The 57,278-nt window shown below is 34.3% G+C and carries 64 protein-coding genes and 8 pseudogenes (1 of these 72 running past the window's edge); 19 read left to right on the top strand and 53 right to left on the bottom strand.

Features of this window, described 5'->3' with window-relative positions; all coding sequences use genetic code 11:
* The 4 genes from I6U48_RS23465 to I6U48_RS30550 form a co-directional block, all read right to left on the bottom strand.
* On the bottom strand, positions 1–194 hold the 5' portion of the coding sequence (locus I6U48_RS23465; RefSeq protein ID WP_312891127.1) for a rhodanese-like domain-containing protein. It extends 43 nt beyond the left edge of the window; only the first 194 of its 237 coding nucleotides appear in the window; its start codon is at positions 192–194; the stop codon falls past the left edge of the window.
* A 151-nt stretch (positions 195–345) separates the two neighbouring features.
* Positions 346–945 carry a hypothetical protein gene (locus tag I6U48_RS23460; protein ID WP_218322905.1) on the bottom strand — a complete coding sequence of 200 codons (600 nt, stop codon included), beginning with the start codon at positions 943–945 and terminating at the stop codon, positions 346–348.
* Between the two features lie 219 nt (positions 946–1,164).
* Positions 1,165–1,782 (bottom strand): class I SAM-dependent methyltransferase, encoded by a 618-nt coding sequence (locus I6U48_RS23455; RefSeq protein WP_218322904.1) that lies wholly within the window; start codon positions 1,780–1,782, stop codon positions 1,165–1,167.
* A gap of 309 nt (positions 1,783–2,091) precedes the next feature.
* Entirely contained in the window at positions 2,092–2,229 is a 138-nt protein-coding gene (locus I6U48_RS30550) for an MCP four helix bundle domain-containing protein (RefSeq protein ID WP_376774595.1), read from the bottom strand.
* 193 nt (positions 2,230–2,422) lie between these two features.
* Between I6U48_RS30550 and I6U48_RS30545 the strand changes: the two are divergent.
* Both I6U48_RS30545 and I6U48_RS23440 read left to right on the top strand, forming a co-directional pair.
* Positions 2,423–2,482 (top strand): annotated as a pseudogene (locus I6U48_RS30545) (multicopper oxidase domain-containing protein); the annotation flags it as partial.
* A gap of 99 nt (positions 2,483–2,581) precedes the next feature.
* On the top strand, positions 2,582–2,767 hold the full coding sequence (locus I6U48_RS23440; protein WP_218322902.1) for an SHOCT domain-containing protein: 186 nt from the start codon (positions 2,582–2,584) through the stop codon (positions 2,765–2,767).
* A 94-nt stretch (positions 2,768–2,861) separates the two neighbouring features.
* Here I6U48_RS23440 and I6U48_RS23435 read toward each other — a convergent pair whose 3' ends face one another.
* Genes I6U48_RS23435 through I6U48_RS23415 form a run of 5 tightly spaced genes read right to left on the bottom strand, consistent with a single transcriptional unit; the run spans position 2,862 to position 5,513 of the window.
* On the bottom strand, positions 2,862–3,056 hold the full coding sequence (locus tag I6U48_RS23435) for an SHOCT domain-containing protein (protein ID WP_246615514.1): 195 nt from the start codon (positions 3,054–3,056) through the stop codon (positions 2,862–2,864).
* Positions 3,057–3,071: 15 nt separating this feature from the next.
* Complete coding sequence (locus I6U48_RS23430) at positions 3,072–3,809, bottom strand: plastocyanin/azurin family copper-binding protein (protein WP_218322900.1); 738 nt, start codon at positions 3,807–3,809, stop codon at positions 3,072–3,074.
* Positions 3,810–3,846: 37 nt separating this feature from the next.
* Entirely contained in the window at positions 3,847–4,128 is a 282-nt protein-coding gene (locus I6U48_RS23425) for an SHOCT domain-containing protein (RefSeq protein ID WP_218322899.1), read from the bottom strand.
* Positions 4,129–4,140: 12 nt separating this feature from the next.
* Entirely contained in the window at positions 4,141–4,806 is a 666-nt protein-coding gene (locus tag I6U48_RS23420) for a hypothetical protein (RefSeq protein ID WP_218322898.1), read from the bottom strand.
* Complete coding sequence (locus tag I6U48_RS23415; RefSeq protein WP_218322897.1) at positions 4,806–5,513, bottom strand: PspA/IM30 family protein; 708 nt, start codon at positions 5,511–5,513, stop codon at positions 4,806–4,808. The genes I6U48_RS23420 and I6U48_RS23415 overlap by 1 nt, the downstream gene beginning before the upstream one ends.
* 215 nt (positions 5,514–5,728) lie before the next feature.
* Between I6U48_RS23415 and I6U48_RS23410 the strand changes: the two genes are divergently transcribed.
* Complete coding sequence (locus tag I6U48_RS23410; protein ID WP_246615513.1) at positions 5,729–6,424, top strand: Na+/H+ antiporter NhaC family protein; 696 nt, start codon at positions 5,729–5,731, stop codon at positions 6,422–6,424.
* On the opposite strand, the gene I6U48_RS30370 is transcribed toward I6U48_RS23410, so the two are convergent.
* The 7 genes from I6U48_RS30370 to I6U48_RS23380 all read right to left on the bottom strand — a co-directional run bounded on the left by I6U48_RS30370 (position 6,342) and on the right by I6U48_RS23380 (position 11,047).
* Entirely contained in the window at positions 6,342–6,533 is a 192-nt protein-coding gene (locus tag I6U48_RS30370) for a recombinase family protein (RefSeq protein WP_312891126.1), read from the bottom strand. The genes I6U48_RS23410 and I6U48_RS30370 overlap by 83 nt on opposite strands.
* Complete coding sequence (locus tag I6U48_RS29865) at positions 6,526–6,717, bottom strand: recombinase (protein WP_246615512.1); 192 nt, start codon at positions 6,715–6,717, stop codon at positions 6,526–6,528. Before I6U48_RS29865 ends, I6U48_RS30370 begins: the two co-directional genes overlap by 8 nt.
* A 107-nt stretch (positions 6,718–6,824) precedes the next feature.
* Positions 6,825–7,349, bottom strand: coding sequence for a VanZ family protein (locus I6U48_RS23400; protein ID WP_218322896.1), 525 nt, complete (start codon positions 7,347–7,349; stop codon positions 6,825–6,827).
* Positions 7,350–7,565: 216 nt separating this feature from the next.
* Positions 7,566–8,540, bottom strand: coding sequence for a D-alanyl-D-alanine carboxypeptidase family protein (locus I6U48_RS23395; RefSeq protein WP_218322895.1), 975 nt, complete (start codon positions 8,538–8,540; stop codon positions 7,566–7,568).
* Positions 8,541–8,633: 93 nt separating this feature from the next.
* Positions 8,634–9,773, bottom strand: coding sequence for a sensor histidine kinase (locus I6U48_RS23390; RefSeq protein WP_376774594.1), 1,140 nt, complete (start codon positions 9,771–9,773; stop codon positions 8,634–8,636).
* On the bottom strand, positions 9,751–10,449 hold the full coding sequence (gene vanR, locus I6U48_RS23385; RefSeq protein ID WP_218322893.1) for a VanR-ABDEGLN family response regulator transcription factor: 699 nt from the start codon (positions 10,447–10,449) through the stop codon (positions 9,751–9,753). Before vanR ends, I6U48_RS23390 begins: the two co-directional genes overlap by 23 nt.
* Before the next feature lie 244 nt (positions 10,450–10,693).
* Positions 10,694–11,047: a winged helix-turn-helix transcriptional regulator gene (locus I6U48_RS23380; RefSeq protein WP_218322892.1), complete on the bottom strand. Its 354-nt coding sequence runs from the start codon at positions 11,045–11,047 to the stop codon at positions 10,694–10,696.
* 134 nt (positions 11,048–11,181) lie between these two features.
* On the opposite strand from I6U48_RS23380, the gene I6U48_RS23375 reads away from it, so the two are divergent.
* Together I6U48_RS23375 and I6U48_RS29860 are read left to right on the top strand one after the other, a co-directional pair.
* Positions 11,182–11,961: an EFR1 family ferrodoxin gene (locus tag I6U48_RS23375; RefSeq protein ID WP_218322891.1), complete on the top strand. Its 780-nt coding sequence runs from the start codon at positions 11,182–11,184 to the stop codon at positions 11,959–11,961.
* Between the two features lie 332 nt (positions 11,962–12,293).
* Positions 12,294–12,395: pseudogene (locus tag I6U48_RS29860) on the top strand (flavodoxin family protein); the annotation flags it as partial.
* A gap of 49 nt (positions 12,396–12,444) precedes the next feature.
* Here the strand turns inward: I6U48_RS29860 and I6U48_RS29855 are convergent.
* Positions 12,445–12,690, bottom strand: a pseudogene (locus I6U48_RS29855) (DUF1189 family protein); the annotation flags it as partial.
* 327 nt (positions 12,691–13,017) lie between these two features.
* On the bottom strand, positions 13,018–13,215 hold the full coding sequence (locus tag I6U48_RS23365) for a cold-shock protein (RefSeq protein ID WP_218322890.1): 198 nt from the start codon (positions 13,213–13,215) through the stop codon (positions 13,018–13,020).
* 297 nt (positions 13,216–13,512) lie between these two features.
* Between I6U48_RS23365 and I6U48_RS23360 the strand changes: the two genes are divergently transcribed.
* From I6U48_RS23360 to I6U48_RS23350, 3 genes are all read left to right on the top strand, one after another.
* Positions 13,513–14,055, top strand: a complete 543-nt coding sequence (locus I6U48_RS23360; RefSeq protein WP_218322889.1) for a tyrosine-type recombinase/integrase — start codon at positions 13,513–13,515, stop codon at positions 14,053–14,055.
* Between the two features lie 155 nt (positions 14,056–14,210).
* Positions 14,211–15,338: a DEAD/DEAH box helicase gene (locus I6U48_RS23355; RefSeq protein ID WP_218322888.1), complete on the top strand. Its 1,128-nt coding sequence runs from the start codon at positions 14,211–14,213 to the stop codon at positions 15,336–15,338.
* Entirely contained in the window at positions 15,325–15,969 is a 645-nt protein-coding gene (locus I6U48_RS23350) for a pentapeptide repeat-containing protein (RefSeq protein WP_218322933.1), read from the top strand. The genes I6U48_RS23355 and I6U48_RS23350 overlap by 14 nt, the downstream gene beginning before the upstream one ends.
* Before the next feature lie 505 nt (positions 15,970–16,474).
* Here the strand turns inward: I6U48_RS23350 and I6U48_RS23345 are convergent.
* The 14 genes and pseudogenes from I6U48_RS23345 to I6U48_RS23280 form a co-directional block, all read right to left on the bottom strand.
* Entirely contained in the window at positions 16,475–16,933 is a 459-nt protein-coding gene (locus tag I6U48_RS23345; protein ID WP_218322887.1) for a MarR family winged helix-turn-helix transcriptional regulator, read from the bottom strand.
* A 256-nt stretch (positions 16,934–17,189) separates the two neighbouring features.
* A complete protein-coding gene (locus I6U48_RS23340) occupies positions 17,190–19,040 on the bottom strand; it encodes an ABC transporter ATP-binding protein (RefSeq protein WP_218322886.1) in 1,851 nt (616 codons plus the stop codon).
* Positions 19,037–20,797, bottom strand: coding sequence for an ABC transporter ATP-binding protein (locus tag I6U48_RS23335; RefSeq protein ID WP_218322885.1), 1,761 nt, complete (start codon positions 20,795–20,797; stop codon positions 19,037–19,039). Before I6U48_RS23335 ends, I6U48_RS23340 begins: the two co-directional genes overlap by 4 nt.
* An 87-nt stretch (positions 20,798–20,884) precedes the next feature.
* Positions 20,885–21,313, bottom strand: a complete 429-nt coding sequence (locus I6U48_RS23330; protein ID WP_218322884.1) for a MarR family winged helix-turn-helix transcriptional regulator — start codon at positions 21,311–21,313, stop codon at positions 20,885–20,887.
* Between the two features lie 285 nt (positions 21,314–21,598).
* Positions 21,599–22,402 carry a DJ-1/PfpI family protein gene (locus tag I6U48_RS23325; RefSeq protein ID WP_218322883.1) on the bottom strand — a complete coding sequence of 268 codons (804 nt, stop codon included), beginning with the start codon at positions 22,400–22,402 and terminating at the stop codon, positions 21,599–21,601.
* A gap of 284 nt (positions 22,403–22,686) precedes the next feature.
* Complete coding sequence (locus tag I6U48_RS23320; RefSeq protein WP_218322882.1) at positions 22,687–23,247, bottom strand: flavodoxin family protein; 561 nt, start codon at positions 23,245–23,247, stop codon at positions 22,687–22,689.
* Positions 23,248–23,605: 358 nt separating this feature from the next.
* Complete coding sequence (locus tag I6U48_RS23315; RefSeq protein WP_218322881.1) at positions 23,606–24,550, bottom strand: AraC family transcriptional regulator; 945 nt, start codon at positions 24,548–24,550, stop codon at positions 23,606–23,608.
* 122 nt (positions 24,551–24,672) lie between these two features.
* A complete protein-coding gene (locus I6U48_RS23310) occupies positions 24,673–25,317 on the bottom strand; it encodes an MBL fold metallo-hydrolase (protein ID WP_218322880.1) in 645 nt (214 codons plus the stop codon).
* Between the two features lie 73 nt (positions 25,318–25,390).
* Positions 25,391–26,236 (bottom strand): helix-turn-helix domain-containing protein, encoded by an 846-nt coding sequence (locus tag I6U48_RS23305; protein WP_246615511.1) that lies wholly within the window; start codon positions 26,234–26,236, stop codon positions 25,391–25,393.
* 102 nt (positions 26,237–26,338) lie between these two features.
* Positions 26,339–26,446, bottom strand: coding sequence for a zinc ribbon domain-containing protein (locus I6U48_RS23300; protein WP_246615510.1), 108 nt, complete (start codon positions 26,444–26,446; stop codon positions 26,339–26,341).
* An 8-nt stretch (positions 26,447–26,454) separates the two neighbouring features.
* Positions 26,455–26,710, bottom strand: a pseudogene (locus I6U48_RS23295) (tetracycline resistance ribosomal protection protein); the annotation flags it as partial.
* A gap of 16 nt (positions 26,711–26,726) precedes the next feature.
* Positions 26,727–26,837 (bottom strand): annotated as a pseudogene (locus I6U48_RS23290) (GTP-binding protein); the annotation flags it as partial.
* A 436-nt stretch (positions 26,838–27,273) separates the two neighbouring features.
* Positions 27,274–27,390 (bottom strand): annotated as a pseudogene (locus I6U48_RS23285) (aldo/keto reductase); the annotation flags it as partial.
* A 57-nt stretch (positions 27,391–27,447) separates the two neighbouring features.
* Entirely contained in the window at positions 27,448–28,443 is a 996-nt protein-coding gene (locus I6U48_RS23280; protein WP_218322878.1) for an aldo/keto reductase, read from the bottom strand.
* A 240-nt stretch (positions 28,444–28,683) separates the two neighbouring features.
* Between I6U48_RS23280 and I6U48_RS23275 the strand changes: the two genes are divergently transcribed.
* On the top strand, positions 28,684–29,340 hold the full coding sequence (locus I6U48_RS23275; protein WP_218322877.1) for a TetR/AcrR family transcriptional regulator: 657 nt from the start codon (positions 28,684–28,686) through the stop codon (positions 29,338–29,340).
* A gap of 110 nt (positions 29,341–29,450) precedes the next feature.
* On the opposite strand, the gene I6U48_RS29850 is transcribed toward I6U48_RS23275, so the two are convergent.
* The 3 genes from I6U48_RS29850 to I6U48_RS23260 all read right to left on the bottom strand — a co-directional run bounded on the left by I6U48_RS29850 (position 29,451) and on the right by I6U48_RS23260 (position 31,372).
* Entirely contained in the window at positions 29,451–29,633 is a 183-nt protein-coding gene (locus I6U48_RS29850) for a hypothetical protein (protein WP_246615509.1), read from the bottom strand.
* 67 nt (positions 29,634–29,700) lie between these two features.
* The gene (locus tag I6U48_RS23265) at positions 29,701–30,114 is read right to left on the bottom strand and encodes a DUF3788 domain-containing protein (protein WP_218322876.1); all 414 of its coding nucleotides are present in this window, start codon (positions 30,112–30,114) and stop codon (positions 29,701–29,703) included.
* Between the two features lie 427 nt (positions 30,115–30,541).
* On the bottom strand, positions 30,542–31,372 hold the full coding sequence (locus I6U48_RS23260) for a nitroreductase family protein (RefSeq protein ID WP_218322875.1): 831 nt from the start codon (positions 31,370–31,372) through the stop codon (positions 30,542–30,544).
* A gap of 366 nt (positions 31,373–31,738) precedes the next feature.
* On the opposite strand from I6U48_RS23260, the gene I6U48_RS23255 reads away from it, so the two are divergent.
* The 3 genes from I6U48_RS23255 to rsmH all read left to right on the top strand — a co-directional run bounded on the left by I6U48_RS23255 (position 31,739) and on the right by rsmH (position 33,940).
* Positions 31,739–32,539 (top strand): SDR family oxidoreductase, encoded by an 801-nt coding sequence (locus I6U48_RS23255; protein ID WP_218322874.1) that lies wholly within the window; start codon positions 31,739–31,741, stop codon positions 32,537–32,539.
* Positions 32,540–32,569: 30 nt separating this feature from the next.
* Positions 32,570–32,767: a hypothetical protein gene (locus tag I6U48_RS23250; RefSeq protein WP_218322873.1), complete on the top strand. Its 198-nt coding sequence runs from the start codon at positions 32,570–32,572 to the stop codon at positions 32,765–32,767.
* 108 nt (positions 32,768–32,875) lie between these two features.
* Complete coding sequence (gene rsmH / locus I6U48_RS23245) at positions 32,876–33,940, top strand: 16S rRNA (cytosine(1402)-N(4))-methyltransferase RsmH (RefSeq protein ID WP_218322872.1); 1,065 nt, start codon at positions 32,876–32,878, stop codon at positions 33,938–33,940.
* A gap of 292 nt (positions 33,941–34,232) precedes the next feature.
* Here the strand turns inward: rsmH and I6U48_RS23240 are convergent, their stop codons facing one another.
* The 11 genes and pseudogenes from I6U48_RS23240 to I6U48_RS23190 form a co-directional block, all read right to left on the bottom strand.
* On the bottom strand, positions 34,233–34,964 hold the full coding sequence (locus I6U48_RS23240) for an ABC transporter permease (protein ID WP_218322931.1): 732 nt from the start codon (positions 34,962–34,964) through the stop codon (positions 34,233–34,235).
* Positions 34,965–34,997: 33 nt separating this feature from the next.
* Positions 34,998–35,759: an ABC transporter ATP-binding protein gene (locus I6U48_RS23235; RefSeq protein ID WP_218322871.1), complete on the bottom strand. Its 762-nt coding sequence runs from the start codon at positions 35,757–35,759 to the stop codon at positions 34,998–35,000.
* A 51-nt stretch (positions 35,760–35,810) separates the two neighbouring features.
* Positions 35,811–35,999: a cysteine-rich KTR domain-containing protein gene (locus tag I6U48_RS23230; RefSeq protein ID WP_218322870.1), complete on the bottom strand. Its 189-nt coding sequence runs from the start codon at positions 35,997–35,999 to the stop codon at positions 35,811–35,813.
* Between the two features lie 94 nt (positions 36,000–36,093).
* Positions 36,094–36,444, bottom strand: coding sequence for a DUF1048 domain-containing protein (locus I6U48_RS23225; protein WP_218322869.1), 351 nt, complete (start codon positions 36,442–36,444; stop codon positions 36,094–36,096).
* A 55-nt stretch (positions 36,445–36,499) separates the two neighbouring features.
* Positions 36,500–36,847 carry a DUF1048 domain-containing protein gene (locus tag I6U48_RS23220; protein WP_218322868.1) on the bottom strand — a complete coding sequence of 116 codons (348 nt, stop codon included), beginning with the start codon at positions 36,845–36,847 and terminating at the stop codon, positions 36,500–36,502.
* Positions 36,848–37,008: 161 nt separating this feature from the next.
* The gene (locus I6U48_RS23215) at positions 37,009–37,356 is read right to left on the bottom strand and encodes a DUF1048 domain-containing protein (protein WP_218322867.1); all 348 of its coding nucleotides are present in this window, start codon (positions 37,354–37,356) and stop codon (positions 37,009–37,011) included.
* Positions 37,357–37,358: 2 nt separating this feature from the next.
* Complete coding sequence (locus I6U48_RS23210; RefSeq protein ID WP_218322866.1) at positions 37,359–37,682, bottom strand: PadR family transcriptional regulator; 324 nt, start codon at positions 37,680–37,682, stop codon at positions 37,359–37,361.
* A 480-nt stretch (positions 37,683–38,162) separates the two neighbouring features.
* On the bottom strand, positions 38,163–38,717 hold the full coding sequence (locus I6U48_RS23205) for a flavodoxin family protein (protein WP_218322865.1): 555 nt from the start codon (positions 38,715–38,717) through the stop codon (positions 38,163–38,165).
* Between the two features lie 198 nt (positions 38,718–38,915).
* Positions 38,916–39,485 carry a TetR/AcrR family transcriptional regulator gene (locus I6U48_RS23200; RefSeq protein WP_218322864.1) on the bottom strand — a complete coding sequence of 190 codons (570 nt, stop codon included), beginning with the start codon at positions 39,483–39,485 and terminating at the stop codon, positions 38,916–38,918.
* A gap of 125 nt (positions 39,486–39,610) precedes the next feature.
* Positions 39,611–39,724: pseudogene (locus I6U48_RS30540) on the bottom strand (SDR family NAD(P)-dependent oxidoreductase); the annotation flags it as partial.
* A 36-nt stretch (positions 39,725–39,760) separates the two neighbouring features.
* Complete coding sequence (locus tag I6U48_RS23190; RefSeq protein WP_218322863.1) at positions 39,761–40,525, bottom strand: SDR family NAD(P)-dependent oxidoreductase; 765 nt, start codon at positions 40,523–40,525, stop codon at positions 39,761–39,763.
* Between the two features lie 230 nt (positions 40,526–40,755).
* Between I6U48_RS23190 and I6U48_RS23185 the strand changes: the two genes are divergently transcribed.
* From I6U48_RS23185 to I6U48_RS23175, 3 genes are all read left to right on the top strand, one after another.
* Positions 40,756–41,178, top strand: coding sequence for a MerR family transcriptional regulator (locus I6U48_RS23185; RefSeq protein WP_218322862.1), 423 nt, complete (start codon positions 40,756–40,758; stop codon positions 41,176–41,178).
* A 212-nt stretch (positions 41,179–41,390) separates the two neighbouring features.
* Positions 41,391–42,341, top strand: a complete 951-nt coding sequence (locus I6U48_RS23180; RefSeq protein WP_312891121.1) for an AraC family transcriptional regulator — start codon at positions 41,391–41,393, stop codon at positions 42,339–42,341.
* 328 nt (positions 42,342–42,669) lie between these two features.
* The gene (locus I6U48_RS23175; RefSeq protein ID WP_218322861.1) at positions 42,670–43,425 is read left to right on the top strand and encodes an EFR1 family ferrodoxin; all 756 of its coding nucleotides are present in this window, start codon (positions 42,670–42,672) and stop codon (positions 43,423–43,425) included.
* 192 nt (positions 43,426–43,617) lie between these two features.
* Here I6U48_RS23175 and I6U48_RS23170 read toward each other — a convergent pair whose 3' ends face one another.
* Positions 43,618–44,229 (bottom strand): TetR/AcrR family transcriptional regulator, encoded by a 612-nt coding sequence (locus I6U48_RS23170; protein ID WP_218322860.1) that lies wholly within the window; start codon positions 44,227–44,229, stop codon positions 43,618–43,620.
* 129 nt (positions 44,230–44,358) lie between these two features.
* On the opposite strand from I6U48_RS23170, the gene I6U48_RS23165 reads away from it, so the two are divergent.
* Both I6U48_RS23165 and I6U48_RS23160 read left to right on the top strand, forming a co-directional pair.
* Entirely contained in the window at positions 44,359–45,564 is a 1,206-nt protein-coding gene (locus I6U48_RS23165; RefSeq protein ID WP_218322859.1) for an alpha/beta hydrolase family protein, read from the top strand.
* A gap of 44 nt (positions 45,565–45,608) precedes the next feature.
* A complete protein-coding gene (locus tag I6U48_RS23160) occupies positions 45,609–46,160 on the top strand; it encodes a flavodoxin family protein (protein ID WP_218322858.1) in 552 nt (183 codons plus the stop codon).
* Positions 46,161–46,356: 196 nt separating this feature from the next.
* Here the strand turns inward: I6U48_RS23160 and I6U48_RS23155 are convergent, their stop codons facing one another.
* On the bottom strand, positions 46,357–49,020 hold the full coding sequence (locus I6U48_RS23155; protein ID WP_218322857.1) for a translation factor GTPase family protein: 2,664 nt from the start codon (positions 49,018–49,020) through the stop codon (positions 46,357–46,359).
* Between the two features lie 329 nt (positions 49,021–49,349).
* On the opposite strand from I6U48_RS23155, the gene I6U48_RS23150 reads away from it, so the two are divergent.
* Positions 49,350–50,309, top strand: coding sequence for an AraC family transcriptional regulator (locus tag I6U48_RS23150; protein ID WP_218322856.1), 960 nt, complete (start codon positions 49,350–49,352; stop codon positions 50,307–50,309).
* Between the two features lie 219 nt (positions 50,310–50,528).
* On the top strand, positions 50,529–51,089 hold the full coding sequence (locus tag I6U48_RS23145; RefSeq protein WP_218322855.1) for a flavodoxin family protein: 561 nt from the start codon (positions 50,529–50,531) through the stop codon (positions 51,087–51,089).
* 250 nt (positions 51,090–51,339) lie between these two features.
* On the opposite strand, the gene I6U48_RS23140 is transcribed toward I6U48_RS23145, so the two are convergent.
* The 5 genes and pseudogenes from I6U48_RS23140 to I6U48_RS29845 form a co-directional block, all read right to left on the bottom strand.
* Positions 51,340–52,014, bottom strand: a complete 675-nt coding sequence (locus I6U48_RS23140) for a DUF1638 domain-containing protein (protein WP_218322854.1) — start codon at positions 52,012–52,014, stop codon at positions 51,340–51,342.
* Positions 52,015–52,221: 207 nt separating this feature from the next.
* Entirely contained in the window at positions 52,222–54,288 is a 2,067-nt protein-coding gene (locus I6U48_RS23135; protein ID WP_218322853.1) for a methyl-accepting chemotaxis protein, read from the bottom strand.
* Positions 54,289–54,629: 341 nt separating this feature from the next.
* Positions 54,630–56,153, bottom strand: coding sequence for a glycine betaine uptake BCCT transporter (locus I6U48_RS23130; protein ID WP_218322852.1), 1,524 nt, complete (start codon positions 56,151–56,153; stop codon positions 54,630–54,632).
* 83 nt (positions 56,154–56,236) lie between these two features.
* Positions 56,237–57,037, bottom strand: a complete 801-nt coding sequence (locus I6U48_RS23125) for a methyltetrahydrofolate cobalamin methyltransferase (RefSeq protein WP_218322851.1) — start codon at positions 57,035–57,037, stop codon at positions 56,237–56,239.
* Positions 57,038–57,148: 111 nt separating this feature from the next.
* A pseudogene (locus tag I6U48_RS29845) lies at positions 57,149–57,278 on the bottom strand (cobalamin-binding protein); the annotation flags it as partial.

Below are 57,278 nucleotides of genomic sequence, written 5' to 3'. Positions count from 1 at the left end.
ACATTAACTATATTAAATCCTTGCTTCTTCAATGCTTTACAAGTTCTCAAACTCCTTACCCCCGACTGACAAATAATATGATATTCTTTTGACTTATCCAGATACTTTTCTGACTCAGATAAAATTTTATTCATTGGTATGTTTTTAGCCTTTGGTAAATGACCATTGTTGTTACCCTTATTATATTGTTCAATATTATAGGAATTATAAATTCCGCTGCGAAAGCTACATTTCCCTTTTCAGCTTAGAATACCCATCATATTTAGATTCAATTTTAATAAAATAAAACACCATGTTCCAAATTGAAAACTTCGGAGCATGGTGTTTTAAAGAATGGGTTATATATTATCTAAAATTCCCCATCATTCCATTTGAATAACTGCCATTTCCCATCATGGAATTGTGCAGCTGGGTCATTCCTTCTTTACCTATTGATTGCATCCTCTGTGCCATGTAACCATAACCATTATCATTCATGATTTTAATCATTTTATCATAATCTTCCTGTGATAGATTATTCATATAATCTGTCATAGCTGCATAATTACCTGTTTCCATGTATCTGGCTGCATCTTTAAATCCATTGTCTCTCATGATTTTTGTCATATCCTGATATATATCTTTTGAGGGGTTATTAGCACTGTTTTGGTTATAGTTTGTATTATCTTTACCTTTTTCATCGCTATCTTCAACAGCAGTTTGCTTTACATTAGTACTGCTTTCATTAAGGCTAGAGTTATTAGCTATGGTAGTCTCTACTAAATTCTGCACTTTTGTATCAGGATTTTGTACTGCTAATGTGCTTACTATTGCACTGCTTGGTTTCGCTGCAATTATTTGATTATCTTTATAATTGTTATCAATACCACTTGCAAAAGCTGCTCCTCCAATTGCGCCTACTGAAATTACTGCTGCACCTAATATAGCCATTATTTTATTCTTCATAATATTTCCTCCTCTTTCAGTCGGAAGCACTGGGTAACTTAAGCATGCTCATTTTCATTATCAAGTTACCCGTTGAAGCCATTTAGGACTTCAACCTCCTTGTGTTTGTTTTTGATCAGAAAAATTATTTACATACAATTATGTGTTTCTGATTCATTAATCAAATTATATAGTACAAATATGGAGGAAATGTGGAGAACTATCTTCTTATTGAGATTTTTATTTTTCATTGGTAATAATTATTTTCTTTACAATATCTCCAGTCAAATTTATAACATTAACTTTTGTAAAACCTGCTTTCTGAACATTTTCCACAGTGCGTCTATTGATATTTGCACCCCATAGGTTTACAGTCAGTGGATTAAAAACATCCATAATTAGTCCTAATACCTTTCTTTCACTGCGTACATGCTCAATCATAATTATTTTTCCATTAGGTTTACATACCCGTCTTATTTCTTTCAATCCTTTCACAGGGTCAGGCACAGAACAAAATACACAAGTAGTGAATACCATATCAAATGTATTATCAGCAAAGTCCATATTCTGTGCATCCATCTGTATCAGTTGTACTTGTTTATTAAGTATTTTTGCCTTTTCTTTAGCTTTTTCAAGCATTTTTTCACTAAAATCAATGGCTGTTATTTCTACATCATCAGGATAATATGGTATATTCTTGCCTGTTCCAACCCCTACTTCTAAAACTTTCCCTTTTAAATCTTGAGTAGCTTCCAGTCTCCACTTTTTAAGAGACATAGCTTCCATTGGCTGCTCAAGTATATCATACACCCGGGAAGCCCTGTCGTATCTTCTTCTAATCTTTTCATTATTGTCCATTGTATCGCTCCCTCCACGTTATAGTGGATAATATTTAACAAAATTACTCATTCAAAAAATCCTAAAAGTTCATTATAACTATAAACAATCAATAAATATGTTCATATCCATATTTCTTTTGTGGATTTATTAATATTGTCCATCTTAGCAGAAATTTCTTCAATGGTTGCACTTAATTCTTCACTTGAACTATTGAGATTTTGTGAGCTAGAGATTATTGCTCCGATTAATTTTCTAGTATTTTCTCCTGCTTTATTTAAGGCAAGTGCAAGTTTTCCTATTTCATCTTTAGATTCTACCTCTATGGATTTACGTATGTATTTGCAAAAAGTTTTCTTTCAATATGCCTACTTTTCTTACATGCAATAAATTATCCTCATACATGGCTTTAGAATTGGAGCTCATTTTCATAATATCCAATACCGCTATTGTTCCAATTAACCCAATTTCAATTATAAATGAAAACTATGTAGATATTATGTAGACTTTAAATTTAATACATTTTATAGGTATATAGTAACTTTTCCAGCTTCAATTGTATTCAGCTTTTTATAGCGAAATATAAGTTTAGTATAAACAAATATCTATTCAAAAATAGGTAAAACTAATTTTAACACTATGTAGAACTTAACTTAATCATCACTGCCATATACTTGAACATGAAGATTCAGGAATGATGGGACAGTTTCTTGTAGAGTAGAAGTATATTCTGTTTATAAAAAGAAAAAGGAAGGATGAGAAGACTTATGATGGGATACAGATATGGTTACGACATGATGTCCTGGGGAAGTTATTTTGGTTGATTCCTCTTGTTTTAATAATTGTAATTGCTATAGCTGCATATAAGATAACTACAAGTGGAAGAAGAAATACAAACACTACCATAAACAATAATGCTATTGATTTATTAAAAGAGAGGTATGCAAGGGGAGAAATTGATGAAGAACAATATAAAAGAATGAGAGACACTATAGAAAATAGATAAAGTCTGTGTACCTCTTTGATATACTTTTTGCTGGTATATCTATTCAGAGGTTTACGCAGACTTCTTTATTATGTCATTCTCTCAGTTAAATGTATTATTGATTCAAAACTGATTTTCTTCTTAAATAATCTTCTTCGCTTATCTCTCCATTAGCAAATCTCTTGTTCAAAATTTCTAATGCATCATTTGATTGTGTAGTCCTTCCATAACTTAGATTATTTCCATTATATGAAGGATTTAAATAGAAGAATATTAAAACACCTATAATAATCAATGGAAAAAACATCATAACTATCATCTCCTTTTATTTTACTATAATTTTCCCATACATACCTTTTGCAGCATGTCCTGGGTACTGGCATATATAATAAAATTCTCCTGCATAACTTGCATTAAAGGTTGTAGAATCTGAATAAAATTGTCCATCTACAGCTGGAGGAAGCATTCCAGCATAGCTTCCAGGATAAATCTGTCCCTGCATCATATTCATATAGGCATATGGGGGAGCTGCATCTGTAATTGCTACATTATGATACATACCTTCATCCTCATTAATAAATTCTAATGTTACATTTGAATTCTTTGGAGTATAAACTGTTGGATTAATTAATCCACCAATTATAAACTTTTCATCTGCCTGCTTAGGGCCTCCGAGGACTACAATTTTTATATCATCTCCTGAATAGGAAACAGTATTTTTCTCCTTGTCTACAGTGGCATTTTTTAATGAATCTTCCATGTCCTTATTGGCTTCATCTTCGCTCAAAGCATTATTTGTACTCTGGTTTATACCTGATCCCCAGTTTCCGCCCATCATGCCTCCATATCCACTCATCATTCCATAACTATAGAAGTTTCTACCGAATCCATTATTATCACTACTATTATTACTACTATTAGAATTTCCGTAGTTGTCGCTAACACTGGAGCCCTCTTTTGAAGCCGCATAACCTATAAAATAAAAACTTGGTACTAAATAAGATGCAAACAGCAGCACCACTAGAACTATAATACCTGACCACATTAATTTTGTTGATCTCATGATTTCACCTCTTTTATTGTATAAACTGCAAATTCTATTATCTAAGAACTTCCAGCTTCTTCTTATATTCCTCTTCGTTAATTTCTCCTACTGCATATCTTTGCTTCAATATCTCTATAGCTTTATTAGAGGAGTAGGAATTGTTGTTTCTTTTAAACATCCTGACAACTAATATAATTATCCCTACAACCAAGAGGACTCTCAGCAGTCCAAGCCCTAATGCCCACCACAAATTTACTGTGCTTCCAATTCCATTCCCGAAGCTATTTCCAAAACCATTGCCAAAGGCATATCCCATCATTCCACCGTATCCCATCATACCTTATTCCTCCTATTTATCTTCAAATGTGATTTTTGATAATTCTTCCTGAAGCCTTACAGCTTCTAGTTCTAATTCTTTAGACTCAAGTTCTTTAATTGCCCTGTTAATTTCTCCTGCTTGAACTTCTAATTCTTTGTTACGTCTTACTAGATTTTGTATGGTTTCCTCAAGATCTATTTTTTTATTAATATATTTTTCTGCTGCCTCATCACTTGATTTAAGCATGGTTTCGGCCAATGTCTCCATTCTCGTCTTCTCTTTTTCCAGGTCTTTTATACTTGATATAAGCTTACCCTGTACCTCTGTAATTTTCACCTTCGATTCATTCAACTTTTTCAACCTGTCTTTATATTTGCCACTTGGTTCAGATGAATTTGATCCAGTCTCAACAGGAGTTGTTTTCCTGTAGGTCCCATTGGACCTGCTCCTTTTAATAGAAACCAATTCATCAAAACTGATATTTCTGTTATAAATCCTCTCCTTGTAACTTTGAAATTCCTCATCATTTATTAAGTCTTCTGCATACATCTTTTTTACAATTATTAGCTTTTCTTCAGTATCATCTTGCTCATAATAATCGTGATATGGCTGCCTGTCACTGCCGCACCCTCTTCTGGAATACCCATAATTGTCTACTATTCTAAATAAATCGCTAAATCCTCCACCGCATCCCATTATTCCGATACCACCTTTCCTGTTTTAAGTTTTAATGCTTCTAATTCTTCTTTAATCTTTGACTGCCTCTGTATAGCCTTTAGTTCTCTGTCAATCTTATCAGTCTTACCTAAATCATCTAAGCTTCCCACTTCAATCAACTCATCCATGGCTGAAATTCTGGCACTTTTCTCAGCTATTTTATTTTCCGCTCTTTCTATCCTTTCTGTTATATCCGTAATATCACTGGATACCCCAGTCATAATTTCCTTTACAACCAGCTGTGCATCTGCGGCTTTATTAATTGCTATTAGCTCTTCATTTTTATTTTCAAGTCCGCTAACTCTCTTTTCTAATTGTTCCTTACTCTGAGTTATGACTGCAACTTTTTCCTGAAGCTTTTCTACCTCTAATAAGGTTCTTTCTTCCTGAGCAATTAAATCTTGTTTCTTTTCAAGTGCAGCCTGTGCTAAATCATCACGGCCTGCTTTAATTGCCAGTTCGGCCTGTTCCTGGGCCAGTTTAATCTTATCCTTAATACTAGCAAGCTCCCCCTCAAGTCTCTTTTTTACTGTTGTAACCTCCACAAGAGTTTTCTTGACCTCAGTAATTTTCTGCCTCATCTCTACTACGGAAAGCTCCAAAGCTTCCTCAGGATTTTCTATTTCGGTTAATACTGCATTTGCTTTAGCAGTAAGTATGGACTTTATTCTACTTAATATACTCATTATTACTCCTCCATTCCAATATTTAAATATATCAATTAGCTGATATATGAATTGTAGTATTCAATTATGGAGGAATTATGAAGAGTTCATACATCCTTGATTTATTATTTTTCCTTAACTTGAATTATTAATTTTAATAGGTTTATTTTCGTAAATATGGAGTATCCTATTACTAGAAATAAATACTTCCAGTTGCCACTGCTTACCTTGGATATATGGTTACCTTAGTTACAAACAACATTAAAGATCGAGGATTTTCTGAAAATGCGTATGAGTTAGTTGTTAAAAGTGTATTTTGGAATCTATTTTCATGGGTTATGCTTATAATAGCTATTGGAGTTACTTTATTTGGATTAGGGTTTGGAAAACTTAAATTAGGAAAAAGTGAAGAGGAATCAAACGAATTTACTAAAGGTCATGTTGAAAAAGAAGAATTGCTAGGAAAATCAGTGGAAGAGTACCCTAAAAATAGTAAGAACTTAGTAGTACCAGTAGCTGTATTGCTTATAAGTACTATCTTCTTTTTCTGGTGGACCGGAAAAGATAAGGCTTCAAGTTTTATAGGCGCCTTAAGTTCAGCGGAATTTAGCGTCTCAATATTCTCTGGCGTAATATTCACTATTTTTATAACAACCATTTACTTTATGGTGCAAAAGATAAGTCTTGCAGAAATAGAAGATCATATTATAAAGGGCGGAGAAAAAGTACTTTCTCTTGTAATTATACTTATTCTCAGCTGGGCACTAACCGCTGTTACACAAGATATGGGCTTTAACAAGCTTATAAGCGAAAGTCTGATTAAAAGCATACCAAGATTTCTTATACTGGCTATCCTATTTCTAATAAGCGGCATAATATCTTATACCATAGGATCTTATTGGGCAACTTGGGCTCTGATGATTCGTTGCTAAGCATCTTTCTTATGCTGCTTTCATACCAATTTGCCTTTCCATTCCAGTTTGGAATTCCTTCTTCTTCAAGTTCTCTCGCTATACGATTCGGACCTTTGCCATCAAGTATAAATTCGTCTTACAATCTTGGCCTGCTTTTCATTAATAATAAGGTTGCCATCTTCATCTTTATCATACCCTAAGAATTTTGTGTGATTTACTACAACCTTCCCCTGTTCAAATCGCCTTCTAATTCCCCATGTAGAGTTTTCCGAAATGGAACGGCTCTCATCCTGCAGCGTATGAGGAAACAAATAAAAAAGCTCCGTTATTTATAGTACGGTTCACCGTACCCAATTCTAATACCTTGAATATTTAAGTTGTGGTAATTTACTGCTAGGACGAAACATAAGGAAGATACTCAGAATCTCATTCTCATAATGAATAAATAATATAATATACGAGGTAATCCGATGGCGGATATTATTGTGATTGCAGTATATACTTTTTTCCTATCTCGTAATGTAAACAATAAAAACTTGTAACCTAAAATACCAATCAATCCGCCCAAAGAATTTAGAATTACATCATCAATATCTGATGCCCCAAGGCCTAAAAGCCCCTGAGTGATTTCAACAAACAAACTCACTATAAATATAAATAACAAATTGGTTGCTACTCTTTTATCATTTTTGAATAATAACAAATACGTACCAAGCGGAATAAAGATAACTATATTGCCAACCACATTACCAAAAGCAAATGCTTTTATATTTGCAGAGCTGCTAGATATATATTCCATTATACTATGAAAAGGAATGAGATTAATTGACCTCTTCTCCAAATGCGAAATTCTTGATAAGAACAATATTTTAATTAATAAAAGTATATAGCAAGTGAAAACACCATATAAAAAGACTTTCTTAATTATCTCTCGTTTATTCATAATTTACCTCCATTTTTCATTTCATCCCTGCTTATTCTTTGACATTCAGTTTATAAATAATCTTCAGTTATCACTTCTCTATAAGTATTCACTCTGAGTCCCCTTTCATGAATGTAAAAGCTTGTCCGATTATGCAATTTCATCTTACCGAAATCAGGCAAGCGATGTTGGAATTTTTGCTTATGAAAATCTTAATAAATTCTTATGAAGAACTTATTATTTCCCTATACTGTTGTATACAGCTAACGCATCGGTAATATTATACTGCTTAGAATGGTGGTCTCCTTTTGCTCCAGTTGAAATCAGAATATATTCTTGTCTACCCACTTTGGCTAGACTCGCGAGGCATAGGCCAGCCTTATCGGTATATCCAGTTTTCCCTCCTAAAATTTCCCCACCAGTAATGTTTTGATTCTTAAGTTCTTCAAACATAGTACTGTAAAAGGTTATCCCACCAGGGTGCTTATTCGTAGGTCCAGTAGAATGACGGGATGAAGTAAAAATCTCCCTGAAAGTATCATTTTTCAAAGCATAGCTTAGAAGAATACCTAGATCCTTCACTGTTGTGTAATGGTTTTTATTATGAAGCCCTGTCACATTTTGAAAATGGGTGTTTTTCATACCAAGATCAGCCGCCTTTTGATTCATCATTTTTACAAAATTCTGCTCTGACCCCGCAATTTGATCGGCAAGCCCAATACAGCACTCCGCACCGCTTGGCAGCAGTGCCCCGTATAACAGATCTATTGCCATTACTTGTTCCCCTGATTGAAAACCTGCCATTGATGCATCTGCTCCATACAGCCCCTTAAACGTAGAATTTGTCAGTTTGATTTCTTCCTTCATATTAGGTAAATTTTCTATTGCAACAATGACTGTCATCATTTTAGTCAAAGAAGCTGGATAAATTTTCTCTTCGCTATTTTTTTGCATTAGAGTAGTTTTATCTTTTAAACGGATCAGAATCGCGTTAGGACTATTCAGCTTATCGGGAGATATGGAAACATAGGGATCGGGTTCTATCTTTGATAGGAGAGCCGATGTCGTTCTATCGTCATATTCTTTGTCAAAGATATGCTGATATCCTTGAATAATGATGAATTTATAAGCAAAAGCAACAATTCCAACCATCAATAGAAATGTTACAAATATTAGTATTTTGGGCTTTTGCTTTTTTAGTTTTCGTACCATAATAAAACAACTCCTTATTTTGTGCTGATATTATTTAAACACAGAATAAGGAGCTATGTTGGAATTCCATCTTATGAACTTCTTAAGATTTTCTTATGATGGAAGCTTTACTGTAAATGTAGTATTTTCAATGTTGCTTACCACAGAGATTGTTCCATCGTGAACCGTGACAATTTCTTGTGCAATTGCCAAACCCAGCCCTGCTCCACCGGTGTTTGTGGAACGTGCAGAATCTAATCGGTAAAATTTTTCAAAAATAGTTTCAAGCTTTGCCTGCGGGATTGGATTTCCTTGATTAGTAAAAGTTATAACTATATTTTTGTCCTGCTGCTCCGCAGAAATGTCAATGACGCTGTTCTCATAGCTATAGGCTATCGCATTTTTCAAAATGTTATTGAACACACGAGCCAGTTTATCTGCATCTCCCAATAGAGTGAGTCCTTCAGTCACATTGACGGACACTCGCTTTTCCTGTGGAGCCAGCATTGGATAGAATTCATCTGCAATCTGCTGGAGCATAAACAGTAAATTGATTTTTTCTTTATTCAAGACAATAGTTTGGAGGTTAAATCTTGTGATCTCAAAAAACTCATTTATAAGCTGCTCTAATCGATAAGCTTTTTCCAAGGTAACACCAACATATTTTGCCTTCTGCTTAGGAGGCATGTCAGGAGCTTCATCCAGAAGACTTAAGTATCCTATAACAGAGGTTAAAGGTGTCTTTATATCATGAGCCAAGTAAACTACCAAATCATTTTTGCGCCGCTCGGCATCAAGTGCAGCTTTTTTTTGCTTTTCTAAGTTGTTTTTTATTTGATTAAGCTTATTTTCCATAAAATCTAATTCTGGTGATAGCGTAATTTCATTATCAGATTCCTCAGTAAGTTTATCCATTCCAGCGCTGATCTCATCAAAATATTTTGTAAACCAAGAAGCAGAAAACCGAAAAAGGATAATTAAAAATATTAAGATTACAACAAAAAGGATCATATCCATATTATTGCGAATCATCAACTGATAGATTGTCATTGCGTCCGAATTTTCAAACCTAAAAGCAATGACTAAAAATCGGACAATACGATCCCCAATCCGCCCCCGCAGGATATTGCGTAATAGATAAACAGTTGTAACCGTGGCAAAAATAATTAGAAGCATTCGAAAAAATACTTTTCTTTCTATTTTGGTATAATCATTACTTCTTTTGTCACTTTTACTTTTCAATTTTATAGCCAACCCCCCATACCGTTTTGATATATTTAGGATGTTCTGCGCTGTCGTGCATTTTTTCTCTTAAATGGCGGATATGAACCATTACCGTATTATTGCTGTTAGTAAAATATTTGTCTCCCCATACCTCATGGAACAATTCTTCCGAACTGACCACCCGTCCTCGATTGGAACAAAGGACCCAAAGAATTGAAAATTCTGTAGGTGTGAGGGATAGCTTTTTCTCATTTAATGTACATTCATGGATATCCAAGTCCAATACCAATCCGGAGAAAGCAATCAAGTGTTCTTCCTTGTTTAACTCTGAAGAATTATATTTAGTAAATCTCCGAAGCTGCGCCTTGACACGGGCAACAAGCTCCAAAGGTCGAAACGGTTTTGTTATGTAATCATCCGCACCTAGCGTCAACCCGGTAATTTTGTCAATTTCCTCATCTTTAGCAGTCAGCATAATAACAGGGAAATTATGATTTTCCCTAATTTTCTGACAGAGAGTAAAGCCATCAATATCCGGCAGCATGACATCAAGTATCGCAAGCCCTAACTGTTCTGACTCAACACACCGAAGCGCATCTTGACCGTTATAAAATTTGTATATTGTAAAACCTTCATTTTTTAAATAAACTTCAATTAGGTTCGCTATGGACTGTTCATCGTCTACAACTAAAATATTGATACTCATAAGTTCTATCTCTTCCTCCTGATTAAACACTCATTATTATAGTACTGCAAACCAAAATTTATATCATAATAATTTTCTTAATAAAACCTTAAGATTTTATTAATATAGGCTTCAATATTTATGTAAACCATTTAAATATATTAATTCATAAAATCCTACGATTGTGATTTTATTCGATATGAAAATTGTATCACATTTTTTTCATAATATAATTAAGAATCATCAAAATTTAAAGTTTATGTAATTACTGATGATTATTGCTCCATCTCATCATTTCAACAAAAATGGGGTACAAATCTTTTCCTGCTTGAGATAGTGAGTACTCAACATGTGGTGGGATTTCATTAAATTGAGTTCTATCAACTAAGCCCTTGCTTTCTAAATCTCGGAGTGTAGAAGTGAGCATTGTATTAGTTATTTCTCCTATTTGTTTTTTTAAATCACCAAAACGAATAGAGTCGTATTTTATCAACTCAAATAGTACTCGAATATTCCATTTTCCTTGAAAAATCTCTAGGGTTTTATATGCTCCACAATTTTTATCGATTTTTATTTCTCTTATCTTCTCTTGATACTCCTTAAATGTTATATCTTTCATTTAATTAATTCCCCCTCAAATTCTAAAATTCAGTACGGTCAAGCATACTTAGTTCGTATATTCTGCGTACTTGTGCTGTATTTTTGTTCTAAGTATAATAAATGTACTATAAAAAATCAAGGAGTGATCTAACTATGAATACAACAATTTATTATTTTTCAGCTACAGGAAACAGTCTAATGGTAGCAAAGGATTTGAGTGAACAGTTAACAGATTCTAAAATTGTACAAATTTCTAAGAAAAATATGTCCATTTCTAAAGACACTAAATCAGATAAAATAGGCTTTGTATTTCCTGTATATAATTTTGGAATACCTGTGATGGTAAAAAACTTTATAGAAAACTTGCAGCTAAGTAAACATACCTATATTTTTACTATAGCAACCTGTGGCGGGATGATAGGGGCTGCCCTTGATCAAATGAAAAAAATACTAAACAAAAAAGGCATTAAATTGGCTGCATCTTTTAGTGTATTTATGCCTGGCAGCGATCAGCTCATGTTTCAAACTGTTTCCGAAGAAGAACAGAATAAACTTTTTAAGAACGAAAAAGAGCAAGTTTATACAATAGCCTCTGCTATAAAAAACGGCCAATATGTTGAATATAAGACTAATGCTATTATGAGTCCTGTTTATAACTTACTATACACAGCTACTTTTAGGCCAAAAGCTATGGGCAAAAATTTCTGGACTGATGAAAAATGTATAGGATGCGGCTTATGCTCAAAGGTATGTCCTGCAAGCAATATAGTTATGTATGAAGGAAAACCAAAATGGGACAATCAATGTGAGTCCTGTCTTGCTTGCATGCAATGGTGCCCTCAAAAATCTATACAATATAAGAAAGCGACTGTTAAAAAAGGGCGTTATCACCATCCAGACATAAAGGTAAATGATCTCATTCAAAAATCATAAAACATACTCAAATTAAAATCTTATCAGAATATGAAAAGGAAGCATACTATAAGATGGTGAGTAAGTATGCTTCCTTGAAATTTTATACTCCTAGAATATCCTCAATCAAGGCAGGATTTTTCGGATTCCATCCCAGCAACTCCTGTGTGAGCGCACTTGAAACCGGATTATCACTTAAAACAAACTGAGAAAGCCAGCCAAAATGTTTTTCTGCATCTTCATGAGAAATACTCATAACTGGCAGATTATGACGTTTAGCGATTGCTTTAGCAATATCTCGAAACAATATTCCTTCTTCACTAACACCATGAAGACAGGAACCTGCAGGGGCATCCTCATATAAAGCTGACCGCTTCTCAGAAAAAGAGAAGTCGGCGCATAGAAACTCACAATTTCCTTTAGACTGTCAAAAGGCTTTTGAAATAGGTTTTTAAACAATGTACCTATTATAATTGGAGTAGTTAATGCATAAATGCTTAGGCTATACAATTGTCCATACCTTAAATTTGTCTTAAAAATCCCATTAATTATAAGAGCAAATATAGCTAAAAATAAAGAACTTAAGATTTCTCCAAAGAAATACACAAAAATATTTCCTAGAAAGATAAATGGTATAATAGCATTTGCAGAAGGTAAGTATCTATTTACCATATTTTTGTTAATAGTAGCTCCTTGAAATGATTTGAAATCAGTTACTTGTGTTTGTACTTTATTCTTTTTTTGAATCATTTTATCTTTTAATATTAAAATACCTTCACTATGCTTTATTCCTTGAACACTATTTATGTTACGGTTCACCGTCAACGCCACTATCAAAGGTTTTATTCTTTAATTTAGGAAACTTTATCTAACATATATATGCATAATATAGTTTCTATTCGTCAAACTCTAAATTTGCTTAAAGCTTCTTTCAGATTCCACCTCACAATGAACACCTTATTCCTACGCCTGGTACTTTCATATGTTAGATTGCTCCGATACTGGGCGCACGCAAAAAACCCTCGAATACAATATCTATTCGAGAGTTAAAATATACACTAATTAAATTGCATTAATTTAGATAGCTGTAATATTTTCTGCTTGAGGTCCTTTTGGTCCTTTTACAACATCAAAAGAAACCTTTTGACCTTCTTCAAGTGACTTATAACCTTCTGATTTTATTTGAGAAAAGTGTGCAAAAACATCTTTTCCGTCTTCTCCTGTAATAAATCCAAAGCCTTTTTCTGAATTAAACCATTTTACTGTACCAGTCATCTAACTGTACCTCCGAAATTTTATTATTCTTAAACTCATTGTACTAATTCACTAATAAAATTCCCATATCATCATACTATACGTGGAAAGTACTAATTGAAATATATTTTGTTGAATTGTTAACCATTAATTTAAGTTCTCATTAAGAATAACATAGTTTATTAAATAAAACAAGTTATTCTTTTTAATTAGCTCATTTATATTAATTATTTGTATAATTCTTATGAATAGTATATGATTAAAGGATATGGCAGCCAGAAAGTTTTAATTGAGCTTCCATTGAGAGGGAGAAACAATATGAAACTTATTCAGCCAATAAAGGATACTAACTTAATTAATACGCTAAAATCAGAATTACTTAAGGTCGGATATAGAAATTACTTACTATTTGATATAGCAATAAATACAGGCTTAAAAATTATAGATATACTAAATCTTATAGTTTGGGATGTAAAAAACAAGTCTCAAATTGAAGTAAAGGAAAGCAGAACCGGCAGATCGTTGAAATATGCCGTGTCTCCTGAAATTCACAATGAAATTGAGAAGTTTATACTTGGAATGTCTGCAGGGGATCTGCTTTTTCCAAGTAAAAAAGGTGGAAAAAAGCCTATAACAGACAAGCAAGCCTATAAGTGGATAAATCAAATAAGCGGAAAACTTGGTCTAGATGATATCTGCACCCATACACTCCGAAAAACCTTTGGGTATCACCATTATAAAAAGCATAACGATATCGCCTTGCTGCAGAACTTATTTAATCACTCCACACCTGATATGACTCTTAGATATATAGGTGTTGCTGATATTGAAGCCACTAGCATTGAGGATTTCTTTCAGTAAATAGATAAAGGTGAGAACATATATAAACTTTTATTATGTATGATCTCATTTTTATTTTCTCCACACACTATCCACTATTAATCACCAACACTTTCTTCCACATGTATTAATTTAACTTTATAAATGGAACACTATAACAAGAGAGGTAGAAGATAATGAATTTTAACCAATTAGGAATCAGCGAAGATATAGTAAAGATATTAAAAAATAATGGCATCACTGAGCCCACACTGGTTCAATCCGAAAGTATCGGTCTTATAAAGAACGGAAGAGATGTTATAGTAGAATCTCAAACCGGCACAGGAAAAACACTAGCGTTCTTGCTTCCCATTTTTGAAAATATTTCACTTAAGATTGATGCAGTTCAAGCCTTAATTTTAACTCCTACAAGAGAGCTTGCCCTTCAGATAACTCAGGAAGCTCTGAAGCTTAAACAAGCTAAGGATGTTAATATATTGGCAGCCTATGGAGGCAAGGATGTTGGGTCCCAGCTTAAGAAGCTAAAAACGGGTATCCATCTTGTTATTGCAACTCCAGGAAGACTTCTTGATCATCTTGAAAGAAAAGCTATAGATTTAAGTAAATTAAAAACCTTTGTACTGGATGAAGCAGATCAAATGCTTTTAATGGGCTTTAAAAATGAGGTGGAGGCAATCATAAGAGAAACTTCTAAAAAACGCCAAACCCTTTGTTTCTCTGCAACCATAAATTCAGATGTTAAAAGACTAGCCTATAGATACACGAAAGAGCCGTTAGAAGTAACAGTAAATAAAGAAGAAGTAACTCTTGATGCTATTAAACAGCAGGTAGTAGAAACTACAGACAGAAAAAAACAGGATGCTTTGTGTATTGTGCTCAATCAAGACAATCCATATATGGCTATAATATTTTGCAGAACCAAAAGAAGAGCAGATGAACTGGAAGCAGCACTATATAAGCGAGGCTACAACTGTGAAAAGCTGCACAGCGATATACTTCAGTCAAAACGTGAAAGAATAATGAAATCCTTTAGAAATGGTGATCTTCAATACTTAATAGCAACGGATGTAGCCTCTAGAGGGCTTGATATAAGCGGAGTTAGCCATATATATAACTATGACATACCTGAAAGCACAGAAAGCTATATACATCGAATCGGCAGAACCGGAAGAGCCGGAGAGGAAGGTTACACCTGCCTATTTATTGACCCAAAAGACAGATTGAGACTTGAAGAAATAGAAAAAGCTATTAAATTTAAAATACCAAGAAGGGACTTAGGTGAAGAGAATAATGGCTACAAATAGAAGTGTTCCAAGAAATTTCAACTACAATAATATAGAGAAAAAAAATAAAAATTTTATGTACAAAAACCTAGAGAGAAGCAACTGTTATAACTGCGACTTTTCAGGCTCGATTTTTGATTTTGCAAGCTTTAGAGGAGCACATTTTAAATCCACCAATTTCTTCAGATGCAGCTTTAAATATGCAGAATTTATTGGAACAAATTTAAAAGACAGTGACTTTAAAAGTGCTGTTTTTGAAAATACTGTTTTCGACTCTGTTAAGCTGGAAAATACTAATTTCAAGGATGTAAAATTTATAAATACTATATTTTTATTTACTGATATGAGAAAAGCTAAAAATATTGATATAAATGCCCCAGGCATCAGAATTTTTGAAGAAATGCCCAAATTAAAAATTAGCGAAGAGTTAAGAAGTGCTGTTTTAACAGCTATGGAAAACAAATATGTAAAGAAATCACGAGTCCTTGACACAAAAGACGGCGGCCTTAATACATTAAATATTATGCTTCTACTAGAAAATTTTACGGAAGAAACAATAATTACGGGACTAAAGTCAATTGTTACAAAACTGGACAGGGAATTTTACACTTTAAGTTACATAATAAAGTTTTTGAGCAATATCGACAGTTAAAATTATCAACCTCACTTACTTATGATACTATTTACCGTATCTATATAAACAGATAACCTAAAGGAGGCATATTAAATATTTATGCCTCCACCAAATTGGAATTATATTTCAAAACAAACTTCTTCTAATCTAGCTGTTCACTCGTTCTTTTTTAAGAAATGCATAATATAGTTACCGATCTTTTAAACATATTCAGACCAGAGGAACTCATACCGCATAAAATTGTGCCCGCAATTAAAGAAATCTTGCATTCATTTGAACCCATATGCGAATCCAAAAACATTAAATTGCGCTTAGTTAGTGATACAGACGTACGGGTTAACATGGCTAGAAACCTTTTTAAAAGGGCCATCGAAAATATTGTAAATAATGCGGTTCAAATATATGTACACATAATTTTTGAAAGACTAATTAAAAACACTGTAAAATCCAATTCTGAATAATACAGTGTTTAGATAAATTGTTCATTCTTTCAGATGTTACGCTAAATATTAAGATTATGCATTTAAAACTTGCAGTCTCGCAAATGGTTTAAAAGTTCTTTATGTATTCGAATTAGAGTCTGAACATCCTCTTCTGGTATTTTTTCCAATGCTAACGCCATGGCTCTATATGATAGAGCGTTTTGAGAAGACTTCTTTGATAGCTCTTTACCTTTTGAAGTTGAAGTTAAATGGATTTCCCTACGGTTTTCTTTAGTAATTTTCCTATCAATAAGTTTTAAGTTAACAAGACTGTCAACATTAACACTAACCGTACTTTTTGGGAGATTTAATTTGTCTGTTATCCCTTTAAGTGTTATTTCAGGAAAGGCACTTACTATATTCAAAATACCCATCTGTTGTAATGTAAGGCCCATACTATCAGCATTTTGTGATGTAAACCTTGTCAAAGTTCCACTAATTGCCATAAAAGATTGAACCACTTCGCCAGACTGCTTAACCTTGAGATTATTGTAATCCATAATGGTAATCCTCCAATCAAAATATAATATAGTTCATAGCAGAATTGTTCCACTGTGAACAATATTAATTATATCATAACTTTTAAAAATAAAGTTGATTATCTTCATAATAAATACAAAATAGCGATCTTGATGATTTACTGCCGGAGACACTTGTAACTTTTGTCCGTTATAAATACTCCGGCTGTTTCAGACTTTTTATTTACTATTTTTAGAATTCTAATCCTTTTTAAACAGTTACCTCTCTACACCAATTTTATGCTACCTCAAACTGATTGTTATATAGCTCTGCATAAAAGCCATTCCTTTCAAGCAGTTCCTCGTGGCTTCCACTTTCGATAATATCACCATCCTTCATTACTAGTATAAGATCTGCATTCTTTATCGTTGATAACCGATGGGCAATGACGAAAGATGTTCTTCCCGCAGTAAGCTTATCCATAGCTGCCTGTACCATACGTTCCATACGTGTATCCACAGAACTTGTAGCTTCGTCCAGTATTAGTAATGGAGCATTTTGTATCATCGCTCTTGCTATTGTAATGAGCTGCTTCTGTCCTTCTGAAATACTTGCCTTATCATCCAGTATTGTATCATAGCCCTTTGGTAAAGTCTTGATAAAATGGTGAAGCCCTACGGTTTTGCATGCTTTTATTACCTCTTCTTCAGTAACCCCCTGCTTACTATATATGATGTTATCCCTTATGGTTCCCTCAAAAATCCAGGTGTCCTGTAATACCATACTAAACTGTGCATGGACATTTTCTCTACGTACCTCATGAATAGGAACACCATCTATACAAATTTCTCCTGCATCAAGCTCATAGAATCTCATAAGCAGATTGACCATGGTTGTCTTTCCTGCTCCAGTTGGTCCAACGATTGCCACCTTCTGTCCGGCTTTTATATTAGCTGAAAAATTGTGAATAACCGTCTTATCCGGTGTGTATCCGAATTTAACATTCTTAAATTCAACATCACCTTTGACCTTAGTAAGGTTACTCTGCTTTTCTGACTCATTTTCCAGCTCAACTTCATCCAGGAACTCAAAGACACGTTCACTTGCAGCTGCAGTTCTTTGCAAACTGCTCATTGCTACTGCCATCTGTGACAGCGGTTGTGTAAATAACTTTACATACATCATAAATGCTACAATTACACCGAAGGTAATTTTTCCATCCATAGCAAGTACTGCACCAACTAAGCACACTGCTGCATATCCAAAATTACCCATAAAGCTCATAATAGGTACCATTAATCCAGCTAGGAATTGAGATTTCCACGCACTTTTGTATAGATTTGAATTGCTCTTTTCAAATATTTCTTTCGCTTCCCTGCTTCCATTATAGACCTTCACAACATTATGTCCTGTATAAACCTCTTCGATATGTCCATTAATGCGGCCTAACTCTTCCTGTTGTTCTTTAAAGTATTTCTGTGATCCTTTCATGATGAGCTCCATAAAAACAACCCCAAGAGCACTTGCCCCTATGGCAGTCAGTGCTAGAATCCAGCTGCTATAGAACATCAGGACCAGAGAACCTATCAGCATCGTAACTGAGGTAATTAACGTTCCAATACTTTGATTCAGAGTATCCCCAATTGCATCCACATCATTTGTTACACGACTTAAGACGTCACCGAAGCTGGTGGAATCAAAGTATTTCAGCGGAAGACGGTTCACTTTCTGCGAAATATCGGTTCGCATCTTCTTAGAAATAGTCTGAGTTACCGTGGCCATAATCAAACTTTGTAAATAATTCAAAAGTAGTGAGATACCATAAAATATCGCCAGTGTCCATGAAATTTTAGAAACCGCATTCATATCAATACTTCCTAGCACCTGAGTTCCTTTTACCACTTTCGGAAGACCCTTCATGATTTCATCCGTTAAATCCTTTAATTTGTTAGGTCCGATAACCTGCAGCACCGTTCCAGCTGCCGCAGCAATCCATGCAATTAATATGGCAGGTACATATTTCTTGCAGTACCCTAACAGTTTTGCCACAGTTGTCTTAAAACTTTTCTGTTTTTCCACTATTCCGCCCACAGCGCTCCTTACCTTTGGACTACCCTGCAAATTTTGTTTTACTCTTTGTTCACTCATGATACCAATTCCTCCTCACTTAATTGTGACATAGCTATTTCTTTATAAACATCACAAGTATTTAAAAGCTCTTTGTGAGTGCCTTTTCCAACCACTTTGCCTTCATCCAGAACAATGATCTGATCAGCATCCATAATAGTTCCGATTCTTTGAGCAACAATCAGGCTGGTTACTCCCGCTGTTTCTTTTTTTAACGTGGATCTAAGTATGCGATCGGTCTTATAATCCAGTGCCGAGAAGCTGTCATCAAAAATATAAATTTCCGGTTTACGACAAACTGCACGGGCTATAGCTAATCGCTGTTTCTGACCTCCTGACACATTGGCACCTCCCTGGGAGATATCCGCTTCATACTGGTTTTCCATCTTTTCTACAAAATCACTTCCCTGCGCAATTCTTACCGCAGACTGTATTTCTTCACGTGCCGGCTTTTTCTTTCCGTTATCACCGTAACTCACATTACTGCTCACCGTTCCTCGAAACATCACTACTTTCTGTGGAACATATCCAATCTTATTATGCAAAGCTTCTTGTGTGTATCCTTTCACGCTTACACCATCTACTAGGACATCACCATCTGTAGCATCATAAAATCTTGGAATCAGACTAATTAGTGTGCTCTTACCGCTGCCAGTTGAACCGATAAATGCAACAGTCTCTCCTTTCTTTGCAGTAAAGCTGATATTTTCCAGGACATAATCAGAAGCTCCCGGATATTTGAAACTGACGTTTCGGAATTCAATCTGTCCTTCTATTCCCTCTTTTCCTTCTTCTACATATCCATCTATAATTGCAGGTTCCGTTTCCAGTACTTCATTGATACGTTTGGCAGATACTGACGCTCTTGGCATCATTATAAAAATCATCACAAGCATCAAGAAAGGCATTATCACCTGCATAGCATAAGAAGAAAACACAACCATGTTAGAAAAAAGTGTCAAACGCTCTATGGCCTCTGCTCCGTTAACGATATAAGCCCCAATCCAGTAGATAGCTAGGGACAATCCCCCCATGAGTGCTGTCATCATCGGCATCATAATAGCCATGCCGCGATAGGTATATAGCTGGGTAGCCATTAACTCTTCGTTTGCATTTTCAAACTTTTCTTCCTGATAGTTTTCTGCATTATATGCTCTTACCACCCGTAATCCTGTAAGATTCTCTCTTGTTACACGATTCAAGTTATCGATCAGTGTTTGCATTTTTTTAAACTTTGGCATGACGAAAATCATAATCAGTACTATGACAGCAACCATAATTCCTAACGTTACAACCGTAGCAACCGTCCACTCAAACCCTTTTCCTGAAATTTTTGTTATTGCCCATACTACCAGAATTGGTGCCTTAATTAGTGTCTGTAATCCCATTGCAACCAGCATCTGTACCTGAGTAATATCATTGGTTGATCGTGTTATCAGGCTATCTGTAGAAAAACGGCTGATTTCTTCCATTGAGAAAGAATCTACCTTGGAAAACAAAAGACTTCTAAGCCTCTGAGAAAAAGCAGCTGCGATTCTTTCTACAAAAAATCCTACCACTACAGCGGACACAAGACTACCTATAGCACAAAGCATCATCTTTCCACCAGCCGACCACATGGCTGACAGTTCACTTCCCGGTGTTTGTATAATTTTTGTAATCTCAGACATATAATCTGGAAGTTTCAAATCCAGCCAGACCTGTGCTACGATAAATACTATACTTGCCAACACCTGAATCCATTCTCCTTTTTTCAGGTGTTTTAATAATTTAAACATATTTTCTCCTCCTTTTATTAACTGCATTATATACTAACACTATTAGGTATTTGTTGTAACGTATGCAGTCACATAACGTGACTGCATCTATATAAAATCTTCTGGGCTTTTATCAGCAAGTTTTTTCATAATCCGGATATACTCCTTTGCGTCGTCTTCTCCGAGATATTTAAGCATATTGGTTATAAAGCTCATCCTCATCTGATTTTGCTTATGTACCTGCTCTCTTCCGGCATCAGTTAAGTCAATCAAAATTCTTCTACGATCCTCCAAATCAATTCTTCGTAAAATCAGCCCTTTTCCCTCCAGACTGTTAAGAGCCGCTGCAATCCTAGCTGAAGTGGTTCCCATGGCATTACTGATATCACTTGGAATTACATTTCCTTCATGTTCAGAAATATAGGAGAGTACAAAATTTTCACCATTCACAGAATCGCTAACATGCTTCTGGGCATTTCTTCCACGCATCCGGTACATTACTTCCATATACTCACTCGCTAAACTTTCGTAATCCATTTTTTCACCTACTTGAATTTAAAATTATCTAACACTATTAACTATATATACTATTAATCATTTTGTCAATACTAATTCTTATTTTTTCTAATAAATGCATTTATATTTATGTTTTACACATAAAAATGAGACCTCTGTATTCCTACAAAGGTCTTATGAACTTTTAGAAGAATAAAAACCAAATCATCTAAGAATATTGGTATTTACCCTTACACTTAAATCTTCAGAAAATGCATGATGGAACTAACAAATTCAATTTCTTTTCCATAAGGAATGTTCTTTGCTTTAATCAATAGGAGACTCAATCGCACCTACTGGACATAGCTCAGCACAGGGACCTATTCCTATACACTTTTGAGGATCAATTTCATATTTAGTTTCACCTTCATGAACTGCATTAAACGGACAAACTTTTGCACATTTTCCACATTTAATGCAATCCTTATTAATTTTACGAAATACATCTTGTCCTGCTTGCTTTTTTTTAATTGATTTCCATATCGGCCCATATTCCATAGACTCACAGGCATTTCTTAAGGCTTCTCCTCCTGAAACCTTAAGTATAATAGATAAGGCACCATCTATACCAGCAGAGACTCCTCCAGCCGTAATAATATTTCCGTTATCTACAAATCGCTCACCCTTAACAATATGAATTGTAGGATCGATTTCAGCCAATGTATCATAAAAAAAATGATGTGTTGTGGCAGATAACCCTTTTAACAAACCCGCCTTAGCAATTAAACCAGCTCCATTGCATATAGAAAATACCATATTTGCATTTTTACTCTGCGATTTTATCCAGTTTATTATATTATCATTACATAAAAGTTCGGGGGTTACTTTTCCACCAGGTATAACTAAAATATCTGCCTGAGGGCAATCTGTAAAGTCATAGTCCGCTTTCACTACTAATCCTTTAGAATTGATATCTCCTTTTTTTTCACTGACTGTAAACAGATCATAATGAGCGAAAGGCGAGGCTATATTTACAGAAATAAATGCCTCATATGGGCCGACAAAATCCATTGGTTCCACACCGTCAAATAATAGTATTCCTACTTTTTTAGCTACTCTAGTAATATCCATTAAAAATCCTCCATCGCTAAATAAATTTTTAATCCGTGCACGTCATATTTATATTACAACATACAATCTGCCTTTCAAAAAGAGCCAGATTTCAATCTAAATATAGGGCCAGATATTTCTAACATTTACATATATCTTGTTTCAGGCGATAAATGTTAGCACTAGCTACGTAGGAATTTAATAAAGTAAAATGATATATTTAAATACCATAGTATGAGAAATTCGTCTATAATCCTAAACATTTTATCCTTCCGGATATACCGATTCCCCTGTATTTAGTGCAATCAGTTTAATTTTCGTCCTATCTCTTCAGCTTGTTTTAAAATTTCTTGTTGACTAAGAATATCATCCTTATCCCCCAAATTTCCTGCGATAATATTACCGGCATTCACCATTTTACTATAGCCACCAAAAATGATATTCAGATATTCCGTAACATTTTTAAATGCTTCGGCAGGTGCACCACTGCATGTAACTGTTATATATTTTTTCCCTGGTAAAATTCTCGTAGTATTATTGGATTCTATAAAAAATGTAAACATTCTATCGAGGAACTGTTTTGTGTGACCACTCACTTGCAACATATAGACAGGTGTTCCCACGATAATGCAGTCAGCATCTGCTATCTTTGGTAAAAGCTCGGTCATCTTGTCATTAATCGAACAATATTCCACCTTGTTTGCCTGACATAAACCACAGGCCCTGCATCCTTTATTATCAAGTTCTGATAAATTATAAATTTCAACGTCATGTCCATTTTCCTTAATGCCGTCACAAATAGCGCCAACTATTTTTGAAGTATTTCCTTCCTTTCTCCCACTACCTACAAAAGCCATAACTTTCATTTTTCTTACCTCCTGATATCAATCTTAAAATTAAAATGTTGCTCAAACCAGCATGGTACCCCTAAGAGAACAGCTTAATACTGGTTCAAAAACTAAATTAATTATATATGTTACATATCAAGGATGTTTGCCTTTTTCACCTGCCCTTTTGCCTTTTTCACCAAATCATTATCTCTTCCCAGTTGTATAGGAGAGCTGAGATTGTTAACCCAATGACATATTCTTGCAGAATATAAGGAAAACCCGCTAACTTTTCAGCAGCGGGCAACATAATGTGGTAATTTGATTCTCTTTTTGTTAGTTTAAAAGTCATATGAACTATTAAGCCAAAAGCTGTAGTTTCAGTCAGTATGGTTTTTTAAGATTGCTGACGCAATCTGGCTATATCTTTTCTTGGAGAAACTCCATAAAAACTGCTGTAATCCCGGCTAAACTGAGAATTGCTCACATACCCAGCCATTCTACAGGCAGTAGCCGCGTCCATGTGCTGATACAACATTAGCTGCCTCGCCTCCTGTAGACGCAGAGCTTTTTGATATTGCATAGGTGTCATCGAAGTTACCGCTTTAAAATGATCGCGAAAAGAAGATACACTCATATGTGTGAGCTTTGCCAAATCTGAAACCTTAACCGGCTGAGAAAAATTATCACGAAGCCAGGCAATTGCATCTGCTACCTGATGTACTCCCGAGTCTGCAAAACCCATTGCAGCAACATAAACGCCAACAGAACTGTGAAGTATACGAATTATTATTTCATCCATAATGAGCGGCACAATGAATTTCATATCTTTAGGCTTTTGGAGACACTCCAGAAGCCTTATCACTGCGTCGATAACACTTACATCAGCATTCATGACATACCCGGCTTGCCACTGCTTTCTTTGATGCAAACCATAAGGATATATTTTTAGAGCCATCTCTGCAATCCGCTTTGGATTAAGATCCATCCTGATAGCGAGGAGAGGTTCGGACTTGCTTGCCTCCATAGTTCGTAGTGAAACCGGCAAGGTAACCGGCTGCATTATCATTTGTGATTTACCAAGTTGGTATGTCTCTTGACCTATTATAATGGACTTTGCCCCTTGTGCAACAATGGCTAAAGAAGGCAGATAGAAAGTCTTTGAGCAATCCATGTCTGTGCCTGAATATCGGATGATAGTTAGACCAGAGATGGGTAGATTTAAAATGCCGTCATACGGAGCATAAGTATACAACAAACGTGCAAGCTTGTTCATTTTTGATTCCAGTAGTCTCTCAGTGTTATCCGTTTCTGGAATGTAATACTTACTATATATATTCATGATTTGAAAACGCTCCTTAATTTTTTCATGGTATTCAAATTATACTAAAAATAAATATACGCTGCAAGTATACATAATATACGAACTAAAGCCCATAACATTCCCCCGAGGATTCTTGCTAATTAATCATATTTAAGAACAACAATCCCAGAATAATCATTAATATTCTCTTGATTTAATTTCAATACATCATCTTCCTTTACTTTCAACCCTGAAGCTGTTATAAATTTATCAACCTTACTAAATATATAACCTATTAATCCTAATGCTTTAGTTCTGTAATGCATCGGTATAACCACTATAGGGTTTAACTGCTTCATTACAGTAACTGCATCAATGGCATCTATTGTAGCTCTACCGCCAACAGGAAGAAGCAGTATGTCTACATTACCTATTTCCTTCACGAAATTAGAATCCAGAGTATGTCCAAGATCCCCACAGTGACAGATATTTATTCCATCAACTTTAAAGTTATATATGGTATTTTTACCTCTCTTGGCTCCTGAAGCTTTATCATGAAATGTCTTTACACCCTTTATCTCAATACCATCTTTTGAAAATTCACCTGATTCATTTATGTGCACAAAATTACCTTTGACTGCCTTTACATTATTGTGATCACCGTGTTCATGACTTGTAGATACTATATTTGCTTCAATTTCAGGTAATTTATACCCAAGCATTTTATTATATGGATCTGTTACTATTTTAGTTCCATTTTCAGAGGTTATCATAAAACATGATTGCCCAAACCATTTAATCTTCATTTAAATTTTCCTCCATCATATATAATTACGTCCTAATTATAAGCATGAAAGTGCCCTTGTTCCATGCAAGATTTTAATATCCATGGACATTTTTATGATAAAACTCTAAAGGACTTATGCCTTCAATTTTTTTAAATATCCTACTAAAGTAAAATTCATCAGTGAAGCCAAGTATTTTAGCTACTTCTTTTATTTTTTTATCGCCATCGATAATTAGCTCTTTGGCTTTATCAACTTTCATCTTATTAAAAAATTCTATCACAGAATACCCTGTAGTTTCTTTAAAAATTCCAGATAAATATGTAGGGGATAAGTGCACCAGTTTAGATAAATCCGTCAAAGTAATTTTATTATCTATGTTGCCACGCATATATTCAATAACTCTATCAACCTTTAAAGAAGCTGAATAGTCATGGTTATTATTTCTTATATTTTGAAAGATTTCAAATATCAATTCCTGAAGTAAAGCTTTCGCTATGAATTCATACTTTGGGAGTTTCGCCATCCAATTTTCTACTAACCTCTTAAATACATTATTAACTAGATAACAGTCCTTTAAGCTTTGCACAAAATCTAATGGTAAAGTGTCAACTTCCTCTGTAATATCCCATTTATCATTATTAATTCCTACCGTTACATAACTGAAATGTACTGAAAAAAAGCAAATAGGTTCCGCAGAATCTATATCTGCAGAGTATCGAACATTGGGACTAAGATATAATAAAGTACCTTCCTTTAGATCATAGCTTTTATGCAGAGATCTAATATATCCCTTGCCCCCGGTAATTAAAATTATTTCATGATGCTGAAGAGTTCTATTAATTATACTTGAATATTTCACTTCTCCACCTGGTTGCCTACAATTGCAGTAATGAAGATTAAAAAACAAGTTATTTATATTCATAGTTTCACCTTTCAAAATTATTAATTCACCTTCATCATATACCACGTGTTTACTGTAGTCAATTTAGTTGCGCTAATTAGTAAATTCTCTAATAATCTATATTAAGTTTTACATAAATTATACTTTTTGCCAACGTTTAAGAGTTGGTAATAAAGTGGTCATTTCTTTTCTTGCTTCTTCTTCGCCTATTGCTTTTCCTAAAATAGGTACAATCATCTCAATCATTCCTTTCATTAATCTCTAATTGCATTTAACTTATGAAGCAAATACTCTTTTTTATTTAAAGGGTCATAGTTTGACTTTTGGCGAGTTTTAGCAAATTCAAATGGTACTTCTATCAGCAGGAGCGCTAGCTGGACTAAAAAATTCTCCACAGGTGAGTGTAACTTTTATATCAGTAACTTCCCATCCAAATAGACCCTGTTTGCTCGTCTTAACAACTGCTTCCTCAATGGCATTTTGGAAAGACTTTGGTAATGATCCTACTGATCTGGGATTGAATACCTTCTACTGCAGATATAACTAATATAGCTCCACTGTAGTATAAAAGATTTTCAGTTGTAGTTGTTTTTCCCGCATCAACGTGAGCCACAATTCCTATATTAATCCTTTTCATATATTTATTCGCTACTATTTATTCACCATCCTTATATTATGAAAAAATTTCTTTGTGCTTTGTATTCTTAATATCTTAATCATACTAATAATCTCCTAAAAAAATAAAAAGGCTGCAAATGAACACAAGTTCACTTACAACCTCATAGTTATATGACAAAAATATAAACATGAAATATAGGACTTTAATTTATACAACTTGATTAAAAAGTTATATGTATTAAAATCTTATATCATATTCATAAATAGGCAAAAAAATACCGTGTTTAGAACACCTTTACATTTATATTTTCTCATGTTTATATTTGAGTCTATTTATATTATACAAAAACTATTTTTCTTTTCAATAGTTTTTGTCATCCCATTTTCTTAATTTTTAAATCTTATCTTCGTGGTAGATAAGTATATTCCATAAATTCTTCATGAGCATCTCTTATATCTATGGCATAATGTACCATTTCAATAGCTTCCTTTTCATCAGAAGGAAAGCGCATACATCCAAGTCCAAATCTTGACACTTGCATTCCTGTTTTACCAAATTCTAAATATTCCATAATGTTTCTCTCCTTTTCTATAGGTTCATTTACACCTAAGGCTATCCATATATCCTTCTAGCGATCGATGGTTTCCATAACCCAATCTGGATAGCGATTTCCAGATACTTTTCCCATAGCTAATGCATCATCCAGCAAGTTCATTTCTGCAGCATCAAGTTTTATAGATTCTGAAGCTACGTTTTCTTCAAGATATTTTTGATGTTTAGTACCAGGAATAGGTACGATGTCCTTACCTTTGTGTAAAATCCAAGCAAGAGCAACTTGTCCAGGCTTAACCTGTATTTTATTTGCAATGAGATGTACTATCTTTGCAGCCTCCACATTGGAATCGTAGTTCTTTCCTTGATAACGTGGATCATTACGCCTATAATCATATTCTGAATATTCCTCTGCTCTCATAACATTACCAGTTAAAAAACCTCTTCCAAGTGGACAAAATGGTACGAGTCCAATCCCCAGTTCTCTAAGTACAGGTATTATATCTTCTTCTAAATTACGTTCCCAAAGGGAATACTCACTTTGTAGGGCAGAAACAGGATGAACGGCATGCGCTCGACGAATGTTAGCTACCCCAGCCTCTGAAAGTCCGAAAAATCTTACTTTCCCTTCTTTAACTAAGTCACCTACCGTTCCTGCAACCTCTTCAATAGGTACCGCAGGATCAATACGATGTTGATATATTAAGTCAATATAGTCAGTACCTAGACGAAGTAATGAGCCTTCTACTGCTTCTCTGATTTCTGCAGGTTTACTGGCCCTCTCTGCACCTACTTGTTTACCATCTTTAAAACGGAAACCAAATTTTGTAGCAAGGATTACCTCATGGCGTCTTCCTTTGAAAGCACGTCCTAATAATTCTTCATTAGTTAGTGGACCGTAACCTTGAGCTGTATCAAAGAAGTTGCATCCTACTTCTATAGCTCTATGAAGAGTAGCAATAGACTCTTTTTCATCCGCTGGTCCATAATATTGACTCATGCCCATGCAGCCAAGCCCAATAGCTGATACCTCAAGGCCTTGATTTCCAAGTTTTCGTTTGCTTAATGTCATAATATTATCCTCCAATTAATTAATTCTTTTTCTGAAAGACAAGCATCATACAATTGATGAGCCATTTCAGTAGCTATAAAAGTATCTTCAGATTTAAATTATTAAGATTATCTTTAACAATAAGATAGCACATATAAATATACATGTCAAACATATTATACACATTTAGTGTATTTTGTCTATTTTGACTATTGTCCATAAATCAGTTATAATCTATTTGGAAAAAGGATGGTGTTTAGATTGGCTGATAAAGATCAAATAAAAGCTGAAATGATTCAAAAGATTCAGGAATATATAATAACTAAGGGCTTTGCAAATTTAAAAATGGAAGATATCGCAAAAATTATGACAGTAAGCAGAGCTAAGCTTTATCAATATTTTTCTTCAAAAGAAGAAGTTATAGCTGCTGTTGTAGCTAAATATGTAAATTTCATTAAAACCGTTAAAGTTCCTACTGAACTGGATGAGAGAGAAACCTTTATAAAAGGATTTCCTGATTTCTTTTATCAAAATGTGGCTTTATGGGGCACTGCTACTGATCTTTTTATAGATGAATTAAACAAGAATTATCCTAACTTATATTTATACATTAGCACGCAATTAAAGGAAAGAAATAGACAAATAGAAGTTTTTTTTGAGGCTGGAAAAAATAAAGGTGTGTTCTATAAGCACCTTAATAGCAAGCTGCTTATATTGCAAGACCGTGTAATGATTACAAAGTTAATAAATAGAAATTATTTATTTGAAAATGGGCTAAATCACGAACAAGCTTTGAAAGATTATTTTTTATTACTTGTTTCTGAAATTTTTGTACCAGAATTAAGTGAGGAAGTAATGAAAATCGATATGCATGAAAGAATACAGCATTTTGCTATTAAATTTAATCGTATATATTAAAATTATTATAGATGTTGATTAACAATTTTATATGCTTAAGAAATACATAAAAAAACTGTTTAAAATAATAGAAGCCAGTTAAAAAACATAGTTCTCCTTAACTGGCTATTTCAGTTTCTTTTATTCTCACAGTTTTTCTTACCTTTAACTGTGTACTTCTTATTATATCTCCAAATAATTTTTCTAAGTCTTTCATGAGGATTCCAATTTATTTTTTTAATTCTGCCAACTCCCAACTCGATTGTGTGCAACTTATCTAAGTTTTGTATCAATTCACATCTATCATCATTCATTTTTGTCACCATGTATTTTCCTTAACAAAATTACTATATTGCTCAACTTTAAATTAAAATTTGACAATCATTTTTTATTGGGTTTTCTTTTAATAAGCAACAATTTTTCTATATCTGAAAATAGAGAAGTATCCGTTAACTCAAACATCATCCACTTTCCGTCATGGTAGGTCTTTGTTTCATCATAGATTTTTTGCACCTCAAGAGAATAATTTTGTTTATCTTCCTCAAATTTTATCCGTTCATCTTTTCCTAAAATAACCATAAACCCAAGACAATTTTCTTTCACATATAATGCACAAAGTGTTTTTCCACCTCTACGATATTTGTACTCATATTTCCATGCTTTACCTCCATTGTTCCATAAATGTTCCATTTCATATTTTTGCTCAATCATGTCACATAATGCTGTCCAAGTTTCAAATAATGGTTTTCCAATTAAAGCAATCAAATCCTCTCTTGTGGGTATTTTATCTAACATCTTTATATCCCCTTTCAAATTTCTATTTATAACCTTCTACCTTAAGCTGAATAAAACTACAACTTATGGTAATTATTTATTATATACTACCATGGATTAAAAGCTTGCATACAAAGGTTTATAAATTTGTTAGCAAAAGATGCAAATTATTAATATACGCCTGATAAATAATTTAAGAATTATTTAAAGGGGGAACTATAATTATGCATCAACTTATATTGGTAGTAATTTTAGCGTTATCCTTAGTGATACTTTCTGTGCATTATAAAATAGTTACAATTGATTTAAAACCATTGTACGATAATGCCGATAATATCTCAATATGGATAATTAGACTATTAATAACAGCAATACTATCGTCTTTGCTTAGGTAATAGTCTAGAAGGCAACCTTGCTTTGTGAGGTTGCCTTTTGCATTCCACTTTCCTTATTCCCAAGTAACCTGCAAAGGAGCTCTATCCACTAACCGTTTAAAACTATATAACGGATATCCTATTAATAGCCCGGCGGTTACTACTCTATCTTGGGAAATATTGAGTATTTTCAGTAGTGGCTTATATTCATCTGTAACACAATACTCGAACAATCCTGACCAACAGCTACCTAGTCCTAATGTTGGAGCATATAATTGAGCGTATACTAATGAAAAATGTGTGTTATCACGGCCAAGCGTTTTTTGTTCTTTCTCAGCTGTTGCTACTATTAAACATGGTGCATCTCTTAAAATAGTGTCTTTGCCATCTTTACGATATTGAGCTATAGTAGAAGCGGTATTTTGAATCCATGGTGAATTCTTTAAAGAACCTGTCTCCATAGCCTGCTCAGCCCAATCTGCTATAACAGAAGTAATTTGATGCAAAGTATCAGGATTGTCTATCACTTGATACGAAATTCCTTGAGAATTACAGGCTGTAGGTGCAAATCTGGCTATATCAAGAAGCTCACGAACAGTATCCCGAGGCACGCCCTTCTTCTGAAAGCTGCGCACGGATCTTCTAGAACGAAGAAAGCCTGCAGCAATATCAGAATCTATCATATACTCTTTTTTTATTGCTATTTGATTCTGTAAGGGAGTTCTGATACTGTCCAAAGCTGCATTTGGACAAATCGCGACGCAATGTCCACATTCAATACAAAGATCTTTAGCAACTTTGGGTCCGAGATTACTCATTACTAGAGTTCCTCTGCAAACTTTTACACATAATCCACATTTAGTACATGTCTCAGAATTAACTTTAATAAAATCAGTATTATTCATATATATATCCTCTCTTAATATTCTTTTATTGTTTGTCGGAAGGAAATAAAATTTCTAGTCTTTTTATCTTTCTGCTTACTGTGAAATATGTTTCAATAGGTTGTTCAATCTTTTTAATCATAGTTTTTCTCCTTTATATAATTTTTTATTTTTTATCCCGTACATTGCATATGGAATATTTTTAATAATAACAGGTATAACCTGACCACATCATGTCATGTTTTATTCTCCTCTATTCAAATACTGTGATTGTTTCCATGACCAGTGGTAAATAAATATCATTTCAAAACCTGACGTACTGTCGTCAAGTTATATTAGTTATACTAAGTAAGTAAAATAACTTAAACGCAAGGAGGTATTTCTATTATGGAAAATAATTCATCATTATTTGATATAAGTAAAGAATTTGAAGGTAAACGGGTACTTGTAACCGGCGGAACCAAAGGCATTGGAAATGCTATTGTTCTGCGTTTGCTTAATTCAGGAGCGAGAATAATAACAACTGCTCGTAATATTTCAGAAGATTTACCGGCTTCTGTTGAATTTATTCAGGCAGATGTCAGTACACCGGAGGGTACTGAGAAAATCATTAAGGATACCCTTGAAAAATTTGGAGGCTTGGATATACTAGTCAATAATATAGGTGGTTCGTCGACTTCCACTAATGGAGCACTAGGATTAAGTGACGAAGACTGGATACAGACATTTAATGCTAATCTTTTTTCTTCTGTACGGTTAGATCGTGGATTCTTGCCAGCTATGGTTAAACAACATAAAGGTGTGATAATTCATATATCTTCCATACAGCGAAGGCTCCCAGGGAATATGACTATGGCATATTCTGCGGCTAAGGCAGCTCTAACAAATTACAGTAAGAACTTGGCTACTCAGTTCGGTCCTGATGGAATACGAATAAATACAGTTGCTCCAGGTTTTACAGAAACAAAGGCTGCTGAACGACTTATTAAAAGAATGGCACAAAATTCTGGAAGTGATTATAACGCTGCACGACAGGAATTGATGGATGCCCTCGGAGGTATACCTCTAGGCCGTCCAGCTAAATCTGAGGAAATAGCTGAGCTTGTTGCTTTTCTTGCTTCAGACAGAGCTTCCTACATTACTGGAAATGAGCACACTATTGACGGTGGTACAATCCGAACCATCTAAAAATAATTCAAAGGAGAATGAAGAAGTTTTATGAAGGCATTAGAAGAGTTACTTGAAAGTGCTATCATTGATAAAATACCAAATATCATAGCAGTTCAGAGCGAATACTGTGATCCTTTTGCAAAAGCATTGTTTGCTGAAGAAAAGCATACAGTTAAAGTGACCCCTAAACCAACAATGGAGAGGGAATTGCTATTGGCGTACCAATGTGCAGCGAGGAAATTTTAGTCTCAAATCTGATCACTAGTCACCTGTTGATGTTGTTGTTGCTTTAACAAATCGTATCTGCTATCATATAATTTATAACAAAATATATGGTAAAGATGAGGAAATAGAATGAACCAAGATAACATATTAGATGAGAAAGAGCCAAAACACCAGCGACGTCCTAGATATAAAGGCACTCATCCTAGGAATTTTAAAGAAAAATACAAAGAACTGAATCCAGAGAAATATTCTGAAGATATTGCAAAGATTATTCAGAAAGGCAAAACTCCTGCAGGTATGCATATTTCAATTTGTGTTAAAGAAATATTGGATATTCTACAAATTAAACCTGGTCAAACTGGTTTAGATGCAACACTAGGTTATGGTGGTCATACTTTAGAAATGCTTAAATGTTTAGATTCAAAAGGGCACATGTATGCACTTGATGTAGATCCTATTGAATTGCCAAAGACGAAAGAGCGTTTAGAAAGTTTAGGGTATGGACCAGAAATTTTAGAAATTAAGCAAATGAACTTTTCACAAGTAGATCAAGTTACCTCTAAACCTGAGTCCTTTAATTTTATATTAGCAGACTTAGGTGTTTCTTCTATGCAAATAGATAATCCTGAAAGAGGGTTTACCTTTAAAGCTGATGGTCCATTAGACTTAAGACTTAATCCGAATGAGGGTATCTCTGCAGCAGAGCTTTTAAAAGAACTGACACTATTTGAAATAGAAGATATGTTAATAGAAAATGCTGATGAGCCTCATGCTGCAGTAATCGCTAGGGCAATTCTTTCTACCATAAAAAAAGGAATTGATATATTAACTACAACACAACTTCGAAATATCATACAAGATGCTCTAAAATATGTTCCAAAAATCAAAGACTCTGATATTAGAAAGTCTTGTCAGCGAACCTTTCAGGCCCTTAGAATTGCAGTTAATAGTGAGTTTAAAGCACTAGATGAGTTTTTAGAAAAACTTCCGGATGTCTTAGCTTCTGGTGGTCGTGTTGCTATACTTACATTTCACTCAGGAGAAGATCGTCGCGTTAAAAAGTCTTTTAAGCACTTTTTCCGTGAAGGTGTTTATTCTGAAATAGCTCCAGAGCCTATTCGCCCATCATCAGAGGAATGCCGTGCCAATAGTCGTGCAAGTTGTGCTAAATTACGCTTTGCAATCAAAGCTTAAGGATAATTTTTAATGTTACATCTACTAGAAAATACAAAATCCTAGCTTTCCTTGTACTGAACTGCTCCCTGTATAATCCATAGAAAAAAAAATTCTTTAACTGGATTTCGTAATGTGCGGAATCCAGTTTTTTATGCGTTTTTTTCAAGCAGTGGTCAGTATAATAATACAATTATGCTCTATTATGTTTTGATAGAAAGATGATACAATTACACAAAAGGTTATTTATACAATAGCCCTTTTGCGTAATTTACCCATATAGATGAATAACCGTACTTAGTATAAAGATAGATCATAATTTCTTATAAATCCTCATTGCAAATATATACGCAACAACTATTATTGCTATACACCAAGCGATAGCAGACCATATCTCATTTCCTACTGGCTGGTTTGCTAATAAATTACGAATGGCTTCTACGATAGGCGTTACAGGTTGACTCTCTGCAAAAACACGTACAGCTGAAGGCATAGTATTCGTTGGTACAAAGGCAGAACTGATAAATGGTAAGAAGATGATTGGGTAAGCGAATGCCCCTGCACCATCTGGTGTTTTAGCAGCAAGCCCTGCAATTACAGCAATCCAAGTCAAAGCAAGTGTAAAGATCCCAAGAATTCCAAATACCATAAGCCATTCTAAGATTCCTGCCGAAGAACGGAAACCCATTAATAATGCAACAAGTATAATCACTACTACAGAAATTCCATTTGAAATTAATGAGGTTAATACATGTCCCCATAATACTGTAGAACGGGCGATAGGCATAGAGTGAAAACGTTCAAAGATACCACGCTCTTTATCTATAAACAAACGATACGCTACGTATGCAATCCCACTACCAATAGCCATTAACATTATACCTGGTAATAGGTAATTAACATAGTTTTTCGTTCCTGTTTGGATTGCACCACCAAATACATAAACAAATAGTAACATCATCGCAATTGGAGTGATACAAACAGTAATAATTGTATCCATACTTCTAAAAATATGGCGCATAGAACGTCTAAACATAACACTCATATCTTTGAAAAAATATTTATTTGTAGATTCCACTTATTTAGCCCCCTTTTTACCTATGATTGTCAGAAATATTTCTTCTAATGTAGGTTGTTTCTCAACATATTCAACTTTTGCAGGTGGAAATAATTTTTTCAATCCTTCTAGCGTATCTAGCGCAATAATTTTTCCCCCATGAAGAATAGCGATTTTATCCGCAAGTTGCTCTGCTTCTTCTAAATATTGAGTCGTTAAAAATACTGTAGTTCCTGAAGCTGTTAACTCTTTTACAATCTTCCAAACTTCTAACCGTGCTTCTGGATCAAGACCTGTGGTTGGCTCATCTAGAAAAATAATCTTTGGATTTCCTACAAGACTCATTGCTATATCAATTCTTCTTTTCATACCTCCAGAGTAAGTACCAACTCTACGGTCTGCAGCCTCTGACATACCAAAGCGATTAATTAATTCATCTACTACTTGATTTGGTTTTTTAAGATGTCTAAGATTTGCTATCATTTGAAGATTTTCACGTCCAGTCAAAATTTCATCGATAGCAGCAAACTGACCGGTGAGACTAATAGCATCTCTAATGTCCCCTGGATTTTTTTCAACTTCAAAACCATTGATCACAACGCTTCCAGCATCTGATTTAAGTAAAGTAGCCATAATTCTAATTATCGTTGTTTTTCCCGCTCCATTGGAACCTAGTAATGCAAAAATACCTCCCTGCTCTACTTCAAAGTCTACTCCTTTGAGTACTTCTACATCTTTGTAGGATTTCTTTATCCCTTTAACTTGTATGATATTATTTTTCATTTTTTTCCTCCTCTATAAAAAAAGAGCCGACAACTATGATTTAACTCATGTTTATCGGCTCTGCGTCTTAGCGTCTGGCTCTTTGATAACTGATATATTCAGTTGTTTTACATTGATTATAGTTTCCTGTTTACACTTGGGACAAAATAGCGGGAAGTTTTCAAGCACCGTATCAACACCTATCTTAACTTTTGTTTTACTTCCACAGACAGGGCATAATATCCATTCATATTTACACACTTTACCACCCCTTTATTTTATGTTTTTGTTGCCCACTCGCAATGTCACCAGCTAATTTTGACAAAGGCGACTGTACCATTCAGATATCAAACTTTTACTTTATTTTATTCGTAACCTTTTTCATAGCCTTGTTAACTTCTTGATCAACAGATTCTTGATAGGTATCAGCGTAAGTTTTTGAGTCTTTGATTAAATCATCGCAGAAAGCTGCCACGTCTCTACCCGTTACTTCGAGGACGCCTTTCCCCAAGGCCACACCCTCTTCAAAAAGATCGACAATCCCTGAGAATAGCCCTATTCCATTAGCTAGTTCAATTGGGCCAACCTTAAAGAGATATTTTTGAATTTCTTTATAAACAATCTGATAATCTTTCGGAAGCGCTTTGACACGAGCCATATGTGCTCGCCACTCTTTTTTACCTTTTATGATATCTTGTATTCTCATTTTATCCTCCTTGTATTCCTTACTCTGTACATGAGGATTATTACTCCTCATCCCCCTACTTACCTAATTTTTTATGAATATTATTGTTGAGTTGCTGGCGCCACTTGTCGCGAAAAGATTTCGCCCCTTCTTTGTCAACTAGTGCTGAACAGAAGCCTTTGATATCGTCACCCAAAACCTCTTGGATGCTCTGCCCATTCGCCGCTGTTTCTTCCAGCATTTCAAGCACACCATCAAGAATTGGCATTAGATTGCGACCGGTGAAATCTGAGTGTTGCCAAAGATTAGTCTTAATTTTTTCCCATGCCCCTTGATAATCAGTTGGTAGATTTTGGGCTCGGGATTCAAAAACTTTCATTTCTTTAGTCATATCGCTTCCCGTAACTTTTTCCCAAAAATTCATTATATCTTCTCCTTTAACTCGTTAATTTTTGATGATACGAATTCCAGCCTTTCCCAAAACTTCTCCAGTTCCTTGACCCTGGTGCAAAGTGTGCGCCATTCAGAACCTCTTTTTTGTAGGTTTTTTCAAGTCTTTTATGGTTATAGCTTAATCAATCATTTTTAATCGTTCACTTTTCCAAATTTATTCAATATGTCGCGGTTTAGTTTCTCTCGCCAATTTTCCGTATATGTTTTGGCATTGCGCAGAAGTTCATCAGAGAACGCTGCCACATCCTCACCAGTAATTTTTAATACATGTTTTCCTTCAGCTGCGCCGGCTTCGAACAAATCTATCAATTCATATTGAACCTTCAACATGTCATAGCCACTTCCTGCCGCAAAATTCCACATATATTCTTGGATTTTTTTATATACGAACTGATAGTCGTGAGGAAGCATTTTTACCCGTTCCATCTGTTGCTTATACTCTTTTTTATCCCCTGCTAATTTTTTAAAAAATTCCATCATGGTTACTTTTCCTCCTTTAATTGGTTGATTTTTGATGCGACGAACTCCCATTTTTCCCAGAACCTTCGCAGTTCCTCACGGCCCATATCGTTTAGCTTGAAAAACTTTCGCGGCGGTCCCATATCGGATGGCTTCTTCGTAATTTCTACCAGCTTATTTTTCTCAAGACGCACCAATATAGTATAGACTGTCCCGTCAACAACATCCGAAAATCCAAGGGCATTCAGCCTCTTCGTAATCTCGTAACCGTATATTTCCTCATGGCTGATGATTTCAAGAACACAGCCTTCTAAAACACCTTTTAACATTTCCGTGATATTTTCCAAACAACCACCTCTTCACTATCTAGTATTACCGATATTCAGTATTACTTACTACTACTATATAGTATCACGCAGTAGTTATAATGTCAATATAGTACCTTTATTTTTACCTACGAGATTTAAAATAATACTAAGGATGATATCAATCACCCTATAATAGAGATAAATGAGTAGAGATAGAAACAAATATCCTTAGCTCTGAGCAATAGTTCAGCCCCCTAAATAAAACTCCCTCAAACTATTAGTCTGAGGGAAAATAAAACGCACTTCAATATTTACTTAAAAATTTGAAATTGTCATCATGCAGTATTGGTAAAAACACTTTGTATGGAATTCCTGAAAATTCATCTGTAAATCAAAATTTGATTAACTTCTGACCTTCTGTAATGGAGTTTAATTATAGATTGTCCATAAATCCTTATACAGCATTGTTCTGTTTTTAATTACCACGAAAATCTTAATGGTTATGTGTCAGCATCAACTTTATTTTACTACTAATCTCCTGCCATCAGTAAAAGCCCTGTCCAGGAGTTCTTGAGGTATGCTATATTCCGGAGTCTCCGTACCACATGCAAGTATATTATCAATTAGATCCCATCCAAAAAATTCAGAACGCATCTTTAGCGATTCAAACAGATTACTACAAAAGTCTTCATTATCTGCCGCCTGTGCAAATACAGCCATAATCTTTTTTCCGGGGTAACGTGGCTTGAAGTCATGTCCAAACATAGGACGTAAACGGTCAAACCAAATCTTTGCCTGTCCACTAAAGTCAGACATATAAATTGGTGAACTTATTATAATCCCATCAGCAGAAGCGATGTCGCTATACATAGATTGTAGTTTATCTTTTATAATACAGACTTTCTCCTTTCTGCAATAATCACATGCCTGACATCCTCTAATTCCTGTATCATTGAGATCATAAACTACAATTTCTGCTCCTTCGGATTTCGCCCCATCAATTGCCTTATTAAGGAGCTGAGTAGAAATCCCCTTTTTTCTAGGACTTCCAACGAATACTACAACTTTACTCATTTAATTACCTCCATTTAGTTATTTTTTATATAGTATTTTTATAATAAATGAATATTCATTCAAATAACTCTCCTAAATAATGTTGTATTAATTTTGTTAGGACATTTACAAAACTAACTCTCAGCCTAAAGTTAGAGTAATGTAATTTAAAGCTAGCGCTATGATTATTGAACATTCATTTAATTAACTAAGAAAAGTTTATTTTTTTATTGAAGTACAACTCATTTCAATTATTTCCCTAATATTTTGTTCTGTAAATTCAAACTCCCCATTGAAATACTTTTTAGCAATTTGCATTAATGGACTAAAAGAATAAATAAACAATAGTTCAATATCAACTTCCTTAAAAACACCGCACTTTTTACCATTTTCTAAAAACTCTACTAACGGCCTACCAATCATCTGAACTTCTTCATAAATTTTTAAAACAAATGGTGAGTTCATGAACTGTTCAATAAAGAGAAAGTTATCCTTATTGTTTATAAAGAAAGTAATATAATTATTCAATATCTTTTTAAATTCAGCTTCTGTTGGCTCAGAAATATTAACTCCATTTGATATTTTTTGCTGCATATCTTTTTTAGCTTCCAGAAAAAGTTTTCTAAGCATATCATCTTTATTATCAAAATAAGTATAAATTGTTCCAGGGGCAATTCCAGCTTTTTTTGCTATCTTTGATATTGAGATTTCCGCTAATCCCACTTCATTTATAAGCTGTATTGCTGCTTTAGTAATCTTTTCTTTTTTGTCATCATCTTTATATCTCATAGCTAATTCTACCTCATCCTTTGGTATTATGTTGCTTTAATAACTATTTTTTATATGTTTTTATATTTCATATTTCTATATTAAATGATCATTCAATTAAAGTCAATACTTTTTTGAATGATCATTCAATATTCAATTCCTGCGTTTGCTACTACAATATCAATTTTTTCAAATTCTTTTAAAGCGATTTCAAACATATTGCGTACTTCTTGCGGTTTTGAAACATCTGCTTGAATTGCACTAGCCTTAACACCTTATTTCAATATATTATTTTACTATAATAACATACCACCAGATGCTTCAATACGTTGACCGGTAACCCATCCCATTTCATCCGTACATAGACTAGCAACAACACCTCCAATATCAGAAGCTTCTCCAATTCTTCCGAGTGCAGCATAAGAACTAATTGTATCTTTCAAACCTGGATTTTTAATATAAGTATCTCCACTAAATTCAGTGTTAACAGCTCCAGGCGCTATAGTATTCGCTCTTATACCTCTAGCTCCTAATTCTTTAGCCAAATATCTAGTAAAGACTTCTACTGCTCCTTTTGCAGCAGCATAAAGTCCAGAACCTGGAAATGTAAAGCGAGTTAATCCTGTTGAAGTGTTCACAATTCCACCTTTGTCAGCAATAAGCGGATTTAGTTTCTGTGTTAAAAAGAAAACTCCTTTAAAGTGTACATTAACTATTTTGTCAAATTCCTCTTCTGTAACTTCTAAAATAGGAGTGTGATTTGAGATCCCAGCATTATTAATTAAAAAATTAAACTGCTCTCTATTCCATTTATCCTTTAAAACATCTGATAACTTAGATGCAAAGGAATCAAAGGAAGATATATTACTTACATCTAGCTGAATAGCAGCAGCTTTACCACCATTTGCTTCAATTTCTTTTATAACTTCATCTGCTTTTTCTTTTTGATTATTGTAAGTGATAATTACATCTATCCCCTTTTTAGCTAATGATATTGCAGAATCTCTACCAATTCCACGACTTCCACCTGTAACTAATGCAATTTTACTATTTTGATTCATTAAAAACCTCTCCTTTAAATATTTATTAATCATTTAGAAATTAATATCTCATTATTTATACTGCTACTTATATTTCAAAGATAACATTACCTTAGCTATTAATTTCCATATTAATCTAAGAATATATAAATCGCTTGAAAATTAATTTCTTATGATTTATACTCATCTTAATGCCTAGAGTTATATCTAGGTCAAGCTTTTTTTAATAAATTTTAAAGGAGATCTTAAAATTGACTTATACTATAAAAGATATATCAAAAATGTTTGGCGTTTCTATATACACAATTCGTTTCTATGACAAAGAGGGACTTCTACCATTTGTCTTGAGAAATAAATCAGGAAATAGAGTTTTTACTGAATCAGACGTAAGTCTGTTTAGAACAATTTGTTGTCTAAAGAATACTGGCATGCAACTTAAAGATATTAAAAAGTATATTGATTTCTGCATGGAAGGTGCTAGCACCATAGATTTACGAAAAAAATTACTTTTGGAGCATCAAGAAGTAATTTTAAACCAAATAAATGGTCTCAATGAAAATTTAGATCTTATTCGTTCAAAAATAGAAAAATATGCATCTCCTGACGCAGTCCAAATTATTAACGAAGAAAGAAAAAAAGTTCATGATGAAAAATATGAAAATAACTTGCTATAATCAGCCAGTTTCCTCCATTTATACCTGCATATTTTCTGCAAATATTTGTATATGCACCTAAATATTTTTACAATATTGTAAAGTTTAAAAACAAGTGGTTAAACTTATATGATTTATACTTAGTGTTCAGAGGACTATATTGTATAATGTATATTAATTAAGAAATAAAATACATTTAGAGAAATATTGAAGCAAAAGGAGTTGCTTTCGAAATGATGAAAGAGCTAAATATACATTCAGTTCCTTCAGCGTCTGGTAACGTCGGTGGGACACATGAAGAAGAAATATCACGGCTGGCACACCTAATCTATACGCAAACTCCACATGACGGTACCTTTAGTCACCGTATCCCTGGTTTGCATATCAATCGTTATTCAAGAATCGAAACGAATACTATAAAAACCTTATGCTTACCTTCCTTATTAATCGTTGCACAAGGGGCAAAGGCTGTTACTTTAGGGAACAAAATCTACGATGTCGGTAGATCACATATGCTCACTTTACCCGTTGCCTTACCTGTTGCTCTCCGAACCACACAGGCCAGTCCTTCTGAGCCGTTCCTCAGTGTTGGCTTGGAACTCGACCCTCAAAGGATCTCCGAGTTAGTAATGAAAGTGTATCCACAAGGTCTGCCGACCATTCGTAAGTGGAGCGCGGGTTACGTCACGAGCACCGACTTTGGCATTGTCAATGCAATCCGACGGCTGGTGGAGTGTCTACAAAGCTCCGATGACACTAAATTACTTGCCCCTCTCGTGTTGGATGAGATTTTGATACGAGTTCTTCGCAGTTCCATCGGTGTTCATGTTGCTGAAATGGGTTTTGCAGATTCTGATGTGCAGCGAATTATAAAAGCTGTTGCCTGGCTCCGAAACAACTTTTCTCAGCAGATTAAGGTTGTAGACTTAGCCAAGCTGGTACATATGAGCGAGTCCTCCTTTCATGAACATTTTAAATCAGTTACTTCGATGAGCCCGCTACAATATCAAAAAGCACTGCGTCTTCATGAAGCTAGACGTCTGATGCTCTCCAATTCAATGGATGCTACCACTGCCTGTCAGCTGGTTGGTTATGTGAGCGATTCCCAATTCAGCAGAGATTACAGTCGCTTTTTCGGAAGGCCACCAAGGAGAGATGTCACCAGTTTGCGTCAAAAAGCATAAAGGCTAGACCGACCAAGCCGCATAGTATGGTACCAAAAGCTTTCACCTTACATCCCCAGTTAAAGTTCAGTAGATTTTTCGGAGGATTAGGCAAAAATTAACGTGGAACAGGCAAATCTTTTGATGAACTGCAAGATAAAATAAGTTCATAGAATAACTACTTAATTGTTTAAGAGAAATTTATTATGCGTGTTTTTGTTACATGTCCCATAGGATTTATCGGCTCAGCAGTCGTTCATGAGCTAATCAGTGCGAAAACCTGGATTTTTACACTTATATGGTAAAAGCTTATTAAATGTAAATAAAATTAATAGTGATGTATATGACTATGAATAAAACAATTTTTTACTTTTCTGCAACAGGGAACAGCCTGCAAACCGCCCTTGATATCGCCAATGCTTTGGGTGACACCGATGTGGTGTCACTCTCCAAAGCCGGAATGAATTATAATTGCAACAGCGAAGTAATCGGTTTTGTTTTTCCTGTTTATGCATGGGGGCTACCCAATATGGTATATGATTTCATAAAAAGCAGTAACTTCAATAAAAATGCCTATTTCTTTTCAGTGGTTACCTGTGGGGGAGCTATAGGTACATGTCTAACAGATGTGGACAATATGCTGAAAGAAAAAGGTTCATATTTACATTACGGTTCTAAACTTCCTATCTTGTCAAACTATATATTTATGGTCGATATAAAGACCGATAAAGTAGATAAACTGCTCGCAAAAGCCGATGATAGACTTGCTGTCATCATTCAAAATATCAAAAACAGAAAAGAACACAAAATAAAGGGCAGTTTGGGTATTCTTAGAAAGATGCATAACAAAGCCTCTGCCAATTTTAAGTCTACAGATAAAGATTATAGCGTTTCAAAGAGTTGCACAAGATGCGGAATTTGTGTTTCAGTTTGTCCAGCAAAAAATATTGAGATTATAGATGAAAAAGTAACTTTCAAGCATAACTGTGAAAAATGTCTTGCTTGTATTCATTGGTGCCCACAAAAGGCTATCAATTACAAAGACAAAACTCAAAACAAGCAAAGGTACCATAATCCTAAAGTAAAATTTTCTCAATTAACATAGCTATTTTATATGAATGTGTGACTTTATTTTTGAATTTATCACCTATAAAAATCAATAAACACCCCACATTTTTCAAGTTTAAAGTCACACATTCTAATAATATTCTATCAAGAATTTGATTCAATCTAGATGTTGCTTCTCTCCATTAAACTAGCAACATAATTTTATAAATGCAGAATTTGAATCACAACATCAATTTTTATTCAACATTCCTACATAGCCATTTTTAAAATAAGATCTAAACAAATAAGACATTTTTTCTGAATCAGGAGTGCATTTCGACTTTAACCACCAATCAATAGTGCCTATTAAAGCATTAGCGGTAAATAAGAATGCCATTTCTTGTATCTCTGGTGAGCAGTCTTCTTTGTTTACTATGAAAGAGCTTCTTAATTTTTCACGTTCTCTCAGCAATGAGATGATTTGGCTGCGCAGTCTAGACATAAACCAGATGTTACATGAATCATCCAGCATTGCCAGATATAATCGACTGTTTTCAGCAAAGTGTTCAAATAGTTTCACCCAAGGATCAGATCTTTGTTCTTCATTAAGATTCTTAAGGCTTTCTTTAGGCGGACCTAAATCTTTTTTCATTTTTTCCATTGCTTCTTCAAAGATTTTTAGTACAACGTCGTATTTATCTTGATAATATCTATAAAAGGTAGAACGATTAATCATGGCTCTATTAGCTATATCACCAACTGTAATGTTATCAAAATGTTTTTCAAAAATTAGATTAATAAGTGCATTCCTTATCTGCTGGTGTGTCCTTTTTGTTCGAATATCATGTGTATTTTGCAACATTTTCACTCCTTTGTTGTATATAAAACAAACTATAAGTAATGTTGGTTGAATATAAGTCTGTATCTGATATATTTTAATTATAGCAACAACGTGTTGCATAAACAATAAATACTGTAAAGGAGAATGGCAATGAATAATTTGATTTTTGAAGATGATCAATTCGCATCTAAGGTATTAGGACTTCTTGGAGACACTGCTTTCAAAGCTGCAGATATAGGAGAAGTGGTTTCAACAGCACAAAAAATTAAAGATGGAAATTATCAAAGCTGGTGTGAAGAATGGACTAAAACAGCCAAACGTTTGCAAAAAGTTGCAGAGGATAGTTTTGCAGATGGCCACTTAATAAGTGCAAGAAAAGCTTATCTTAGAGCTTCTAATTATTATAGAATTGCAGAATTCTACCTTCATGAAAATCCAGAGAATCCAAAGATAGATGAATTATACAATGCAAGCATAGATTGCTTTTCACATGTGATGAAACTTAATAAGCCTGTTATTGAAGAAGTGAAAATCCCCTATGAAAATACAACACTTCCAGGACATTTTTATAAATTAGAGAATTCAGAGGAACCAAAACCAGTTTTAATTGCTATGACTGGCTTTGATGGAACAAAGGAAGCATTTTACGGAATGGCAATGGATGCACTTGAACACGGTATGCATTGTATTACTTTCGAGGGACCAGGACAAGGAGAAGCAGTACATAAACAAAAATTATTTTTCAGACATGACTACGAGAAGGTTATAACCCCAGTGATAGACTATCTGCTTACAAGAAAAGAGGTAGACCCAAAGAAGATTGTCTTATGGGGACAAAGTTTAGGTGGGTATCTTGCTCCTAGAGCTGCAGCTTTTGAACATCGACTTGCAGGCTGCATTGCAAATGGAGGAGTATATGACTTTTTAGGTGGATTTACAAGTATCTTTAATATGCCAAGAGAAGAATTTTTAAATTTCGCACTTTCTGATTCAGAAAAATTTAATAAAGCTGTGAAGGAAAAAATGGAACTAAGCTCAAAAGCAAAATGGAGTTTTTCACATGGAATGTATGTATTTGGCGAAAATACCCCTGCTGAATTAATTGTAAAAGTAGGCGATTTTTATATGAAAGGATTGGCAGAAAAAATACAATGTCCTACCTTAATCGTTGATTCAGAAAATGACAAACTGCTTAGAGATCAAGCAAGGCATCTATATGATGAGCTTACCTGCTATAAAGATTTTATTTTATTTACAGCCGAAGAAGGCGCTGAATTCCACTGCCAAGCTGGAGCTAAATTAATTGCAAATGAACGTATTTTCAGTTGGATTGAGAAGATTCTTAGAGATATATAGATAGCATAGGATTTAAATTTTTATATTAAAAGGAGAGATGAAAAATGTCAAAAGTAGTTATTTTTAAAGGTAGTCCAAGAAAGAATGGATATACAACAAAATTATTAGATCAAGTGGCAAAAGGAGCAAAATCAAAAGGCGCTGAGATTATTGAATTTGATTTAAATTATAATGGAATACGTGGATGTCAAGGATGTTTTTATTGCCGTACTCATGACGGATGTGCTATTAAGGATTACTTACAGCCAATGTATAAAGTTATTGCTGAAGCAGATGCTATTGTATTTGGTTCCCCAATATATATGTATCAAATTACAGGTCAAGCAAAAATTTGGTTAGACCGTACATTTCCAATGGTTGAAGAGCTTCCCCATAAGTTTATTCCTAGACATCCAGGTAAAAAATTAATAACTATATTTGCTCAAGCAAGCTTAGATCCTAAAAAAGGTCAGGAAGCCATTAAATATGTTAATAATATTTTTGACGTATTTGGTTGGAAATTGGAGGATTGCATTCACTATTGTGGAAATGATGATGAAATGTTTAATAATTTATCTTTAAGAGCATTTAAAGATGGTGAAAGTTTGGCTGAATAAGATTGAATGTGATATCGAATAAAAGTGGCAAAAAGTCAGTTCTTAATGATTATATAATCCAAATTAAGGGAACCTTTACGAGTTCCCTTTAAATATTGTATATTATCAATATTATTCTTTAACATAGCCAAAGTTTTTATGAACGCATAGTATTTGTCTTCCTATCTTTTATGGATTTTCAATTAATCATAACATATCACTTTAAAAATTTCTTAAACTGTTCTTTATCTTCTTCAGATAACTTATCAGATAAAAAATTATGATTCTTACTATACTTTTCTCTATATGCTTCCATCATCTTTTTATTAGCCCACTCTATTTCTTCCTTTAATTCCATAGCAGATACTAATCCTGCCCCGTTCCCTCTGATGATTATCTGTTCCAAGCTGTCTGATGTAGCAACTGTTATACTATAGTCTCCATGGTGCTGATGAACAAATTTTTCAATATATTGATCTGCAGTTTCTGCTTCTTTTGTATAAACTACATGAATGTTATTATAATCAGAAATTTCAACCCGATGCCCCTGAACACGGTAGGCATCAAAAACAACGATAATTTTATTATTTTTAATCCCTTGATAATTACATAAAACATCCAGTAACTTTGTCCTGGCTGCATCAATATTATCTGCTGCAATTTCCTTTAGCTCTTCCCAGGCAAATAGAATATTATAGCCATCTACCAATAGATAAGCTTCCTTTATTACATTATTTACAGTAGTATAATTATCAGTTTTATAATGGCTCTCTAGGGCAGTTCTTCTCTTTTTCCATATGGACTTTTTACCTTGATTGGCATAAAAGGTTTTATTTATGATTTCGTCAATCTCATCTAAGCCTATAGTTCGTTCCTGTGCTGGGGGTACCTTTTTTGTTAACTTCGAATTAGCGGTTTTTTCTTTCTGCAAATGGCTTTCTATATGCATGTAATTTTTAACCTCATCCCAATTCACTAAAAAGCCTGCACCATTAGCACAAAAAACTGAATCTGCAGGATTAGATATGTCTCTTTCAGGATCATATCCTATACTTTCTATAATTTCCTCTGAATTATGGCAAGGAGCATAACCCTTTAAACTGTAAAATAGTCTTCCCTGGCCTTTAGTGTAGCTGATTACTTCTCTTTGATAGTTTCTCATAGTAATTACCGGAGCACTACCTGTAACTATTGCCATTTCACCGTTTAACCCAGCTATTTCACAGGTTCCATTCATTTTTTCAATATCCGTCATGGCTCTTCCCACCATTTTTTCCGGCAGCTCCAGTTGAAATTCATAATACGGTTCTAATAATATGGAGTCTGCCTGCATAAGACCCTGCCTCACTGCACGATAAGTAGCTTCTCTAAAGTCCCCGCCTTCAGTATGCTTTTTATGAGCTCTTCCTGCTACTAAGGTTATCTTCATATCTGTTATGGGTGAGCCGGTTAAGATACCTTTATGCCCCTTTTCCTCCAGATGAGTCAGAATCAATCTCTGCCAGCTCTTTTCCAAATAATCTTCGCTGCAGTTTGTAGAAAACTGTAATCCACTGCCTAATTCTCCTGGCTCCATGAGTAGATGCACTTCTGAGTAATGCCTTAGAGGCTCAAAATGCCCAACACCTTCTACGGTATTTAGAATTGTTTCTTTATAAAGTATAGATCCTGAATCGAAGGCTGCATCAATATTAAAGCGCTCTTTTATAATGCTTTGTAAAATTTCAATTTGTACTTCTCCCATTATTTGAACCTGAATTTCTTGCAGATTCTCCTCCCAAACAATATGAAGCTCTGGTTCTTCTTCCTCTATTTCACGGAGCTTTGGAAGCATAGTTCTTGGATCACACCCTTCTGGCAATATTACCTGATAGGATAATACAGGCTCAAGGAGAGGTTTAGAAGAAGCACTTTCTATCCCAAGCCCTTCACCCGGACGAGTTTTAGTAAGACCTGTAACCACACATATTGATCCAGCCTCTGCTTCACTTACAGGTTCAAATTTCTGACCTGAATAGATTCTAATTTGATTTACTTTCTCTTCCCAAATATTATAGAAACTATCTTTTAGGTCAGTATTCTTATTAGTTAAAGCTATTTTAACCTTTAAGCTTCCTCCTGTTATTTTCATAAAGGTTAGACGGTTTCCTTGATCATCTCTACTAATCTTGAATACTTTTGCACCAAACTCTTTTGGATATAAAGGTTTCTCTGTATATTTTACTATTCCACCAATGAATTCGAGAACACCTTCTAATTTAAGGGCAGACCCAAAAAAACACGGAAAAACCTTACGGCTTTTTATTAGCTTTGAAATCTCAATATTTTTAATTTCACCTGTATCTATAAAATTCTCCATGGCCTTTTCATCACACATTGCTATTTGGTCATAAAAGGTATCCATATCCTTTTCCTGAAACTCTATACACCCATCATTTAGTCGTCTTTTTAGCTCTTTCATAAGCTTTTCCTTATCAGCACCTACTTGATCCATTTTATTAATAAATATAAACACTGGTATTTTATATATAGACAAAAGGCGCCATAAGGTTTGCGTATGTCCCTGTATTCCATCGGCACCACTGATTACTAAAATTGCATAATCTAATACTTGAAGGGTTCTCTCCATCTCAGCTGAAAAGTCTACATGCCCTGGAGTATCAAGCAAAGTAATTTCTGTTTCCTCAAACTTAAAAACAGCTTGCTTTGAAAATATTGTTATCCCTCTTTCTTTCTCCAGCTTATAGGTATCTAAGTATGCATCTTTATTGTCTACTCTTCCCAGTTTTCGAATCTTCCCGCTTAAATAGAGCATACTTTCTGATAAGGTTGTCTTTCCTGCATCTACATGTGCTAATATTCCTGTCACTATTTTTTTCATAATCTATTTCAATCCCTTTACTTCAGTTCTTTCAATATAACATATTTTTAAATGCTCACTGCTAAACTTACTGCATTTTATTACTTATTATACGGTATTTTTGAGTATAATAATAGACCTAAGAGAGTTATGTCATTAAACTCATTGGGCAATTTTTATATATAACACTATTACTTTTACTTAATGCAGTACAGATGGCCTTTTTCTATATTGATATGTTATTATAAATAAGAGCGATATTTGGAGTTTCAATACATTTGTTTAAATCTCACACGAGGGTATCGCCTAACAATTCTAAAAACTTTAGATAAGGAGTTATTAGTAAAACAATGATTATAACAGGTGAGAATTTTATTTTCCCGACGTCAGCTAATGCCGAGAATGTGCTAGAAACAGAAATAACCCGGCTGGCACATCTTTTACACACTTATACTTCACATGACGGTGTTGTAAGTCTGCCAATACCTGGTCTACATATCGCCCGCTATTCAGATATAGCCTTGGACTGCATAAAAACTTTCTATCTGCCCTCTTGGGGCATTGTTGCACAAGGGGCTAAGTCCATCACAGTGGGTCAGGAAACATACCAATTGGGTAAGTCTCAAATGATGATGCATCCTGTATCCCTGCCGGTTACCCTAAATGCCATAAAGGCAAGCAAGTCAAAGCCGCTCCTTGCTGTCAGGCTGGACCTCAACCCGCAGAGAATTGCAGAGTTGGTTTTGAAAGTATATCCTAACGGCCTTCCACCAGTGCATCAATGGAGTGCTGGTTATGTGATTGATACCGATGTGAGCATTGTCAACGCTGTTATAAGACTGCTGGAGTGTCTACAAAAGCCCGGCGACGCTGAATTGCTGGGTCCGCTCATTATGGATGAAATTCTAATTCGACTTCTTCGCAGTCCCATTGGTGTTCATGTTGCTGAAATGGGTTTTGCAGACTCCAGCGTACATCAGGTGGCAGAGGCAATTGCCTGGCTCCAGGAGAATTTTTCTCAGCAAATAAAAGTTGCAGACCTTGCTGAACTCACTCATATGAGCGTGTCCTCTTTTCACGAACATTTTAAAGCAGTCACCTCGATGACTCCTATGCAATATCAGAAAACTCTGCGGCTTCAGGAAGCAAGGCATCTAATGTTATCCAGCCAAATGGATGCCACTACTGCCTGCAGAATGGTTGGATATGTGAGTGATTCTCAGTTTAGCCGTGATTACAGCAGCTTTTTCGGAGCTTCACCCAGAAAAGATATTGCTAGATTGCGTAATCATTCACAAATACAAAAATAACCAAAACTATATGCGATCAAAACTCAAAAAATTATCTGGAGAATTAGGCAAAAAGAAAAGAAAAAAAGGCAAATATACTGGTATGAAACGGACTATAATAAATTTAGGCTTTGAACCAGTGCTTATCACTTATATACCCAGATGGTTCAAGTAGAGTTCTGCTGCTCGGCAGTTCAGAAAGATTTTACTTTATAAAATGAATTCAAGGAGGAAAGAAACATGAAAATTATAGCTTTTGTAGGTAGTCCGAGGAAAGATGGAAACACTTCAAAAATTATCAATTCACTTTGCGTGGGTTTGGAAGAAAACAATCACGAAGTTGAAATTTATAATTTGTCAGATTTAGATATTAAGGGATGTAGGGCCTGCGGTGCATGTCAGTCAAATAAAGTTGATTATTGCTCAATTAATGACAAAATGACAACTCTTTTACCCAAAATAGCCGATGCTGACTGCATTGTCTTAGGAACACCAGTTTATATGCTGCAAGTTACTGGGATTACCAAAAATTTCTTAGACAGACTATTTCCGTTTTTTGTACAATCTGATCACTCTGTGAAACACTTACCGGGAAAAAAGTACATAACAGTTACTTGCAGTGGTGCTCCCGCAGAGGCATTCAAAAATGTTACAGAATATCTGAACACATTATTCAGCGATCATTTTAAAATGGAAAATTGCGGAAACATTATTGCTGGCGGTTTGTTAACCACAGATGATATTATAAGTCACGCAGAGATTTTAAAGCAAGCTGAAGATATGGGACAAAAACTAAGTTAATTTCATCAAATGACATTAACTCTTAATAAGAAATTAATCTGCAAATGCGATGTAACTAATATCTAATCATTGCAAGTTCTCAGGGAAGTTACTATATGATATATAGCAATTTCCCTTTTCTTTATTCAACGCTCTAGTTTATACTAATAATATCCATACTGCCATTGAAACTATATACTATAATTCTAGGTGGATTTTTTCTAAATTTATAAAAAATACGGATGTGCTATTACTTGAATAGAAATTTACTTTAATCTTCATGACCATCTCCCTGTTCCCAAAGACTTTCTGTTATCGGCTCTCCTGGTTTAACATATAAAATATCCTTTCCTATTTTTCTATTTACTAAATCACATAGAATACTTCCTTCCCCCTTAACTTCCTTTACCTTCCAGTGAAAAAAATCTGCAATTTCATTCAGTTTATTTCTGTACAAATTTACTTCTGTCATTGCATTTGTAGTAATAAGTATTCCTGTATCATAGGCTCCATATAGAGATTTAATAATATATCCCGCTTTCTTTTTCCCATATCTTTCCTTATACTCCATATACTCTTGCAGTGGACTTTTTCCATATTCTAACCATCCTATACTAAAATAGTACGCACCTTTATTGTCCTCTAAAATCTTTTTATGTCTTACATTAGATCCTAAAAGTGTTCCAATACAATCATGAGTGCCTGGAAAAATTAAGGGAGTAAGCGGTGAAACAATTCCCACAAGAGCATTAGAGCATCTACCGTAAGTTAATATAATATAATCGTAATCTTGACTCTCATTAATAATTTTCTGAACTTTATTTTTTAGTTTTTTAGGATCTGCATGATAAGTAAAGTCTAAGAAAATTGATTCTATTTTTTCTTTCTTGGGCAGCAATTCCACTTCTTTTCTTGTAGACTCACATCCAATTAACTTTATTTTCATAATATTTCTCCTTTTCTATAAAGTTGAGTGCTTAAATGCCTTCTTTTATTATATGGTTTATTTTGTATGCGTAAGTTCTGTTATATAAGTTCAGTTTTCATTTTATTTACTTAAAGATGCATAAAAGACTAAACGACTAAAGTCCTTAAAATATATGACCGCCTTTAGTCGTTTAGATTAATCTTTATTATTTTCACTTTTTAAAAACTAAATCTTAAATCTGTATATTAATACTCTTAATTCTTCTGCAATCGTAGCTAAGCCTTCCCCTGACTTAGAAATATTCTCAATTGTAGAAGCTTGTTCTTCCATAGACGCAGATACCTGTTCTGTTCCAGCAGCATTCTCTTCTGATATTGCAGATAGATTTTGCGTTAGTTCAATAATTTTGTTTTTATTGTCTGCCATCAAGTTTGCAGAATTATTAAGGTTATTAATTATGATTTTTATAGAATCTATGGCCTCTGCTATTCCTTCAAATTTTCCTTCAGTTGCTTCAACGCTACCAGTTTGTTCTTCAGCAATCAGCTTGTTTTGTTCCATAAAACTAACTGCTCTTTGCGATTTTGTCTTTAGGTCATTTATTACAGTTTTGATATCATTTGTGAAGTTATTAGACTGCTCTGCAAGCTTTCTTATTTCATCGGCAACAACTGCAAAACCTTTTCCTGATTCTCCTGCTCTTGCAGCTTCTATTGCAGCATTTAAAGCTAAAAGATTAGTCTGATCTGCAATGCTTTGAATCATGGTGCTAGCGCTTTCAATTTTTTCTGAACTTTCATTATTGCTTATAATGATCTGGTAAACATCGCTAGCAGCATCATTATTTTTTTGAGTTTTACTAATAAGCTCTTTCAAAATCAAAAAACCTTCTTCTTTTTGCTTTTCAATTTGAACTGCTGCAATATTGAGTTCTTTCATATAATTTAAATCTTGTTCTAATAAATTACCCAACTCTTCTACACTGCTAGCTGCCGTTTGAGTATCCTTAGCTTGATCAACAGCTCCTTTTGCGATTTCATCAATAGTTTTGACAACTTCATTTGATACCGTAGCTGCTTGTTCCGAAGTAGCAGTCAATTCTTCCGATGAAGCAGCAACTTGTTCTGCTACATTTGAAGTTTTCTGAATAAATTCTGATACGTTCTCTCTCATGCTTCTAAAAGCCCTTACCATATCCCCTGCTTCATCTTTTCTGTTTAAGTATTTTAGTGCATTGGATTTTTCATCTATCGAAAAATCTAAATTAGCAAAATCTTGTACTCTTTTTGTCACTGCTAAGATAGGTTTTGTTATACTACCTGAAATGAAATTAAACAAAATTGATGTTAATAATAGTATAGTTGCTGCAGAAATCATTAACATATTTATTATTTTTCTTGCACCATACATTAGCTCTTTTTCTGTAATAAATGATGCTAATATCCAATTAGTTCCCTCGACTTTATATGGACTGACAATATATTTTTCACCATCAATAGTAACATCAAATGATTTTAGATCTTTAGCTAGGAGCTTATCCAATCCCTTAATACCAATCTCTCCAATTTTTTTAAAATTGTTTTTAGGATTTTTACCATCTGCCATTATTAAACCTTTATCATGTACAATTATTGAATATCCTGTTTTACCAATCTTCATTTTATTTAGCATATCACTAATATCAGATTGTTGTATATCGATTCCTATTGCGCCTATAATTTTTCCATTTTTATCAGTAAGTGTACGAGCATTACTAGTAAGTAGTTGGGACTTATAAGTGTATGGTTCTGTTCTAATAACACTTCCCTTTTTACTCATGGCATCAATAAACCAAGGTCTTTTTGAAGGATCAAATCCTGCTGGTATACTTTCTTCTGGCCATTGTATATATCCTCCATTTTCTGTCCCTATATATACATAACTTGTACCTTTGTGACTATTTGCATATTGCTCGAATACTTTATAGATTTCTTGTTCAATTCCTCCGTTAGTTGACGGAGTCATTGGAGTATCTTTAGTTGTATTTTTATAAGTTATAATGTTGTTATCGAGCATCATTACTGAAGGATTTGTTGCTAACATGCCAATATTTTTGTCAATCTGATCATAAAAAATGTTAATTGCCTGCGAAACAATCTTCATTTGTTCTTTGGAATTAGCAAAATAATCATCATAAGCCCTTTTATTTACTTGATACATTACAATACTACTAATACTTAGTAGAGTTATCAAAAGAACTATAACCGAAGATATCAAAATTTTCCCTTTTATTCCGAAAATTCTTTTATCCATGATATCATCTCCATTTTTCGGCTAAATTTTTATTCCGTTTATTACCACTATTAATTATCACAGAACACTTGTTAATAATTACGTTGGCATGTCAATATCAATAAGTAGGTCATTAGAGCATCTGCCGAGTAAAAAATTAAAAGTATGTTAAAATTTTTCTATTTTATCTAAATTTCAACATACTTTTAATATTGCTATTTCAAAATATCTAACCTTTTTTATTTATTTCCTATTTTATCTATTTATTTAATTTATTACCATAAAAAATTCCTACTATAATTATAATCTTTTACAGATTTTATACAGTAAATTACATAGCGATTTTTCAATATCTCTTAAATTTATTCTCCATTATTTAACACTTTATTATTGACTTCATTTTCATCCTCCCTTAATGCTTTAAAAATGCTATAACACATTACCAGCATTATTAACATAAAGGGGAATGCCGCTGCAATTGAAGCTGTCTGAAGAGCCTTAAGCGCAGCTGTTCCACCCACTAGAATAAGAACTATGGTCATAGCTCCTTGTGCAATTCCCCAGAAGCCTCTGAGTTTTTGGTCAGGATTCATATTCCCGCCTGAAGTAAGCATTGCAAGCACGAAGGTAGCTGAATTGGCTGCACCTATAAATGATGCAACTATAAGAATAATTGCAAGTGGACCTGTTAATGTGTAAAATGGCATCTGCTTCAAGGTTGCAAATAAAGCTGTAGTGTAATCTGCATTCACAGCAGCTTGTATAGCTCCATGCGAAATTTTATCCATCTGGAATGCTGCTCCGCCATATATAGCAAGCCATACGAAAGAAAACCCAGCTGGAAGCAGTGAAACTGCAAATACGAATTCTCTTATAGTACGTCCTTTAGATATACGGGCAACAAATTGTCCTACAAAAGGAGCCCAGGCTATCCACCATGCCCAGTAAAATATTGTCCATCCTCCAACCCAGCTTAAGTTACCCATCCAAAGGGTTTGTCCCACAAAATTCTGCAAATATCCGCCAAGCGTACCTATAAGATTATTTAGTATTCCAACCATGCCGCCAAAAAGGAATATAAATACCATAAAACCAACTGAGAGCCATAACTTTATATTTGCCGTCATCTGCATTGCTTTATGCAAGCCTGATACTGTAGCAAGAGTAAATATTACCGTCATTATAGCAATTATTATTGAAATTGTTCCCGGAGATGATTTTATGCCCCATATATATTGAAGCCCTGTTGCTATCTGACTTGACCCTAATCCCAAGCTTGTAGCAACTCCGAAAACTGTTGCAAATACTGAAAGTACATCTATAGCTTTGCCAATTGGACCGTAAACCTTTTCTCCAATAAGCGGATAAAAAGCTGAACTGATTAAGAAAGGCATTCCCTTTCGGAATTGAAAATACGCAAGAGCCAGCCCACCTATTGCAAATACTACCCATGCATGAATCCCCCAATGAAAGAAAACAATTCTCATGGCGAGAGCCATGGACTCAGGTGTTCCTCCTTGACCTATAGGAGGGGACAAGTAATGCATCATAGGTTCTGCAACTGACCAAAATACAAGTCCTATGCCCATACCTCCGCCAAATAACATAGCAAACCACTGTAAATTGGTAAACTCAGGTTTATCATCGTCTTTACCAAGTTTTATTCTTCCATAACGGCTACAAGCTATTCCAAGTGCAACAACGAGAAAAACAGCAACTGCTAAAAGATAAAGCCATCCAAAATCTGTTGTCAGAAAAGCAAACACACTATTAACGACTTTGCTCATCGCAGAAGGAAGAAACAAGCCCCACGCTACGAAAATCAATACAATCGCAGCCGATACATATAGTACTGTACGGTTATTAGTATCTTCTCCATTAGACATAATTTTATCTTCTCCTTTCAACTATGACTATTGTATTACTTGCATCTTTATATGCGAATCTTGCTTCGTTATGATTTCATTTATTAAAATTCAAATTTTTTCTTTCTATATGCTTTTAAATATTTCATACAAGACTTATCTCTTGCAGCTAATGTTTCAGCAACAATAATATTTGCCATCATTTTTTTATCTAATGGATTTATCATCAAACCATCAAGTCCTTTAGCTATTGCCATTACTGCAAATATACTATTCATATATTTTCTATCAGGTAAACCAAAGGAAATATTGGATAGCCCACACATGAAATGAACTTCTGGAAAAGTATTTCTTATCTCCTCAACTGCATCAATAAACTCAATTCCAAAAGTATCATTAGTTCCAATAGGCTGAACTAGTGGATCAAGAAAAATATTATCAGTTTTTACACCATTTTTTACTAAATCATTTACCAACTTATCTGCAATCTCTACTCTTTCATTTTTTGTTTGAGGCATTCCTTTATCACTCATACATAAAGCAACAACCTTTAAATCTGTGTTTCTTACAATAGACATAACTTGATCATATCTATCTTTCTCTAAAGATATTGAGTTTATCATGGGAGTTCCTTTTGTATGTGCAGCAAGACCTCTTTCTAGCGCCACTGAACTTGGACTATCTATGCAGCAGGGTATGTTTACAGCTTCTTGAACATTTTTCACGAGCCATTCAAGATATTCTGGTTCTTCCTCAACAAAGATACCTGCATTTACATCTATATAATTTGCACCTGCTTCTTCTTGTTCTTTAGCTATTTGTTTTATATATTCACTATTTTGCTCTCTTATCGCTTGCCCAATTAGCTTACGGCTTGCATTTATTAGCTCTCCAGTTATATACATATTTAATCAACTCCTATTAAATAATTGACTTAAAGCTGACTGATGAACTCATCTTTACAACAGTCAGCTCTATAATAAGTAAATAAGTACTAAATTTATAAGGCTTAAGAATTAAGCTAATGCCATAAATTTCTTAACCAATTCTACACATCCAGGGGCATCATCACTATATCCATCAGCACCAATCTTATCTGCATATTCTTGAGATACAGGTGCTCCACCTACTAATACTTTTGTATTT

Origin of the sequence: Clostridium thailandense, from assembly GCF_019207025.1 — a bacterium.
Lineage (GTDB): Bacteria > Bacillota > Clostridia > Clostridiales > Clostridiaceae > Clostridium_AM > Clostridium_AM thailandense.
The sequence above is the reverse complement of the archived record's forward strand: the minus strand, read 5'-3'. Positions and strand labels throughout refer to the sequence as shown.

Bases quoted from the DNA above. Each gene is read 5' to 3' on its own strand.
- I6U48_RS29850 (WP_246615509.1), bottom strand. From the start codon at position 29,633: ATGAATGATGATAGATGTGAATTGATACAAAACTTAGATAAGTTGCAC.
- I6U48_RS23325 (WP_218322883.1), bottom strand. From the start codon at position 22,402: ATGGATATTACTAGAGTAGCTAAAAAAGTAGGAATACTATTATTTGAC.
- I6U48_RS23155 (WP_218322857.1), bottom strand. From the start codon at position 49,020: ATGAAAAAAATAGTGACAGGAATATTAGCACATGTAGATGCAGGAAAG.
- I6U48_RS23315 (WP_218322881.1), bottom strand. From the start codon at position 24,550: ATGAATATATATAGTAAGTATTACATTCCAGAAACGGATAACACTGAG.
- I6U48_RS23355 (WP_218322888.1), top strand. From the start codon at position 14,211: ATGAATTTTAACCAATTAGGAATCAGCGAAGATATAGTAAAGATATTA.
- I6U48_RS23335 (WP_218322885.1), bottom strand. From the start codon at position 20,797: ATGTTTAAATTATTAAAACACCTGAAAAAAGGAGAATGGATTCAGGTG.
- I6U48_RS23225 (WP_218322869.1), bottom strand. From the start codon at position 36,444: ATGAGAATACAAGATATCATAAAAGGTAAAAAAGAGTGGCGAGCACAT.
- I6U48_RS23375 (WP_218322891.1), top strand. From the start codon at position 11,182: ATGAATACAACAATTTATTATTTTTCAGCTACAGGAAACAGTCTAATG.
- I6U48_RS23265 (WP_218322876.1), bottom strand. From the start codon at position 30,114: ATGTTAGATAAAATACCCACAAGAGAGGATTTGATTGCTTTAATTGGA.
- I6U48_RS23430 (WP_218322900.1), bottom strand. From the start codon at position 3,809: ATGAGATCAACAAAATTAATGTGGTCAGGTATTATAGTTCTAGTGGTG.
- I6U48_RS23190 (WP_218322863.1), bottom strand. From the start codon at position 40,525: ATGAATCAAAATAGTAAAATTGCATTAGTTACAGGTGGAAGTCGTGGA.
- I6U48_RS23175 (WP_218322861.1), top strand. From the start codon at position 42,670: ATGAATAAAACAATTTTTTACTTTTCTGCAACAGGGAACAGCCTGCAA.
- I6U48_RS23300 (WP_246615510.1), bottom strand. From the start codon at position 26,446: ATGATTGAGATGATTGTACCTATTTTAGGAAAAGCAATAGGCGAAGAA.
- I6U48_RS23395 (WP_218322895.1), bottom strand. From the start codon at position 8,540: ATGGTACGAAAACTAAAAAAGCAAAAGCCCAAAATACTAATATTTGTA.
- I6U48_RS23280 (WP_218322878.1), bottom strand. From the start codon at position 28,443: ATGACATTAAGCAAACGAAAACTTGGAAATCAAGGCCTTGAGGTATCA.
- I6U48_RS23365 (WP_218322890.1), bottom strand. From the start codon at position 13,215: ATGACTGGTACAGTAAAATGGTTTAATTCAGAAAAAGGCTTTGGATTT.
- I6U48_RS23200 (WP_218322864.1), bottom strand. From the start codon at position 39,485: ATGAGATATAAAGATGATGACAAAAAAGAAAAGATTACTAAAGCAGCA.
- I6U48_RS23420 (WP_218322898.1), bottom strand. From the start codon at position 4,806: ATGGGATGCGGTGGAGGATTTAGCGATTTATTTAGAATAGTAGACAAT.
- I6U48_RS23425 (WP_218322899.1), bottom strand. From the start codon at position 4,128: ATGATGGGATACGGTGGAATGATGGGATATGCCTTTGGCAATGGTTTT.
- I6U48_RS23340 (WP_218322886.1), bottom strand. From the start codon at position 19,040: ATGAGTGAACAAAGAGTAAAACAAAATTTGCAGGGTAGTCCAAAGGTA.
- I6U48_RS23235 (WP_218322871.1), bottom strand. From the start codon at position 35,759: ATGAAAAATAATATCATACAAGTTAAAGGGATAAAGAAATCCTACAAA.
- I6U48_RS23360 (WP_218322889.1), top strand. From the start codon at position 13,513: ATGAAACTTATTCAGCCAATAAAGGATACTAACTTAATTAATACGCTA.
- I6U48_RS23400 (WP_218322896.1), bottom strand. From the start codon at position 7,349: ATGAATAAACGAGAGATAATTAAGAAAGTCTTTTTATATGGTGTTTTC.
- I6U48_RS23435 (WP_246615514.1), bottom strand. From the start codon at position 3,056: ATGATGTTTTTTCCATTGATTATTATAGGTGTTTTAATATTCTTCTAT.
- I6U48_RS23330 (WP_218322884.1), bottom strand. From the start codon at position 21,313: ATGGATTACGAAAGTTTAGCGAGTGAGTATATGGAAGTAATGTACCGG.
- I6U48_RS23350 (WP_218322933.1), top strand. From the start codon at position 15,325: ATGGCTACAAATAGAAGTGTTCCAAGAAATTTCAACTACAATAATATA.
- I6U48_RS23215 (WP_218322867.1), bottom strand. From the start codon at position 37,356: ATGATGGAATTTTTTAAAAAATTAGCAGGGGATAAAAAAGAGTATAAG.
- I6U48_RS23170 (WP_218322860.1), bottom strand. From the start codon at position 44,229: ATGTTGCAAAATACACATGATATTCGAACAAAAAGGACACACCAGCAG.
- I6U48_RS23250 (WP_218322873.1), top strand. From the start codon at position 32,570: ATGAAGGCATTAGAAGAGTTACTTGAAAGTGCTATCATTGATAAAATA.
- rsmH (WP_218322872.1), top strand. From the start codon at position 32,876: ATGAACCAAGATAACATATTAGATGAGAAAGAGCCAAAACACCAGCGA.
- vanR (WP_218322893.1), bottom strand. From the start codon at position 10,449: ATGAGTATCAATATTTTAGTTGTAGACGATGAACAGTCCATAGCGAAC.
- I6U48_RS23460 (WP_218322905.1), bottom strand. From the start codon at position 945: ATGAAGAATAAAATAATGGCTATATTAGGTGCAGCAGTAATTTCAGTA.
- I6U48_RS23160 (WP_218322858.1), top strand. From the start codon at position 45,609: ATGTCAAAAGTAGTTATTTTTAAAGGTAGTCCAAGAAAGAATGGATAT.
- I6U48_RS23415 (WP_218322897.1), bottom strand. From the start codon at position 5,513: ATGAGTATATTAAGTAGAATAAAGTCCATACTTACTGCTAAAGCAAAT.
- I6U48_RS23260 (WP_218322875.1), bottom strand. From the start codon at position 31,372: ATGAATAATACTGATTTTATTAAAGTTAATTCTGAGACATGTACTAAA.
- I6U48_RS23180 (WP_312891121.1), top strand. From the start codon at position 41,391: ATGATGAAAGAGCTAAATATACATTCAGTTCCTTCAGCGTCTGGTAAC.
- I6U48_RS23205 (WP_218322865.1), bottom strand. From the start codon at position 38,717: ATGAGTAAAGTTGTAGTATTCGTTGGAAGTCCTAGAAAAAAGGGGATT.
- I6U48_RS23320 (WP_218322882.1), bottom strand. From the start codon at position 23,247: ATGAAAGTTATGGCTTTTGTAGGTAGTGGGAGAAAGGAAGGAAATACT.
- I6U48_RS23125 (WP_218322851.1), bottom strand. From the start codon at position 57,037: ATGTATATAACTGGAGAGCTAATAAATGCAAGCCGTAAGCTAATTGGG.
- I6U48_RS23165 (WP_218322859.1), top strand. From the start codon at position 44,359: ATGAATAATTTGATTTTTGAAGATGATCAATTCGCATCTAAGGTATTA.
- I6U48_RS23310 (WP_218322880.1), bottom strand. From the start codon at position 25,317: ATGAAGATTAAATGGTTTGGGCAATCATGTTTTATGATAACCTCTGAA.
- I6U48_RS23130 (WP_218322852.1), bottom strand. From the start codon at position 56,153: ATGTCTAATGGAGAAGATACTAATAACCGTACAGTACTATATGTATCG.
- I6U48_RS23255 (WP_218322874.1), top strand. From the start codon at position 31,739: ATGGAAAATAATTCATCATTATTTGATATAAGTAAAGAATTTGAAGGT.
- I6U48_RS23220 (WP_218322868.1), bottom strand. From the start codon at position 36,847: ATGAATTTTTGGGAAAAAGTTACGGGAAGCGATATGACTAAAGAAATG.
- I6U48_RS23240 (WP_218322931.1), bottom strand. From the start codon at position 34,964: ATGAGTGTTATGTTTAGACGTTCTATGCGCCATATTTTTAGAAGTATG.
- I6U48_RS23145 (WP_218322855.1), top strand. From the start codon at position 50,529: ATGAAAATTATAGCTTTTGTAGGTAGTCCGAGGAAAGATGGAAACACT.
- I6U48_RS23345 (WP_218322887.1), bottom strand. From the start codon at position 16,933: ATGGATTACAATAATCTCAAGGTTAAGCAGTCTGGCGAAGTGGTTCAA.
- I6U48_RS23150 (WP_218322856.1), top strand. From the start codon at position 49,350: ATGATTATAACAGGTGAGAATTTTATTTTCCCGACGTCAGCTAATGCC.
- I6U48_RS23410 (WP_246615513.1), top strand. From the start codon at position 5,729: ATGGTTACCTTAGTTACAAACAACATTAAAGATCGAGGATTTTCTGAA.
- I6U48_RS23140 (WP_218322854.1), bottom strand. From the start codon at position 52,014: ATGAAAATAAAGTTAATTGGATGTGAGTCTACAAGAAAAGAAGTGGAA.
- I6U48_RS23455 (WP_218322904.1), bottom strand. From the start codon at position 1,782: ATGGACAATAATGAAAAGATTAGAAGAAGATACGACAGGGCTTCCCGG.
- I6U48_RS23135 (WP_218322853.1), bottom strand. From the start codon at position 54,288: ATGGATAAAAGAATTTTCGGAATAAAAGGGAAAATTTTGATATCTTCG.
- I6U48_RS23380 (WP_218322892.1), bottom strand. From the start codon at position 11,047: ATGAAAGATATAACATTTAAGGAGTATCAAGAGAAGATAAGAGAAATA.